Consider the following 43551-nt stretch of genomic DNA (forward strand, 5'->3'; position numbering starts at 1 on the left):
CCAGCGAGATCCGGGCGGCGGCCTTGGCGAGCGGCACCGCGGTCGCCTTCGAGGTGAAGGGGACGGTGCGGGAGGCGCGCGGGTTGGCCTCCAGGACGTAGAGGATGTCGCCGGCCATCGCGAACTGGATGTTGATCAGTCCGCGGACGCCGACGCCCTTGGCGATGGCCTCGGTGGAGGCGCGCAGGCGCTTGATGTCGAAGCCGCCGAGGGTGATCGGGGGCAGGGCGCACGCCGAGTCGCCGGAGTGGATGCCGGCCTCCTCGATGTGCTCCATGACGCCGCCGAGGTACAGCTCCTCGCCGTCGTAGAGGGCGTCGACGTCGATCTCGATCGCGTCGTCGAGGAACCGGTCGACGAGGACGGGTCGGGAGGGGCTGATCTCGGTCGACTCGGCGATGTACGACTCCAGGCGCGCCTCGTCGTAGACGATCTCCATGCCGCGTCCGCCGAGGACGTAGGAGGGCCGGACGAGGACCGGGTAGCCGATCTCGTCGGCGATGGCCTTGGCGCCCGCGAAGGTGGTCGCCGTGCCGTGCTTCGGGGCCGGGAGACCGGCCTCGGCGAGGACCCGGCCGAAGGCTCCGCGGTCCTCGGCGGCGTGGATGGCCTCCGGGGAGGTGCCCACGACCGGTACGCCGTTGTCCTTGAGCGCCTGCGACAGGCCCAGCGGGGTCTGGCCGCCGAGCTGGACGACGACGCCCGCGATCGGGCCGGCCAGCGACTCGGCGTGCACGATCTCCAGCACGTCCTCGAGCGTGAGCGGCTCGAAGTACAGGCGGTCGGAGGTGTCGTAGTCGGTGGAGACGGTCTCCGGGTTGCAGTTGACCATCACCGTCTCGTAGCCCGCGTCGCTGAGCGCGAAGGAGGCGTGGACGCAGGAGTAGTCGAACTCGATGCCCTGGCCAATGCGGTTCGGGCCGGAGCCCAGGATGATGACGGCCGGCTTCTCGCGGGGCGCGACCTCGCTCTCCTCGTCGTAGGAGGAGTAGAAGTACGGGGTCCTCGCGGCGAACTCGGCGGCGCAGGTGTCGACCGTCTTGTACACCGGGCGTACGCCCAGCGCGTGCCGTACCTCGCGCACGACGTCCTCGCGCAGCCCGCGGATCTCGCCGATCTGCTGGTCGGAGAAACCGTGCCGCTTGGCCTCGGCGAGCAGGTCGGGGTCGAGCTTGTCCGCGGCGGCCAGCTCGTCCGCGGTCTCCTTGATGAGGAAGAGCTGGTCGACGAACCAGGGGTCGATCTTCGTGTACTCGAAGACCTCCTCCTGGGTGGCGCCGGCGCGGATGGCCTGCATGACGGTGTTGATGCGCCCGTCGGTCGGGCGGACCGCCTCGCGCAGCAGCTCCGCCTTGTCGCCGGGCTCGCCGACGAAGGTGAACTGGCTGCCCTTCTTCTCCAGCGAGCGCAGGGCCTTCTGGAGGGCCTCGGTGAAGTTGCGGCCGATGGCCATGGCCTCGCCGACCGACTTCATGGTGGTGGTGAGCGAGGAGTCGGCGGACGGGAACTTCTCGAAGGCGAAGCGCGGGGCCTTCACGACGACGTAGTCGAGCGTCGGCTCGAACGAGGCCGGGGTCTGCTCGGTGATGTCGTTCGGGATCTCGTCCAGCGTGTAGCCGACGGCGAGCTTCGCGGCGATCTTGGCGATCGGGAAACCGGTCGCCTTGGAGGCGAGGGCCGAGGACCGCGACACACGCGGGTTCATCTCGATGACGATGACCCGGCCGTCCTCGGGGTTCACCGCGAACTGGATGTTGCAGCCGCCGGTGTCGACGCCGACCTCGCGGATGATCGCGATGCCGACGTCACGCAGCACCTGGTACTCGCGGTCGGTGAGCGTCATCGCGGGCGCGACGGTGATCGAGTCGCCGGTGTGCACGCCCATGGGGTCGAAGTTCTCGATGGAGCAGACGACCACGACGTTGTCGTGCTTGTCGCGCATCAGCTCCAGCTCGTACTCCTTCCAGCCGAGGATGGACTCCTCCAGAAGCACCTCGGTGGTCGGCGACAGGGTGAGGCCCTGGCCGGCGATGCGGCGCAGCTCCTCCTCGTCGTGCGCGAAGCCGGAGCCGGCGCCGCCCATGGTGAAGGAGGGGCGGACGACGACGGGGTAGCCACCGAGCGTGTCGACGCCCTTGAGGACGTCGTCCATGGAGTGGCAGATGACCGAGCGGGCGGACTCGCCGTGGCCGATCTTGGCGTTGACCGCTTCGACGACCAGCTTGAACTGGTCGCGGTCCTCGCCCTTGTGGATCGCCTCGACCTTGGCGCCGATCAGCTCGACGCCGTACTTCTCCAGGACGCCGTTCTCGTGGAGCGAGATGGCGGTGTTGAGCGCGGTCTGGCCGCCGAGGGTCGGGAGCAGCGCGTCGGGGCGCTCCTTGGCGATGATCTTCTCGACGAACTCGGGGGTGATCGGCTCGACGTAGGTGGCGTCGGCGATCTCCGGGTCGGTCATGATCGTCGCCGGGTTGGAGTTCACCAGGACGACCCGCAGGCCCTCGGCCTTGAGGACGCGGCACGCCTGCGTGCCGGAGTAGTCGAACTCGGCGGCCTGGCCGATGACGATCGGGCCGGAGCCGATGACCAGGACGGACTGGATATCGGTGCGCTTAGGCACGCTGGCCCTCCATCAGGGATACGAAGCGGTCGAACAGGTAGGCGGCGTCGTGCGGGCCGGCTGCCGCTTCGGGGTGGTACTGGACGCTGAAAGCCGGGCGGTCGAGGAGCTGGAGTCCCTCCACCACGTTGTCGTTGAGGCACACGTGGGAGACCTCGGCGCGGCCGTAGGGGGTCTCGGAGACCTTGTCGAGCGGGGCGTCGACGGCGAAGCCGTGGTTGTGCGCGGTGACCTCGACCTTGCCGGTCGTACGGTCCTGCACCGGCTGGTTGATGCCGCGGTGGCCGTACTTCAGCTTGTAGGTGCCGAAGCCGAGGGCGCGGCCGAGGATCTGGTTGCCGAAGCAGATGCCGAACAGCGGGGTGCCGCGCTCCAGGACCGCCCGCATCACGGAGACCGGGTGGTCGGCGGTGGCCGGGTCACCGGGGCCGTTGGAGAAGAACACGCCGTCGGGGTTCACGGCGTACACCTCGTCGGCGGTCGCCGTGGCGGGCAGCACGTGCACCTCGATGCCGCGCTCGGCCATGCGGTGCGGGGTCATGCCCTTGATGCCGAGGTCGACGGCGGCGACGGTGAACTTCTTCTCGCCGATCGCGGGGACGACGTACGGCTCCTTGGTGGCGACCTCCGCGGAGAGGTCGGCGCCCTTCATCTCGGGGGCCTGGCGGACCTCGGCGAGCATGGTGCCCTCGTCGGGCAGGGCGTTGCCGGAGAAGATGCCGACGCGCATGGCGCCGCGTTCGCGCAGATGGCGGGTGAGGGCGCGGGTGTCGACGCCGCTGATACCGACGACGCCCTGCTGGGCGAGCTCCTCGTCGAGGGTGCGCCGGGAGCGCCAGTTGGACGGCACGCGCGCGGGGTCGCGCACGACGTAGCCGGCGACCCAGATCCGCTGCGACTCGGGGTCCTCGTCGTTGACGCCGGTGTTGCCGACGTGCGGGGCGGTCATCACGACGACCTGGCGGTGGTACGACGGGTCGGTGAGGGTCTCCTGGTAGCCGGTCATACCGGTGGAGAACACGGCCTCGCCGAAGGTCACCCCCACGGCCCCGTAGGCGCGGCCGCGGAACGTCCGGCCGTCCTCCAGGACGAGTACGGCAGGAAGCGCCCTTGTCCTCTGCGAGGCGTTCCCCTGAGTGGAGGTCGTCATCGTGCGCCTTCCGTTTCCGTCTTCTTGATCATCTGGTTCAGGGTCTCGACCCACTCGTTGTGTTCGGCCGCGTGGTCGGAGCGGAACCCGGAGTCGAGGAGCTTGTCGCCGTGTGCCCAGGTGACGACGAGCAGTCCGCCCTCGGTGAGGACCTTGCCGGCGATGCCCTTGTCGAGCCGGGCCTCGCGCAGCGCCTCACGGGGGACGAAGAAGTCCGTCGCTCCGGGCCGTACGACGTCCAGGCCCGCGTCCGTCAGGGTGAGCTCCACCCGGCTGCGGGTGCCCAGGCCGTGCGCCACGATGCGGTCGAGCCACTGCCCGGCGGTGGTGGAGCCGTGGTAGCGGCCGCTCATCGTCAGTCTGGCCTCACCGGGCGACTCCGGCGCGGTGGGCAGCTCCGGAAGGTCGCTCTGGAGCGTGCCCCGCCACTTCCAGCCCTCGCGCATCAGCCAGTAGACGAGGGCGACGAAGAGGGCGAGCCCGACGACCCAGCCGATGCGTCCGGCCCAGTTGGTGACCTCGGCCGACTCCTTCTGGGCGGCCAGCAGCATTACAGGTGTCACGTGAGCTTCCCGTCGACGAGCGTGGCCTTGCCCCGCAGCCACGTGTGCGTGACACGGCCCGGCAGCTCGCGGCCCTCGTACGGGGTGTTGCGGCTGCGCGAGGCGAAGCCCGCGGGGTCCACCGCACCACGGTATGCGGTGTCGACGAGCGTGAGGTTGGCGGGCTCACCTGCCGAGACGGGACGGCCGTGACCGGCGGCCTGCCCGATGCGCGCGGGCGTGAACGACATGCGGTCCGCGACGCCCGCCCAGTCGAGCAGCCCGGTCTCGACCATCGTCTCCTGGACCACCGACAGGGCGGTCTCCAGGCCGACCATGCCCATGGCGGCCGCGGCCCACTCGCAGTCCTTGTCCTCGTGCGGGTGGGGGGCGTGGTCGGTGGCGACGATGTCGATCGTGCCGTCGGCGAGCGCCTCGCGCAGGGCCAGCACGTCGCGCTCGGTGCGCAGCGGCGGGTTGACCTTGTAGACCGGGTTGTACGAGCGCACCAGCTCGTCGGTGAGGAGCAGGTGGTGCGGGGTGACCTCGGCGGTGACGTCGATGCCGCGGGACTTGGCCCAGCGGACGATCTCGACGGACCCGGCGGTCGACAGGTGGCAGATGTGGACGCGGGACCCGACGTGCTCGGCGAGCAGGACGTCACGGGCGATGATCGACTCCTCGGCCACCGCGGGCCAGCCGCCGAGCCCCAGCTCGGCGGAGACGACGCCCTCGTTCATCTGGGCGCCCTCGGTGAGCCGCGGCTCCTGGGCGTGCTGGGCGACGACTCCGCCGAAGGCCTTCACGTACTCCAGGGCGCGGCGCATGATCACCGCGTCGTGCACGCACTTGCCGTCGTCGGAGAAGACGGTGACGCCGGCGGCCGACTCGTGCATGGCGCCCAGCTCGGCGAGCTTCTGTCCTTCGAGGCCGACGGTGACGGCGCCGATGGGCTGGACGTCGCAGTAGCCGTGCTCCTGGCCGAGCCGGTAGACCTGCTCGACCACACCGGCGGTGTCGGCGACGGGGAAGGTGTTGGCCATGGCGAACACGGCGGTGTAGCCGCCGGAGGCCGCCGCGCGGGTGCCGGTGAGGACGGTCTCGGAGTCCTCGCGACCGGGCTCGCGCAGATGGGTGTGCAGGTCGACCAGGCCCGGCAGGAGGACCTTGCCGTCGGCCTCGACGACCTCGGCGCCGTCGGCGGACAGCCCGGTGCCCACCTCGGCGATGGTCTCGCCGTCGATCAGCACGTCCTGCGGCTCGCCGCCGAGCACCTTCGCACCACGGATCAGGATCTTGCTCATCTGTCTTACTTCTCCTCGGTGGTGCGGGTGTGGGTGACGGCGGGCTCGTTGCCCCCGAGCAGCAGGTACAGGACGGCCATGCGGATGGAGACGCCGTTGGCGACCTGTTCGACGACGGTGCAGCGGTCGGAGTCGGCGACCTCGGCGGTGATCTCCATGCCGCGGACCATCGGGCCGGGGTGCATCACGATCGCGTGCTCGGGCATCCGCGCCATGCGGTCGCCGTCGAGGCCGTAGCGCCGGGAGTACTCCCGCTCGGTGGGGAAGAACGCGGCGTGCATGCGCTCGCGCTGCACGCGCAGCATCATCACGGCGTCGGACTTGGGCAGCGTGCTGTCGAGGTCGTACGACACCTCGCAGGGCCAGGACTCGATGCCGACCGGCAGCAGGGTGGGCGGCGCGACGAGGGTGACCTCGGCGCCGAGGGTGTGCAGCAGGTCGACGTTGGAGCGGGCGACGCGGCTGTGCAGGACGTCGCCGACGAGCGTGATCCGCTTGCCGGACAGGTCCTGGCCGAGGCCGGTGTCCCGGCCGACGAGGCGGCGGCGCATGGTGAAGGCGTCGAGCAGGGCCTGGGTGGGGTGCTGGTGGGTGCCGTCGCCCGCGTTGATGACGGCGGCGTCGATCCAGCCGGAGTTCGCCAGGCGGTACGGCGCTCCGGAGGCGCCGTGGCGGATGACGACGGCGTCGACACCCATGGCTTCGAGGGTCTGGGCGGTGTCCTTGAGGGACTCGCCCTTGGACACGCTCGATCCCTTGGCGGAGAAGTTGATGACGTCCGCGGAGAGGCGCTTCTCGGCGGCCTCGAAGGAGATCCGGGTACGGGTGGAGTCCTCGAAGAAGAGGTTGACGATCGTGCGGCCGCGCAGGGTCGGCAGCTTCTTGATCGGCCGGTCGGCGACCCGGGCCATCTCCTCGGCGGTGTCGAGGATCAGGACGGCGTCGTCGCGGGTGAGGTCGGCGGCCGAGATGAGATGACGCTGCATCTGTCAGGCTCCGTAAAGGCGATTCGGTGTCGGGAGGCGAGGCCCGGTCGGCCGGTCACAGCCGGGCGGGCGGGCGCGCGGGTGGGCGACGCGGGGCGCACGGCAGGGCCGTACGCCGGGGTGGTCGCTAGTGCTGCGCGCCCCGGGCGGCCGGCTTCGCACCGAGCAGCACGGTGTCCCGACCGTCCTCCTCGGCGAGCTGGACCTTGACCGTCTCCCGCAGCGACGTGGGGAGGTTCTTGCCGACATAGTCGGCGCGGATGGGCAGTTCGCGGTGGCCGCGGTCGACGAGGACCGCGAGCTGGACGGCGCGCGGGCGGCCGATGTCGTTCAGCGCGTCGAGCGCGGCGCGGATGGTGCGGCCGGAGAAGAGGACGTCGTCGACGAGGACGACGAGGCGGCCGTCGATCCCGTCACCGGGGATCTCCGTGCGGGCCAGCGCACGCGGCGGGTGCATGCGCAGGTCGTCGCGGTACATGGTGATGTCGAGCGAGCCGACCGGGATCTTGCGGTCGGTGATCTCCGCCAGCTTGTCGGCGAGCCGCCGGGCGAGGAAGACGCCCCGGGTCGGGATGCCGAGGAGCACCACGTCGTCGGCGCCCTTGGCGCGTTCGACGATCTCGTGGGCGATGCGGGTCAGTACGCGTGCGATGTCGGGGGCCTCGAGGACGGGCCTGGCATCGGACGGCTGCGGATCCTGTTGCGGATTTTCCTGCGTGTCCATACGAAACGGACCTCCTTCTCCGCCTCACGGGACGGACCTTAAAGGACGTCGGATTTGCGCCATCCACGGTAGCAGGCCCCTGGAACGCCCCTGATCACCCCCCTGGCCCAATGGAGAGCGTTTACCACGGAAGAGTCGGTCCGGACCATTCGGCTTGACGGGGCAGAGTCACGCTGCGTAACCTCACAGTGAGTCACCAGCCTTCGTCCGGGGAGCTATATGTCCAGCGAATACGCCAAACAGCTCGGGGCCAAGCTCCGGGCCATCCGCACCCAGCAGGGCCTTTCCCTCCACGGTGTCGAGGAGAAGTCCCAGGGACGCTGGAAGGCGGTCGTGGTCGGTTCGTACGAGCGCGGCGACCGCGCCGTCACCGTGCAGCGCCTTGCGGAGCTGGCGGATTTCTATGGGGTTCCTGTGCAGGAGCTGCTTCCCGGGACGACCCCCGGTGGCGCGGCCGAGCCGCCGCCGAAGCTGGTCCTCGACCTGGAGCGCCTGGCCAACGTCCCGGCCGAGAAGGCGGGCCCGCTCCAGCGGTACGCCGCGACGATCCAGTCCCAGCGCGGTGACTACAACGGCAAGGTGCTCTCCATCCGCCAGGACGACCTGCGCACACTCGCCGTCATCTACGACCAGTCCCCCTCGGTCCTGACCGAGCAGCTGATCAGCTGGGGTGTCCTGGACGCGGACGCGCGTCGCGCCGTCTCCCACGACGAGGGCTGACCCCTCGGGCGAGACTCAGCAGAAACGTGCCGCCGGGGTGGCCGGAACCTTTCGGTTCGGGCCACCCCGGCGGTTTTCTGTCTCCAGGGACGCCGATGGGGACGCGGGCGGGCCGACGTCTCCGAGGGCCTCCCATGGGAGGCCCGGAGGTCCCCTATTCGGCTTCCCTGCGGAGCGACGGCTTCAGGTCCTTCAGGCGCCCGAGCAGTCCGTTCACGAACGACGGGGAGTCGTCCGTGGAGAACTCCTTCGCCAGCTGCACCATCTCGTCCAGCACCACCGCGTCGGGGGTCTCGTCGACCCAGATCAGCTCGTAGGCGCCGAGCCGCAGGATGTTGCGGTCCACGACCGGCATCCGGTCGAGGGTCCAGCCCACCGAGTACTGCGCGATCAGTTCGTCGATGCGCTTGGCGTACTCGGAGTACCCCTCGACCAGCTGCATCGTGTACTCGCTGACCGGCGGCTGCCTGGTGTCGGACCGGGAATGCCGGATCCAGTCCGCGAGGACGGTCAGGACGTCGGCCCCGCGCTGGTCGCCCTCGAAGAGGATCTGGAAGGCGCGCTTGCGGGCCGTGTTACGGGCAGCCACGGTTAGCTGTTCACCCGGCCGAGGTAGTCGCTGGTGCGGGTGTCGACCTTGATCTTCTCACCGGTGGTGATGAAGAGGGGCACCTGGATCTGGTGGCCGGTCTCCAGGGTGGCGGGCTTGGTGCCACCGGTGGAGCGGTCGCCCTGGACGCCCGGCTCGGTCTCCTGGATGACGAGCTCGACGGCGGCCGGCAGCTCGACGAAGAGCACCTCGCCCTCGTGCTGCGCGACGGTGGCGGTGAAGCCCTCGATCAGGAAGTTGGCGGCGTCGCCGACGGCCTTGCGGTCGACCATCAGCTGGTCGTAGGTCTCCATGTCCATGAAGACGAAGTACTCGCCGTCCATGTAGGAGAACTGCATGTCGCGCTTGTCGACGGTGGCCGTCTCGACCTTCACGCCGGCGTTGAAGGTCTTGTCGACGACCTTCCCGGAGAGCACGTTCTTGAGCTTGGTGCGCACGAAGGCCGGGCCCTTGCCGGGCTTGACGTGCTGGAACTCGACGACGGACCAGAGCTGGCCGCCGTCGAGCTTGAGCACCATGCCGTTCTTGAGGTCGTTCGTGGAAGCCACGGTTGCTTCAATCTCCTGGACTTACGTGGACGACCCCGGGGCACGCGCGCAGCTCAAGGGCTAGAGCGCGAGCAGCTCCTTGGTCGTGATGGTGAGTAGCTCGGGTCCGCCGTCCGCCTCGGGGCGTACGACGAGCGTGTCATCGATCCGGACACCGCCCCGGCCCGGGAGGTGGACCCCCGGTTCGACGGTGACCGGCACGCAAGCGTCCAGTTTACCCATGGCCGCGGGGGCCAACTGCGGGTCCTCGTCGATTTCGAGTCCCACACCGTGCCCCATCAGTGCCGGGAGGTCCGCGCCGTGACCCGCGGAGTCCAGTACGTGACGGGCCGCGCGGTCGACGGCGCGATAGGCGGCGCCGGGGACGAGGCTCTCGCGGCCGGCCCGCTGGGCTGCGAAGACGAGGTCGTAGAGCTCGATCTGCCAGTCGGCCGGCGAGGTCCCGATGACGAAGGTGCGGCCGATCTCGCAGCGGTAGCCGCGGTAGACGGCGCCGAGGCACACGGAGAGGAAGTCACCCTCCTCGACGCGGCGATCGGTGGGGAGGTGGCCGCGGCGGCCGGAGTTGGGGCCCGTGGCGACGGAGGTGGCGAAGGCGGGGCCGTCGGCGCCGTGGTCGACCAGGCGGCGCTCCAGTTCCAGGGCGAGGTGGCGTTCGGTACGGCCGACGAGGATCGACTCCAGGAGTTCCCCGAGGGCCTGGTCGGCGATCTCCGCGCCGATGCGCAGACAGGAGATCTCCTCCTCGTCCTTGACGACCCGGAGCTGCTCGACCGCGCCGCCGAGGTCGGTGAGCCGCAGCCGGGGGGCGACTGAGCGGAGCGCCCGGTGCCGGGCCACGGTGAGGTGGTGCTCCTCCACGGCGAGGGACTCGGCGCCGGCGGCCGTGACGAGGTCGGCGGCCGCGACCGCCGGGTCGCCGCCGGGCTTCGGCAGCAGGTGGACGCGGACGGCGTCGTCGGGCCGCCCCTCGGAGCTGTCGCCCCTCGGGGGTGCGCCGCAGAGGAGGACGTCCTCGGCCGCGCCGAGCAGGAGGACGGCGCCGCGGGGGGCCGCGCCCGTGAGGTACCGCACGTTGGCCGGGCGGGTCACGAGAGCGGTGGCGCTGCCGCTCGCCTGGCAGCGTTCTCTCAGCCGGGTTCGGCGGGCGGCGTGGGCGTCTGACATGCCCCGAGCGTATGAGCTCCGCTGGTCGGGCGCCGGTTCAGTGCGGCCGAGTGGGGGTGCGGGGAGGGCCGGGGAGGGAGGGGGTGGGACTGGTGGTGTGCGGGGTGCGGGTGGGTGGGGGCTTGTCGCGCAGTTCCCCGCGTCCCTTGGGTTGCTGGGGCTGAGCGGTGGTCACCGGTTCCGTCGGTCTGCCTTGCCGCCCTCGACCTGCCTCGCCGCTCGTGTGACCTGCCTTGTCGGCCGCGACCTACCCTGCCGCCCTCAGAGCTGCCCTGCCGGACTTGTTACCACTTCGGGGGGCTTGCTATTGATCTGGCCAGGACCTCGTCCAGGACTCGGGCCGTGGCGGGGACGTCCAGTTGGGAGTTGTCGATGATGGGGAGGCCCGAGCCGTACCAGCCGGCCATGCGGCCGTGGATGCGGGCGACCTCCTCGTCGGTGAGGCGGCGGTTGCCCGTGCGCTCCGCGTTGCGTTCGAGGACGATCTCCAGGCCGGGCAGGAGGACGACGGGGAGGAGGCCGGGGCCGACATGTCGCTTCCAGCCGCCGAGGCCGACGACGGGGCGGTCGGGGAAGACCGCGTCGTCGAGGATGCAGGAGATGCCGTTGGCCAGGAAGTTCCGCGCGGCGAAGCCGCAGGTGCGGCGGGCGAGACGGTACTGCGCCTCGGAGTTGTCGTTCCACCCGGACTGCGGGTCGGCGAAGCCCGAGCGGACCCATTCGCGCACGTCGTCGAGGCTGATGTGCGCGGTGGGCACCCGGCGGTGGTCCGCCCAGTACTTGGCGACGCTCGTCTTGCCCGCGCCCGCGGGGCCGATGAGGAGGACGGCGAGCGTGGTGGTCGTGACGTCCGGCGCGCCGGCGGCGGGCGGCGGGCTCGGCATGGTGACGGGGCCGCCCGGCGGCAGTTGCACGTGTCCGGTGGTGTCCCGGGGCACACCGGTGTGCTGCGGGGGTGAGGCGGGCGGATGCCCGGGGCCTCCCGCGAAGCCCGGTGCGGGCGGGGGCACCGATCCCGGCGGGGCCGACGGCGCGGGGGGCGCCATGGGCGCGGGCGGGCTCGCCGGGGCGTGGCCGGGGTGCGGGGCCGGGGGCACGGGGGGAGGAGCGGGGTGGCTCGCGCCGGGGTGGCCCGGAGGCGTGGCGCCCGGTGCTCCCGGGTGCGGTGCGGCGGGGTGTCCCTGGTGGTTCGCGGTGGGCGACCAGGGGGTCGCCGGGTCCTGCCCCGGCCGGTGGGGCGGCGGCAGCGGAGCTCCCACTGCGTGCTGCATCCGGTGCCACTCCGTCTCGTACAGTCACATCGACACTGGCAGGCGGGGCTCTGGGACCCCCGCCCTCACCGAACGGTACCGCCCCCGGCCGCCGATTGGTGAACGGCCGGGGGCGTCCCGGAGTGCCCAAGTGGCCATGACCACAAGGCGAATCGGGCAAGCACGGCCCGAACGGGCGTTACTGGCCCACTTCGCCGTACGCCGCGAGGAGCACCGCGGGGTCGGGCCCCTCCAGGACGGTGGGCTTGGCCAGGCCGTCGAGGACGATGAAGCGCAGCAGGTCGCCGCGGGACTTCTTGTCGACCTTCATGGTCTCCAGCAGCTTGGGCCACTGGTCGTAGCGGTAGTGCAGCGGCAGTCCGACGGACTCCAGGACCGTGCGGTGGCGGTCGGCGGTCGCGTCGTCCAACCGGCCCGCCAGACGGCCCAGTTCGGCGGCGAAGTGCATGCCGACGGACACGGCCGCGCCGTGGCGCCACTTGTAGCGTTCGTTCTTCTCGATGGCGTGGGCGAGGGTGTGGCCGTAGTTGAGGACCTCGCGGCGGCCGGACTCCTTGAGGTCGCCGGAGACGACTTCGGCCTTGACCCGGATGGACCGTTCGATCAGCTCGGCCGTGTGCGGTCCGGCGGGCGTGCGCGCGGCCTGCGGGTCGGCCTCGATGAGGTCGAGGATCACCGGGTCGGCGATGAAGCCGGCCTTGATGATCTCGGCGAGCCCGGACACGTAGTCGTTGACCGGCAGCGAGTCGAGCGCGGCGAGGTCGCAGAGCACCCCGGCGGGCGGGTGGAAGGAGCCGACGAGGTTCTTGCCCTCGGCGGTGTTGATGCCGGTCTTGCCGCCGACCGCCGCGTCCACCATGGCGAGGACCGTGGTGGGGATGGCGATCCAGCGGACGCCGCGCAGCCAGGTCGCCGCCACGAACCCGGCGAGGTCCGTGGTGGCGCCGCCGCCGACGCCCACGATGACGTCGGTGCGGGTGAACCCGGACTGGCCGAGCGCCTTCCAGCAGTAGGCGGCGACCTCGGCGGTCTTCGCCTCCTCCGCGTTGGGCACCTGGATGGCGACGGCCTCGTAACCCTGCCCGGCCAGATCGGCGCGCAGGGCCTCGGCGGTCTCGTCCAGCGCCTCGGGGTGGATCACCGCGACCCGTTTGGCCCGGTCGCCGATCAGCCCGCCCAGCTCACCGAGGAGTTGGCGGCCCACCAGGACCTCGTACGGCTCGGTGCCCGCCGTGCCGCCGACCTGGATCCGGGTCACTGTCTCGCTCATGCTTCCTTCAACTCCAGGGCGTTCAGGGCCGCTTGGGTGACTTCCTCGGGCGTGCGGCCGTCCGTGGGCACGACGGCCGTGGCGATCTCCTCGTAGAGGTGGCGGCGGGCCTCCATCAGCTCCCGCCACTGCTTGCGGGGGTTGACGGCGAGCAGCGGCCGGGCGGTGTTGAGGCCGGTGCGCTTGACCGCCTCCTCGACGTCCATCGAGAGATAGACGACGCGCTCTCCGGCGAGCAGGGCGCGGGTGTCCTGGTCGAGGATGGCGCCGCCACCGAGGGCGAGGATCCCGTCGTGCGAGGCGAGCGCCGTGTGCACGGCCTGCTTCTCGATGGCGCGGAAGGCGGCCTCGCCCTCGTCGACGAAGATCTCCGCGACCGTGCGGCCCTGCGCGGCCACGATGTCGTCGTCGGTGTCGCGGTAGGCGACGCCGAGCCGCTCGGCGAGCAGCTGTCCGACGGTGGACTTGCCGACGCCCATGGGGCCGACGAGAACGACCAGAGGCACCGGGCTCACCGGATCGCGAGGTTGTCGAGGTACGAGCGGACGTTGCGGCGGGTCTCGGTGACGCTGTCGCCGCCGAACTTCTCGGCCACCGCGTCGGCCAGGACCAGCGCGACCATGGCCTCGGCGACGATGCCGGCGGCGGGCACCGCGCACACGTCGGAGCGCTGGTGGTGGGCCTGCGCGGCCTCCCCCGTGGTGACGTCCACGGTCTGGAGCGCGCGCGGCACGGTCGCGATGGGCTTCATGGCGGCGCGCACGCGCAGCAGCTCGCCCGTGGTGAGCCCGCCCTCGGTGCCGCCGGAGCGGCCGGTGGCCCGCTTGATGCCCTGGTCGGTGGCGAGGATCTCGTCGTGCGCCTTGGAGCCCGGCACCCGGGCCAGGTCGAAGCCGTCGCCGACCTCGACGCCCTTGATCGCCTGGATGCCCATCAGCGCGGCGGCGAGCCGGGCATCGAGGCGGCGGTCCCAGTGCACGTGCGAGCCGAGGCCCACCGGCACGTCGTAGGCCAGCACCTCGACGACGCCGCCGAGCGTGTCGCCGTCCTTGTGGGCCTGGTCGATCTCGGCGACCATCGCCTTCGAGGCGTCCGCGTCGAGGCAGCGCACCGGGTCGGCGTCCAGCTTCTCGACATCGGCGGGGGTCGGGTACACGCCGTAGGGGGCCTTCGCGGCGGCCAGCTCGACGACGTGGCTGACGATCTCGATCCCGGCGGTCTCCTTGAGGTACGACCGGGCCACGGCGCCGAGGGCGACGCGGGCGGCGGTCTCCCGGGCGGAGGCCCGCTCCAGGACCGGCCGGGCCTCGTCGAAGCCGTACTTCTGCATGCCGGCGAGGTCGGCGTGGCCGGGGCGGGGACGGGTCAGCGGGGCGTTGCGGGCGAGGCCGGCGAGGATCTCGGGGTCGACCGGGTCGGCCGACATGACCTGCTCCCACTTGGGCCACTCGGTGTTGCCGACCATGATCGCCACCGGCGAGCCCATGGTCAGTCCGTGTCGCACGCCGCCGATGAACGTGATCTCGTCGCGCTCGAACTTCATCCGGGCACCGCGTCCATAGCCGAGGCGCCGGCGGGCCAGGTGGTCCGCCACCATCTCCGTGGTGATCGGCACGCCGGCGGGAAGGCCCTCCAGCGTCGCGACAAGTGCGGGACCGTGGGACTCCCCCGCGGTCAGCCAGCGCAACCTGCTCAACGGTGCTCCTCAGTCTCGCGCCCTGGTACTGCGTCCTGCCTGCGTGTACGCGCGTCCTGCGTACGGCGACGGCTACCGGGTGCGCGGCCCCGGCCCGCCACCTCCGATCCTCCCACGTCCGGGCGCACAACCCGGTCGCAGGTCCATCAGGCGGACGCGCCAGTGGGCGCCCCGGGCCGCCTCGCGGTGATCGCGCCGGGTTACCCCTCGGTACAGAACCTGCGCGGGATCGGCACACGCCGGTGAGCGGCACCGCACGTGGGACCGTCACGCGGCCCTTACGTGGCCCGCGCCGAGTCACCTCGGGCCCTAGCCCCGCTCGGCCAGGGCCCTCTCGCCTGCCTGCCGCATCGCGCCCACCGGGGCAGCCTTGCAACCGGTCATCTGCTCGACCTGGAGAACCGCCTGGTGGACCAGCAGGTCGAGCCCGCTGACCACGGCACCGCCGTAGGCCGACCAGCGCGCCGCCAGCTCGGTGGGCCAGGGGTGGTACAGCACGTCGAACAGCGTCGTCGGCCGCTCCGGTACGGCCCCGGACAGTGCGTCCGTGGCCCCGGCCGGCGTCGTGGCGATCACCAGAGGAGCGCTCAGCGCCTGCTCGGCGTCCGCCCAGTCGGCCGTCCGCACCTCGACCTCCAGCCGCTCGCCCCACTGCCGCATCTCGGCGGCGCGGGCGTCGCTGCGCACGTACGCCACGACCTCGCCGGTGCAGATCCGCGCGAGCGCCGCCAGCGCGGACGACGCGGTGGCCCCGGCGCCGAGGATCGCGGCGGACTCGACCTGCTCGATACCGCGCTCCCGCAGGGCCGCGACCATGCCCGGGATGTCGGTGTTGTCACCGATCCGCCGCCCGTCCTCGCCGAACACCAGCGTGTTGACCGCCTCCACCGACATCGCCGTCTCGCTGATCTCGTCCAGCAGCGGCATGACGGCCCGCTTCAGCGGCATCGTCAGCGACAGCCCCGCCCACTCGGGGCCGAGCTTCTCGACGAACGCGGGCAACGCCTCCTCGTCGACCTCGAACCGGTCGTACGTCCAGTCGGTGAGCCCGAGTTCGGCGTAAGCGGCCCTGTGCAGCACCGGCGAGAGCGAGTGAGCGATCGGCGACCCGAGCACGGCGGCACGGTGCTTGTTGGTGGTGCGGCTCATTGCCCGTTCAGTTCCTTCAGGTACTTCTGGCGATTGCGGTTCTGCTCTTCGTTCGTCTCGGCGAACAACGTCTCCTTCTTCAAGGAGACGAAGTAGTACCAGCCACCCTTGGCCGGATCGAGGGCTCCCTCGATCGCCTCGTCACCGGGGTTTCCGATGGGTCCGGGCGGCAGACCCTTGATCTTGTACGTGTTGTACGGGTCGTCGATCTGCCGCAGCGAGTCGACCGAACCCGTCGCCAGCTTGGATTCACCACGCAGGTAGTTCACCGTCGAGTCGAAGTCGAGCAGACCGAAGGTCTCCTGGTTGGTCGGCTCGAGCCGGTTGTAGACAACCCGCGCGATCTTCCGGAAGTCCTTCCTGTTGTCGCCCTCGGCCTGGACCAGGCTCGCCACCGTGACCACCTGGAGCGGACTCTCCAGCTTGAGGCCCTTCGCCTTGCCCTCCAGGTCGAATTGCTCGTACTTCGCCTTCGCGAGGTCGACCATTTCCTTCAGGACGTCCTCGGGCTTCATCCCCTTGGCCACCGGATAGGTGGAGGGGTAGAGGAATCCTTCCAGCGGATCCTTGACGTCCTCGTTGTCGTTCGCCCACTCGGGAAGGCCGAGCTTCGACCACTCCTTCTCGGCGACGTCCTTGGTCGTCCCCTTCTTGAGGCCCAACTCCTTGTCGATCCTGGCGTAGACGTCGTTGTTGCGTTCGCCTTCGGGGACGGTGAAGTTGTTCTGGCTCTTGGGGTCGAGCATCAACGCGAGGGCGCTCTTGGCGGACATCTCCTTCTTCAGCAGATAAACGCCCGCCTGGATCTGGGGTTTCGAGGGATCCTCCGCCAGCGCGTTGGTAAATGCCTCGACGCTCTCGACAACCCCCGCCGCCTTCAGCTTCTGCCCGATCACCGAGCCGAATTCGCCCTTGCCGACCGTGATCGTGACCGTCTCGTTCGTGCCGGATCCCTCGTAATCGGCAGCCTCGGCAAAACGGCTTTGGTAGAACTGGTACCCGAAATAGCTGACGCCCGCGAAACCACCGCCGAGGACCACGACGACCACCAGGCAGGCGAGGCCGCTACGGCGTTTCTTGCCGCCCTTGCCCGTCTTCCCCGACTTGCCTCCGCGGCCTTTCCGTTCGCTTCGGCCGCTGCGCTCCTCGGCTTCGTCGTCATCGTCATCCGAGCCACCCGCGAAGAACGCGAGCTCGCCCTGGTCGGGTCCGGGGTCCCAATCGGTGCGCTCGCCGGCCTGCTGCTCCTCCGGCTCGGGCGCAGCCGGTGGCGTCGGCGCGGGTGCCGGTTCCGCGGCGCGACGGGACGGCGGCTCCGGCGGCGGATACGCGTCGGGTGTGCCGTAGAAGTCCTGCTGACCGCCGCCGTAGGCCGCCGCCTGCTGCTGTCCGTACGGGTCGGAGGGGTCGGGGGTGTAGGCGCCCTGCGCGTGCTGGTGCGAGCCGTTCGCCCAGCCGCCGTCGGCCTGGCCGTAGTGCTGCTGGTCATGGCCGGGGTAATGCTGCTGGTGCTGGTCTGCGTACGGCTGCTGGCCCGGGTCGCCGTACTCCTGCTGGTACTGCTGCTGGGCGTAGGCGTCCTGCTGGCCGTTGCCCCAACCGCCGTTGCCGTTGCCGTCGGCGTACTGCTGGTACTGCTGCTGCTCGGGGTAGTGCTGCTGTGGCTGGCCGCCGTAGGGGGCCTGCTGGCCCACCTGGGCCTGCTGCCCGCTCCATCCGCCGTCCCCGTACAACGGGTCGTCCGGATGCCACGGTTCGGAGCCCGGGCCCCGGCCATACTCAGTCATCGATCCCCTAGAGCCGCGAGGCGGCGGTTACGCGGGGCTTGTGGCTCGGCTTTCGTCCCCGCCTCTTTCTGTGCGGAGGCTGTTCGAAGGCCACCGCATCGCGCGGAACGTTACCGTATCGCGATCAGTGGGCCACTTCGACGCCTTCGCCGGGAGCTTTACCTGACACCCGTTCGGATTCCAGCGCTTGTTGCAGGATGATCACCGCCGCTGCCTGGTCGATCACCGACCTGCCCTTTTTCGACTTGACCCCCGAAGCGCGCAGTCCCTGGCCGGCTGTCACTGTGGTCATCCTCTCGTCGACGAGTCTGACCGGAATGGGCGCGATCATGCGCGCCAACTCCTGTGCGAACTTTCGAACCTTGACCGCCGCAGGGCCCTCGCCCCCCTTGAGGGAACGAGGGAGACCGACGACGACCTCGATCGGTTCGTACTCGTCGACGAGTTGCCCCAACCGGCGCTGGGCGGCCGGGACATCACGCCCGGGGACCGTCTCCACCGGGGTGGCGAGGATCCCGTCGGGATCGCACGAGGCGACCCCGATACGGGCGTCGCCCACGTCGATCGCGAGGCGACGGCCGCGGCGCATGACCGGGCCGTCGTCTTCGCTCCTGTGATCGGCGGTGTTCACCGGCTCACTCGATCCGTCGCTCCGGCCGTGCTCACTTGGCCGTCTCGGCGACCAGGCGCTCCACCGCGTCCACGGCCTCACCGATGGCGGCCGGGTTCTGGCCGCCGCCCTGGGCGACGTCCGGCTTGCCGCCGCCACCCCCACCGAGGGTCTTGGCGGCCGTGCGGACCAGGTCGCCGGCCTTCAGACCCCGCTCGCGGGCGGCCTCGTTGGTGGCGATGACCGTCAGCGGCTTGCCGTTCACCGTGGTGAACAGGGCGACCACGGCGGCCCGGCCGCCCTGGATGCGTCCGCGCACGTCGAGGACCAGCTTGCGGAGGTCGTCGGCGGTCGTGCCGTCCGGGACCTGACCGGTCACCAGGGCAACACCGCGAACGTCCTTGGCGGACTCGGCGAGACCGGCGGCGGCCTGCAGCACCTTCTCGGCGCGGAACTTCTCGATCTCCTTCTCGGCGTCCTTCAGCTTGCCGAGCATGGCGGAGACCTTCTCCGGGAGCTCCTCCGGACGGCCCTTGATCAGCTCCTGGAGCTGGGCGACGACCGTGTGCTCACGGGCGAGGAAGTTGTAGGCGTCGACACCGACGAGGGCCTCGATACGGCGCACACCGGAGCCGATGGAGGACTCGCCGAGCAGCTTGACCAGGCCGAGCTGCGAGGTGTTGTGGACGTGCGTGCCGCCGCACAGCTCCTTGGAGAAGTCGCCGATGGTCACCACGCGGACGCGGTCGCCGTACTTCTCGCCGAACTCGGCGATGGCGCCCTGCTTCTTGGCCTCGTCGATGCCCATGACATCGGCGCGCACGTCGAGATCGCGGGCCAGCACCTCGTTGATCTTCTGCTCGACGTCGGTCATCACGGCCGTGGGAACGGCGGACGGCGAACCGAAGTCGAAGCGGAAACGGCCGGGCTGGTTCTCGGAACCGGCCTGGGCGGCCGTCGGACCGAGGGCGTCCCGCAGCGCCTGGTGGGTGAGGTGGGTGGCGGAGTGGGCGCGGGCGATGGCCGTGCGGCGGCGGGAGTCGATCGAGGCATGGGCCTTGGCGCCGACGGTCACCTCGCCTACCTGGACGACGCCCTTGTGGACGTACACGCCCGGGACCGGCTTCTGGCAGTCGCGGACCTCGATGACGGCACCGGAGTCGAGCCTGATGCGTCCGGTGTCGCCGATCTGGCCGCCGCCCTCGGCGTAGAACGGGGTGCGGTCGAGGACGATCTCGACCTCGTCGCCCTCGGTGGCGGCGGGCGAGGAGACACCGTCGACGAGGATGCCGACGACCGTGGACTCGCCCTCGGTGCTGTCGTAGCCGATGAAGTCGGTCTCGCCGGAGTTGTCGGCGATCTCGCGGTAGGCGCCGAGGTCGGCGTGGCCCGTCTTCTTGGCCTTGGCGTCTGCCTTGGCGCGGTCCCGCTGCTCCTTCATCAGGCGGCGGAAGCCGTCCTCGTCCACGGTCAGGCCCTGCTCGGCGGCCATCTCCAGGGTGAGGTCGATCGGGAAGCCCCAGGTGTCGTGGAGCAGGAACGCCTTGTCACCGGCGAGGACCTTGCCGCCGGCGGCCTTGGTGTCGGTGACGGCGGTGTCGAGGATGTTGGTGCCGGCCTTCAGCGTCTTGAGGAAGGCGGCCTCCTCGGCGAGGGCGACCTTCTCGATGCGCTCGCGGTCGGTGATCAGCTCGGGGTACTGCTGGCCCATCATGTTGATGACCACGTCGATGAGGTCCTGGACGACCGGGCCGGTGGCGCCGAGGAGACGCATGTTGCGGATGGCGCGGCGCATGATGCGGCGCAGGACGTAGCCGCGGCCCTCGTTGCCGGGGGTGACGCCGTCGCCGATGAGCATCACGGCGGTGCGGATGTGGTCGGTGACCACGCGCAGGGAGACGTCGGAGTCCTTGGCGTCGCCGTAGCGGACGCCGGTCAGCTCGGTGGCCTTGTCGATGACGGCCATGGAGGTGTCGATCTCGTACATGTTCTGCACGCCCTGCAGAATCATGGCGAGGCGCTCCAGGCCGAGGCCCGTGTCGATGTTCTTGCTGGGCAGCTCGCCGAGGATCTCGAAGTCCTCCTTCGAGGTGCCCTCGCCGCGCTCGTACTGCATGAAGACCAGGTTCCAGATCTCCACGTACCGCTCGTCGTTGACGGCCGGGCCGCCCTCGACGCCGAACTCGGGGCCGCGGTCGTAGTTGATCTCGGAGCACGGGCCGCAGGGGCCGGGGACGCCCATGGACCAGTAGTTGTCCTTCATGCCGAGGCGCTGGATGCGCTCCTTGGGCACGCCGATCTGCTCGTGCCAGATGCGCTCGGCCTCGTCGTCGTCCTTGTAGACGGTGATCCAGAGCTTCTCCGGCTCCAGGCCGTAACCACCCTTGTCCTGGGGGCTGGTGAGCAGCTCCCAGGCGTACTTGATGGCGCCTTCCTTGAAGTAGTCGCCGAAGGAGAAGTTGCCGCACATCTGGAAGAACGTGCCGTGCCGGGTGGTCTTGCCGACCTCTTCGATGTCCGGCGTACGGACGCACTTCTGCACGCTGGTGGCGCGGGAGAAGGGGGGCTTGACCTCACCGAGGAAGTACGGCTTGAAGGGGACCATGCCCGCGTTGACCAGGAGCAGAGTCGGGTCGTCCGCGATGAGCGACGCCGAAGGGACAACGGTGTGACCGCGCTCCTCGAAGAAGCTCAACCAGCGGCGACGAATCTCGGCCGACTCCATCAGTGGTCCTCATTCCGGTTGTACGGGTACGACGAGTTGTCGACGTACCTCGGATTCCTGCTGTACTTCGGGGTGTTGCTGTTCTCGATGGCAGCGACGCGCCGGGGGGCCGGGAGCTCCGGAAGGCGATCGGGGTTGGCCTCGATACCGAGGGCCTCGCCGAGTTCGGCCTCCCGCTGGGCCATGTTGTCGCGGACGTCGAGCGCGAAGCCGACCGCCCGGTCCTTGAGCTTGTGGCCCGCCTCGATCGCCTTGTTCGCCGCCTGGGTGGCGAGGTGTTCGGGCGTGAGCTGCTTCAGCTTGCGGTTGACCTTGGTGGTCGCCCACACTCCGGCGGCGACACCGGTGGTGAACCAGAACGTACGGCGGAACATCGCTCGGTCAGTCCTTCTTTCCACGGGTGCTGCGCTTGCTTCGACGGGCCCCCGGGACCGTGCGGCCCACGATCACCGTACGCCGCTGGTCCCCGGGTGCCTCGCCCTCGCGGCGGCCGCCCATGGCCCGGCGTACTCCGTAGCCGAAGGCGGCGACCTTGACGAGGGGGCCGCCGAAGGTGGAGGCGACGGTGGTGGAGAGCGCCGAGGCGTTCGACGTGACTTCCTGGACGTCGGACGCGATGGCGTCGACCCGGTCGATCTGGGTCTGCGCGGAGCGGACGGCGATGGAGGCGTCGGCGAGGAGGGGGACGGCCTGGTCGGTCACGTCCGCGACGAGTTTGGTGGTCGCCTTGAGCGTCTGGGCCAGCCTCGCCAGCGCGACGGCGAGGAAGGAGACCAGGATCGCCCAGAAGACGGCCACCAGGATCCCGGCCACCTCTCCACCGGACACTGTGTGCCACCCGCTCCCTGAGACATGCCTGAACATCGAGAAGTCGTGTCCCGAGCCTATCGCGCCGGGGCGGTCACTCCGAACCGCATTAACGCCCACCCCAGAAGGCGAGAGCCCGCCGTCCCGCCCGCCGGAAGAGGCGGGAGGACGACGGGCTGACGCGTGGTCCGTACTACGTCCGTCGAAGGATCAACGGGCGTAGTACTCGACGACGAGCTGCTCGTCGCAGATGACCGGGACTTCCTTGCGGTTCGGCTCGCGGTCCAGGCGGAACGCCAGGGCCTTGAGGTTCACCTGGAGGTAGCGCGGGGTCTCACCGTCCGCGGCGAAGCCACCCTCGCGGGCGATCTCGAACAGCGGCTTCTGACGGCTGCGCTCACGGACCATGACGACGTCGTCCGGCTTGACGCGGAAGGACGGCTTGTCGACCTTCTGGCCGTTGACCTCGATGTGGCCGTGGACGACCATCTGGCGGGCCTGGTAGATCGTGCGGGCGATGCCCGAACGCAGGACCAGCGCGTCGAGACGGCGCTCGAGCTCGATGATCAGGGCCTCACCGGTCTTGCCCTGGACCTTGGAGGCACGCTCGTAGGCGCGGACGAGCTGGCGCTCGGACACGTCGTACTGCGCGCGCAGACGCTGCTTCTCCAGCAGACGGACCTTGTAGTCCGAGTTCTGCTTGCGGCCGCGGCCGTGCTCGCCCGGCGGGTAGGGACGGGCCTCGAAGTACTTGACGGCCTTCGGGGTCAGCGCGATGCCGAGGGCACGCGACTTCTTGACCTTGGGGCGGGACTGGTTCGCCACTGTTTTTCCTTTTCCTGTATTCGGCTGCCTCAGGGTTACGGGAGGTCGCATCCGCAGCCGGGGATTCCCGTGAGGTCCACGAGGGACTTCCGGGCAGCCGCTCCCTGGTCTGGGCACATACGTGCAGCACACGAACGGCCCACCGACCGGTCCCGGGAATCCGGGCGGTGGTGGGCGGCCCGCGACACCTACGACGGTGCGCGACGCTCCTGGATCCGAGGATCCGGCTGCATGTCCCGCCTGAGGCGCCGACCGGAGCCGGACACGGGACGCAGCACTGAAGGGCAGTCTACAGGGGGTTCAGGACTGCTTCCGACCGAGGTGCTTCCTGGTCCATTCCACGGCGTCCGCGTACCGGGCCTCGGCACCGTGGCGGGTCGGGGTGTAGTAGGCGCGGTCCTTCAGGGCGTCCGGCGCGTACTGCTGGGCGGCGATCCCTTCGGGCAGGTCGTGCGGGTAGACGTACCCCTGGGCGTGGCCGAGCTTGGCCGCGCCCTTGTAGTGGCCGTCCCGCAGGTGTGGCGGCACCGGCCCGGCCAGCCCCTTGCGGACGTCCTCCATGGCGGCGCCGATCGCGGTGGTCGCGGCGTTCGACTTGGGGGCGAGGGCCAGGGCGATGGTGGCGTGGCTGAGGGTGAGCGCCGCCTCCGGGAAGCCGATCATGGCGACGGCCTGCGCGGCGGCGACGGCTATGGGCAGGGCGTTCGGGTCGGCGAGGCCGATGTCCTCGCTGGCGGAGATCATCAGGCGGCGGGCGATGAAGCGGGGGTCCTCGCCGGCCTCGATCATGCGGGCCAGGTAGTGCAGCGCGGCGTCGACGTCGGAGCCGCGGATGGACTTGATGAGGGCGCTGGCCACGTCGTAGTGCTGGTCGCCGTCGCGGTCGTACTTCACGGCGGCCCGGTCGACGGTCTCCTCCAGGGTCGTCAGGCCGATCTCCCCCTCCCCCTTGTCGAGGGCGGCGCCGGCCGCGGCCTCCAGGGCGGTCAGCGCGCGCCGGGCGTCGCCGCCGGCGATGCGCAGGAGGTGGGCCTCGGTGTCCTCGGGGAGGGTGACGGCGCCCTTGAGGCCGCGTTCGTCGGTGAGGGCCCGCTGGAGCAGGCCGCGTACGTCGTCGTCGGTGAGGGGTTCGAGGGTGAGGAGCAGGGAGCGGGACAGCAGGGGGGAAATCACCGAGAAGTACGGGTTCTCCGTGGTCGCGGCGATCAGGGTGACCCAGCGGTTCTCGACGGCCGGGAGCAGGGAGTCCTGCTGGGCCTTGCTGAAGCGGTGGATCTCGTCGAGGAAGAGGACGGTCTCCTTGCCGAAGCCGCCGGTGGCGCGGCGGGCGCCGTCGATGACCGCGCGGACCTCCTTGACGCCGGCGGTGATCGCGGAGAGCTCCACGAAACGCTTGTTGGTGGCCTTGGAGACGACGTATGCGAGGGTCGTCTTGCCCGTGCCGGGCGGGCCCCAGAGGATCACGGAGGAGGGGCCGGCGGGGCCGCCGCCGGACTCGCCGACCAGTCTGCGCAGCGGCGAGCCGGGCTTCAGCAGATGCTGCTGGCCCACGACCTCGTCGAGGGTGCGCGGACGCATCCGTACGGCCAGGGGGCTGGCGGCCGGGTCCTTCTCCTGGCGTTCTTCGGCGGCGGCGGTGAACAGATCGGGCTCCACACTTCCGGAGCCTACGTCAGAGGTACGACAGTCCCCGCCGCGACGGGTCAGGCCCAGAGGTTGGCGCCCCAGCGGGTCAGGATCAGCATGCCGATGATGCCGACGTGGGTGACCGGCAGGACCCAGGTGAACTCAGCGAGGAACCGCTTCAGCCAGCCGGGGGCGGTAAGGAGGTCGTTGCGGACGTTGAACGAGGTGACGTACCAGAACATGATGATCGTCGCGACCCAGGCCAGCGAGCACCACAGGCACAGCGCGTTGATCCGGTACAGGGACTGGAACTGCAGCCAGGTGCAGAAGACGACGCCGAAGAGGGTGCCGCCGTTGAGGGTCAGCCAGTACCAACGGGGGAAGCGGGCGCGGGCGAGCAGGCTCATGCCCACGCAGATGACGATGCCGTACGCGACGAGGCCGAGCATCGGGTTGGGGAAGCCGAAGACGGAGGCCTGCTTGCTCTCCATGACGCTGCCGCAGGAGACGACCGGGTTCAGGCTGCACCCGGGTGTGAAGGTCTCGCCGGCGACCTTGGCTTCCAGGATCTTGAACTTGTCGATCGTGATGACCCAGGCGGCGAGCAGTCCGGCCGCGCCGGTGAGCAGCAGAAGGACCGCGAAGGCACGACTGGCGCCCACCGTGCGCGGGGGGTCGTCGTGTTCCGGTTCCATGGAGACGTCCCTGACTGTCGTCTTGCTCATCGCGTCGTATCCGTAGCTTCCGAAGGGCCTTTGGGGCACGGTCATTGTGTCGTACACCCTCGCGCGTCCACCGTTCGCTGGACGTAAATGTCGCCCCCGTCGCCCTGATCGGGCGACGGGGGCGGCACGGGCTTGACCACTCAGCCCAGTCGGGCTTCCAGCTCGGCCACGATCTCGTTCACGCCGATCGCCACCTGCTCGCCGGACTCCATGTCCTTGAGCTGCACGACGCCTTCGGCGAGGTCCCGCTCGCCCGCGACGATCGCGTAGCGGGCGCCGCTCCGGTTGGCGTTCTTCATCGCGCCCTTGAGCCCCTTCCCGCCGTACGAGAAGTCGGCCGCGATGCCCACCTTGCGCAACTCGGTGACCTTGGCGAACAGGACCCTGCGGGCCTCCTCGCCGAGCGGGACGGCGAACACGCTGGTGGAGGCGGGGAGTTCGAGTTCGACGCCCTCCGCTTCCAGGGCGAGGACCGTGCGGTCGACACCGAGGGCCCAGCCCACGGACGGCAGCGCGGGGCCGCCGATCATCTCGGAGAGACCGTCGTAGCGGCCACCGCCGCCCACCGCGGACTGGGAGCCCAGTCCGTCGTGGACGAACTCGAAGGTCGTCCGCGTGTAGTAGTCCAGGCCGCGGACGAGCTTCGGGTCGTCCTCGAAGGAGACGCCCGCCGCCGTGATCAGCTCGCGCACCTCCTCGTGGTACGCCTTGCAGGTGTCGCACAGGTAGTCACGCAGCAGCGGGGCGTCACCGAGCTGCTTCTGCACCGACTCGCGCTTGTCGTCGAGGACGCGGAGCGGGTTGATGTCCGCGCGGCGCAGCGTGTCCTCGTCGAGGTCCAGGCCGCGCAAAAACTCCTGGAGTGCGGCCCGGTAGACGGGACGGCACTCCTTGTCGCCGAGGCTGTTGAGCAGGATGCGGAAGTTCTGGAGGCCCAGCGAGCGGTACGCCTGGTCGGCCAGGATGATCAGCTCGGCGTCCAGCGCCGGGTCCTCGGCACCGATGGCCTCGGCACCGACCTGGGAGAAGTGGCGGTAGCGGCCGGCCTGCGGGTTCTCGTAGCGGTAGTACGAACCCGAGTACCAGAGCTTGACGGGAAGGTTGCCCTGACGGTGGAGGTTCGCCTCCAGGGTGGCGCGCAGGACGGAGGCGGTGCCCTCGGGGCGCAGGGCCAGCCGGTCTCCGCCCTTCGTCTCGAAGGCGTACATCTCCTTGGTCACGATGTCGGTCGACTCGCCTACACCGCGGGCGAACAGCTCCACGTTCTCGAAGCCGGGCGTCTCGACGTAGCCGTACCCGGAATTGCGCAGGGGCCCGGCGATGGCCTCTCGCACCGCGAGGAACTTGGCGGAGCGGGGCGGCAGCAGGTCGTACGTGCCCTTGGGGGCCTGGAAGGTACTCACGGAAGGTCTCTCGTCACATTCCTCGTCGGGGAGGGGTCGTCGGACCCGATCCCTGGCCGCCGGCCGCCACCTGCCGCAGATACGGGTTGGTGGCGCGCTCCTGGCCGATGGTCGTCTGGGGGCCGTGGCCGGACAGCACCACGGTCGAGTCGTCGAGCGGCAGGCACACGCGGGCCAGCGAGTCGAGCATCTCGGCCATGTCACCGCCGGGCAGGTCGGTGCGTCCGATGGAGCCGGCGAAGAGCAGATCCCCGGAGAAGAACACGGAGGGGATCTCCGTGTTCTCGGGCATCCGGAAGGTCACCGACCCCTTGGTATGGCCGGGCGCGTGCGCGACGGACAGCTCCAGACCGGCCAGCTCCAGCTTCGAACCGTCGGTCAGCTCCTTGACGTCGCCGGGCTCTCCGATGGTCAGCTCGCCCATGAGCGGCATGCCGATGGAGCGGCCGAGCGCCTTCTCGGGGTCGCTCATCATGTACCGGTCCTCGGGGTGGATCCACGCCGGTACGTCGTGCGCGCCGCACACCGGGACGACCGAGGCCACATGGTCGAGGTGGCCGTGGGTGAGGACGACGGCGACGGGCTTGAGCCGATGCTTCTTCAGCGTCTCCTCGACTCCCTGGGTGGCCTGGTGGCCCGGGTCGATGATCACGCACTCCTCACCGGCGGCGGGGGCGACCAGATAACAGTTGGTCCCCCAGGCCCCGGCGGGGAACCCGGCAATGAGCACGATCGTCCTTCTTGTGTCGTACGAGGGGTGGGTTGCTGTGGATCAGAGCCTACCGGCGCTGCCGTTTCCTCAGCGAACCCATATACGGTACGGGTCACACACAATCAGTCGGCTCACGAGACGCGCGACGCACCCGTCGACGTACGAGACGCATAGGGAGAGAACCCGGTGGTCAGCCAGGAGCAGCGGCGGCGTCAGCTCGCCCGGGAGAAGTTCTTGCGGCAGCAGCAGCGGCGTACCCAGGCCCGGCGCAAGGCACATGTCCGCAACGCCGTGATCGCCTCGGTTCTCGGCGTGATCCTGGTCGGCAGCCTCGCGCTGTACACGACCGGGGTCCTGAAGGACGACGGCAAGAAGGAGAACGCGAGCTCGGAGGTGTCGCCCAGCCCCAAGCCCAGCAAGGCGCCGGATCCGTGCGAGAAGCCGGCCGCGGGCAAGGTGAAGGAACTCACCTTCAAGAAGGAACCCGCGATCACCATCGACAAGGCCGCGAAGTACACGATGGACCTGCAGACGACCTGCGGTTCCATCGGCATAACGATGGACGCGGCGAAGGCCCCGCACACCGTCAACTCGTTCGACTTCCTGGTGAACAAGGGCTACTTGGACCACACCAAGTGCCACCGTCTCACCACGCAGGGCATCTACGTGCTCCAGTGCGGTGACCCGAAGGGCACCGGCATGGGCGGCCCCGGCTACACGATCCCCGACGAGAACCTCAAGGACTCGCGTCTGAAGGGCGATGTGTACCCGGCGGGCACGGTCGCCATGGCGAACCAGTTCAACGCTCAGACCGGTCAGGGCAAGAACAGCGGCGGCAGCCAATTCTTCCTGGTGTTCCAGGACAGCCCGCTGCCGGCCAACTACACCCCGTTCGGCACGGTCACCAAGGACGGCATGAAGGTCCTGAAGAAGATCGCCGACGCGGGTGAGAACACGGGCATGGGTGATGGAACGCCCAACGCGACCGTGGTGATCAACAAGGCGACTGTCAAGAAGTCCTGACCGCGAACAGCGAAATTTCGGTCGCGCGGGATGCGGACAGGCAACCCGCCGGTCGCCTATGTTGGCCGTGACGAAACTGTGGACGATGCCCGGGGGTGCCAAGGCCCCCCGCAGGCATCATGTGGAGGAGGCGCTGTGAGCAGCGACCCGTGGGGCCGCGTCGACGAGACGGGGACCGTGTACGTGCGTACGGCCGACGGCGAGCAGGTCGTCGGTTCCTGGCAGGCCGGCTCCCCTGAGGAGGCGCTGGCCTACTTCGAGCGCAAGTACGAGGGCCTGGTCGTCGAAATCGGCCTCCTCGAGAAGCGGGTGAAGACCACCGACCTGTCGGCGAAGGACGCCCAGGCCGCGATCGACCACATTCGCGAGCAGGTGGACGCGCATCACGCGGTCGGTGACCTGGACGCGCTCAAGGTGCGGCTGGACAAGCTCGTCGAGACCGTCGAGGCGCGCCGTGAGGAGCGCAAGCAGCAGCGGGCGAAGCAGTCCGACGAGGCGCGGCACGCCAAGGAGGCGCTGGTCACCGAGGCGGAGGAGCTGGCGCAGTCGGACCAGTGGCGGTCGGCCGGTGAGCGGCTGCGCGCCCTGGTGGACACCTGGAAGGGCCTGCCGCGGCTCGACCGGAAGTCCGACGACGAGCTCTGGCACCGCTTCTCGCACGCCCGGTCGGCGTTCTCCAAGCGCCGCAAGGCCCACTTCGCGCAGCTCGACGCGCAGCGCGAGGAGGCCCGCAAGACGAAGGAGAAGCTGGTCGCCGAGGCCGAGGCGCTGTCGAACTCGACGGACTGGGGCCCCACCGCCGCGCGCTACCGCGAGCTGATGGCCGACTGGAAGGCGGCGGGCCGCGCCCAGCGCGAGCACGAGGACGACCTGTGGAACCGCTTCCGCGGTGCCCAGGACGTGTTCTTCGCCGCCCGCAGCTCGGTGTTCGCCGAGCGTGACGCCGAGCAGTCGGAGAACCTCAAGCTCAAGGAGGAGCTGGCCGGCGAGGCGGAGAAGATCCTTCCGGTGACGGACCTGAAGGCGGCCCGTGCGGCCTTCCGCTCCGTCAACGAGCGGTGGGAGGCCATCGGTCATGTGCCGCGCGACGCCCGCCCGAAGGTGGAGGGCCGGATGCACGCGGTCGAGCGGGCCATCCAGGAGGCCGAGGAAGCGGAGTGGCGCCGGACGAACCCGGAGGCCCGCGCCCGCGCGGCCGGTCTCACGGGCCAGCTCCAGGCCGCCGTGGACAAGCTGAAGGGCCAGATCGAGCAGGCCCGCGCCCAGGGCAACAACGCCAAGGCCGACAAGCTCCAGCGTGAGCTGGACGGCCGCCAGGCGCTGCTGGACCAGGCGCTGAAGGGTCTGCAGGAGTTCGGCGGCTGACACCGCGTGCTCAACGACGAGTGAGGGGCTCCCGTACGGTGCGTACGGGAGCCCCTCACTCGTTTCCGGTCGGCGGCCCGGGTCGGCTTCCGGTCCGCCCGGGTCAGCCGGGCCTGCGCGCCGACGTCACCCGGTAGACGTCGTAGACGCCTTCCACTCCCCTGACGGCCTTCAGGACGTGGCCCAGGTGCTTCGGGTCGCCCATCTCGAAGGTGAAGCGGGAGGTGGCGACGCGGTCGCGGGAGGTCTGGACGGCCGCCGACAGGATGTTGACGTGCTGGTCGGACAGGACGCGGGTGACGTCCGACAGCAGCCGGGAGCGGTCCAGGGCCTCGACCTGTATGGCGACGAGGAAGACCGAGGACTGGGTGGGCGCCCACTCGACCTCGAGGATGCGCTCGGGTTCCCGGGACAGCGACTCGACATTGACGCAGTCGTTGCGGTGGACCGAGACTCCGCTGCCCCGGGTGACGAAGCCGATGATCGGGTCGCCGGGGACGGGGGTGCAGCAGCGGGCCAGTTTGACCCAGACGTCGTCGACGCCCTTGACGACGACACCGGGGTCGTTGCTGGCGCGTCGCTTGCGGCGGCTGCGGGTGGGCGGTACCGACTCGTCGATCTCCTCGGTGGCCGCCTCCTCGCCGCCGAGGGCCTGGACGAGCTTCTGCACGACGCTCTGCGCGGAGACATGGCCCTCGCCTATGGCGGCGTACAGCGCGGAGATGTCCGGGTAGCGCATCTCGTGCGCGAGGGTGACCAGGGAGTCGCCGGTGAGGATGCGCTGGATCGGCAGGTTCTGCTTGCGCATGGCGCGGACGATGGCGTCCTTGCCCTGCTCGATGGCCTCGTCGCGACGCTCCTTGGAGAACCAGGCGCGGATCTTGTTGCGGGCGCGCGGCGACTTCACGAAGCCGAGCCAGTCGCGGGAGGGGCCCGCGCCGGCCGCCTTGGAGGTGAAGACCTCCACCAGGTCGCCGTTGTCGAGGGTGGATTCGAGGGGCACCAGGCGGCCGTTGACGCGGGCACCTATGGTGCGGTGGCCGACCTCGGTGTGCACCGCGTACGCGAAGTCGACGGGCGTGGCGCTGGCCGGCAGCGCTATGACGTCGCCCTTCGGGGTGAAGACGAAGACCTCGTTGCGGGACAGGTCGAAGCGCAGGGACTCCAGGAACTCTCCGGGGTCCTCGGTCTCCTTCTGCCAGTCCAGTAGCTGGCGCAGCCACGCCATGTCGTTGAGATGGTCGTCCTTGCCGGAGGTCCGAGGGGCGTCCGTGCGCACCTTGGAGGCGCCGGCGACGGCTTCCTGCTTGTACTTCCAGTGCGCGGCGATGCCGTACTCGGCGCGGCGGTGCATGTCGAACGTGCGGATCTGGAGTTCGACGGGCTTGCCGTTGGGCCCGATGACCGTCGTGTGCAGCGACTGGTACATGTTGAACTTGGGCATCGCGATGTAGTCCTTGAACCGCCCCGGAACCGGGTTCCAGCGGGCGTGGACGGTGCCCAGGGCCGCGTAGCAGTCGCGGACGGTGTCCACCAGGACGCGGATGCCGACCAGGTCGTAGATCTCCGCGAAGTCGCGGCCGCGGACGATCATCTTCTGGTAGACGCTGTAGTAGTGCTTCGGGCGGCCGGTGACGGTCGCCTTGATACGGGCCGCGCGCAGGTCCTGCTGCACCTCGTCGGTCACTATGGCGAGGTACTCGTCGCGCTTGGGGGCCCGCTCGGCGACGAGGCGGACGATCTCGTCGTACATCTTGGGGTAGAGGATCGCGAAGGCGAGGTCCTCCAGCTCCCACTTGATGGTGTTCATGCCCAGGCGGTGGGCGAGCGGCGCGTAGATCTCCAGGGTCTCGCGCGCCTTCTTCTCCTGTTTCTCGCGCTTGAGGTAGCGCATGGTGCGCATGTTGTGCAGGCGGTCGGCGAGCTTGATGACCAGGACACGGGGGTCCTTGGCCATGGCGACGACCATCTTGCGCACGGTCTCGGCCTGGGCGGCCTCACCGAACTTGACCTTGTCCAGCTTGGTGACGCCGTCGACGAGGAGGGCGACGGAGTCGCCGAAGTCGCGGCGGAGCTGGTCGAGGCCGTACTCGGTGTCCTCGACCGTGTCGTGGAGCAGGCCCGCCATCAAGGTGGCCGGATCCATGCCCAGCTCGGCGAGGATCGTGGTCACCGCGAGGGGGTGGGTGATGTACGGGTCGCCGCTCTTGCGCTTCTGGCCCCGGTGCCAGCGCTCGGCGACCTGGTAGGCCTTCTCGATCTGGCGGAGCGTCGACGTCTCGATCTTCGGGTCGTTGCTGCGCACGATCCGCAGCAGCGGCTCCAGGACCGGGTTGTACGGGTTGGAGCGCTGCACGCCGAGCCGGGCGAGCCGGGCGCGGACGCGGTTGGAGGAGCCGGAGCGGGCGGGCTGGCCCGGGGCGGCGGACCGGGCCGGGGGCGCCGGGGCTGACGCAGGGCGCTCGGGCACCGGGTCCGCCCCGGTCCGGCCGGAGTCGGCGGCGGGGGCGGGCTTGGGGCGCGACGGCTCGGCGGCCTTGTCGGCGGGCGCGGACTGGGCGTGCTCGACGGAGCCCTGCGCGGGGTTCTTCGCCTGCGTCGCGTTCTGCGCGGGCTTGGCCGCGGGGCCCGAGGCGGACTCGGGCTTGGCGGCGGTCAGGTGCTGGGCCTCGTCTGCCAAGAGGGCTCCTCGTGCGCGATCCGGGTCCCCCGGTCAGGCTCCGGAGCACCCATGGTAGCGATCCTGCGTCCCGGGATCGCCTTCAGGCCACTGTGAGGGCCGTCTACCCGTGAAACGCGAGAGGCGGGCACCGGATTCCTCCGGGCCCGCCTCGGGGTGCGTGTAGTGGTCAGTTACCGCACGTCAGGCATCAGCGCCACTTGAGCAGCGAGGCTCCCTTGATCTGGATCTCACGGTCCGCCGCGACATTGCCCCAGGGGACGTTCTTGATGAAGCCGGACTTGCCGCAGCCGGCGTTGTACCACTTGGTCTTGAAGCCCTTCGGGCCGCCCTTGACGAAGCCCTTCACCTTGATGCAGGGCGTGCCGCGCTCGGCGGCCCAGCGGTAGGTGACCTTCAGACCCGGTCGGCCGAGGATGGCGCAGCCGTACTTGGACTTGCTCCACTTGCCCGGGATGCCGACGGCGTTCTTCCAGCTGGTGCAGGGGTTCGCCTTGAGGGCGACGGTCGTGACGGTGGTGTCGGCCGCCTTGGGTGCGGCGCCGGCCGGGGCGGCCGCGGCGGACAGGGCCGCGACGGACGCCACGGCGATGGCGCCGGACGCGAACTTGCGCGTGATGGTCATACTTTTCCTCCCGTTTTCTCCCCTTCCGGGGAGTTCGGGATCGATCTTGGCAGGAGCGATCATGCAAATCCAACCGCATTGAGCAAGATCTGAGCTTTCGCCAGAGGTTTCTTGTGTTCCGCAATTACGTATGGCGAACATGTGAACCACAAGCAAAGAACGTGTACGCGGCGGGTGGCGAACGTCCACACACGGAACGGGCGCCCCGGGGACGAATCCCGGGGCGCCCGTTCCGTGTGGTCGCGCGAACCGTCTCAGACGGTGATCAGCGCCTCCAGCGGCGCTCCGCCGAGCGCCGACTCCAGACGCTGCCGTCCGGCCAGGAACGCCAGTTCCATCAGCACCGCGACGCCGGCCACATCGGCGCCCGCGCGGCGGATCAGCTGAAGGGAGGCCTCGGCGGTGCCACCGGTGGCGAGGACGTCGTCGATGACCATGACGCGGTCACCCACGACGAGGTCCTCGGCGTGCACCTCGATCTCGGCGGAGCCGTACTCCAGCTCGTACGCCTGGCTGAGCGTCGCTCCGGGGAGCTTGCCCGCCTTGCGTACGGGGATGAAGCCGACGCCGGCCCGGACCGCGGCCGGGGCGCCCAGGATGAAGCCGCGGGCCTCCAGGCCGACGATCTTCGTGGCACCGTGCCGCACGGTGACCTCGGCCAGCGCGTCCGTCAGCGCGGTGAACGCCGCCGGGTCGGCCAGCAGCGGGGTGATGTCCTTGAACATCACCCCCGGCTCCGGGTAGTCCGCGACATCACGGATGCGGCTGAGCAGCAGTTCCTTGACGTCGGTCATCGCCGCTTACCGCCCCGGCCCCGGCTGCGGGCCCCGGACTGGGAGCGCGGCCCGACCACGGCGGGCGTCGCGTCCTCGTGCTGGTCCCCGTGAGGGCCGTCGGCGGCCGTCTCCACCGTCTGCTCGGCCTGGGCGCGCTTGGCGAGGACCCGCTTCTTCAGGGCCTTCATCTGCGGCTCGCGCTCCTTGAGGTCGGCGACGAGCGGCGTGGCGATGAAGATCGAGGAGTACGCACCGGCCGCGAGACCGACGAACAGCGACAGCGAGATGTCGTTGAGCATGCCCGCGCCGAGGACACCGCCACCGATGAAGAGCAGACCGGCGACCGGCAGCAGCGCGACCACCGTGGTGTTGATGGACCGCACCAGGGTGCTGTTGATCGAGCGGTTGGCGATGTCGCTGTAGGTCCAGCGGGTCTGCTTGGTGATGTCCTTCGTCTGCTCCTTGAGGCTGTCGAAGACGACGACCGTGTCGTAGAGCGAGTAGCCGAGGATGGTCAGCAGACCGATCACCGTACCCGGCGTCACCTCGAAGCCGACGAGGGCGTAGATGCCGACGGTGATGGTGATGTCGTGGATCAGGGCGACGAACGCGGCGACGGCCATGCGCCACTCGAACGCGATCGCCAGGTAGATCACCACGAGGACCAGGAAGATGGCGAGGCCCTGCCATGCCTTGTTGGCAATCTGGTCACCCCAGCTGGGGCCGACCAGCTCCGCGCTGATCTTGTCCGGGTCGAGCTTGAGGTCCTCGGCGATGTCCTGCTTGATCCGGTCGGCCTGGCCGGTGTCCACACCGGAGACCTGGATCCGCAGCGCACCGGTGCCGAGGCCCTGCACGATCGCGTCGTGGCCGGACGCCTTCTCCGCGACCTCCTCGGCCTGGGTGGAGGAGACGCTGGTCTTCGGGGTGGTGAAGACGGCACCGCCCTGGAACTCGATGCCCATGTTCATGCCGCGCACCGCCAGGCCGAGGATGGCCGTGATGGTGATCAGGATGGAGACCGCGTACCAGATCTTGCGGTTGCCGACGAAGTCGTAGCCGACCTCGCCGCGGTGGAGTCGTGCTCCGAGGTCACCGAGCTTGGACATCTCAGGCCTCCTTCGGGTCGGCGGGGGCGGGACGACGCGTGCGGCGCAGCGGGGGCTGCACACCCAGGCTCTTCGGGTCGAGGCCGGACCAGCGGTGGCCGCCTGCGAAGAACTTCCTGCGGGCCATCAGCGTCAGCAACGGCTTGGTGAAGAAGAACACCACGACGACGTCGAGCAGGGTGGTCAGGCCGAGCGTGAACGCGAAGCCCTGGACCTTGCCGACGGTGACCACGAAGAGCACCGCAGCGGCGAGGAACGACACGAAGTCGGAGACCAGGATGGTGCGTCGGGCACGCGGCCAGGCGCGCTCGACGGCCGGACGGAGCGTACGGCCCTCGCGGATCTCGTCCCGGACGCGTTCGAAGTACACGATGAACGAGTCCGCCGTGATACCGATCGCGACGATCGCACCGCACACCGCCGGCAGGTTCAGCGCGAAGTTGATGGCCGGCCCGAGCAACGACATGATCACGTAGGTGAGCGCCGCGGAGACCAGCAGCGAGGCGATCGCGATGAACGACAGGCCGCGGTAGTACACGAGCAGGTAGATCACGACCAGGGCGAGCCCGATGGCGCCGGCGACCAGACCCGCGTGCAGCTGCTCACCACCGAGCGCGGCGTCCACCGTGGTGACGCTGGACTCCTTGAAGGTCAGCGGGAGCGCGCCGTACGACAGCATGTTGGAGAGGTTCTGGGCCTCTTCCTGGGTGAAGCTGCCGGAGATCTCGGCCTTGCCACCGGAGATCGGGCCGTTCACCTCGGGGTGCGAGACCACCTCGGAGTCCAGGACGATCGCGAACTGGTTCTGCGGGGAGGGCTGGCCGGCGAGCTTGGTGGTGACGTCGAGGAACTTCTTGCTGCCCTGGGAGTCGAAGTCCATGACGACCTTCCACCCACCCGCGTTCTGGGTGTCCAGGATCGCCTGCGCCTTGGTGATCTCCGTGCCGTCGACGCCGACCGGGCCGAGCAGGAACTTGCTCCAGACCTTCGGGGCTTCCTCACCGCAGGCGATGATGGGCTGGTCGTTCTTGCCCTTGCCGACCGCGGCCCGCTGCTTCGGGTCGCTGCAGTCGAGCTTCGCGAACGCGTCGTCCAGGTCCTTGGTGGCCTGGTCACCGCTCGGGGTGGGGGTCGGCGAAGCCTTGTCGGAGGCCTTCGGGGAGCCGGAGCCGCTCGGGGTCGGCGTCGGGTCGGCCTTCAGCGCGTCGGTGACGGCGCGGCCCTGCGAGGTCGCGGAGCCCGTGGGGCTCGGGGACTCGGGCGACGTCGCCTTGTCGGTGCCCTTGTCCGCGTTCTTGTCGCCGGACTTCGACGGGCTGGGCGAGGCGCTGCCGCTGGCGTCACCGCTCGGCGGGGTGGTCGGGAGGGCCGCGGCGCCGCTGCCCTCGACCTTCACGACGGGGCGGAAGTAGAGCTTCGCGGTGGTGCCGACCTGGTCCCGGGCTTCCTCGGAGTCCGTGCCCTTGGGGATGTTGACAATGATGTTCTCATTGCCCTGGGTCTGCACTTCCGCCTCGGAGACGCCCAGACCGTTGACACGGCGGTTCATGATCTCGACCGCGGTGTCCATGTTGGTCTTGTTGATCGCGTTGGGCTGGCCGGGCTCGTTGATCGCCGTCAGCGTGATGCTCGTACCACCGGCGAGGTCGATGCCGAGACGCGGCTTGGTGTGTCCGGAGGCAAACATTCCCCCAGTGAGCGCCACGATGGCGATCAGGATGAGGGCCAGCGCGCGCCCAGGCTTGCTCTGGGTGCTGGCGCTCCGGCCCTTCTTCGGTGCTGCCACCTTCTCGTACTCCCTCTCGGGCCGCCGTGCGCGGGGTCAGCGCGGGGGCGGCCATGACTGGTGTCGGGAATCCGGGCGAGAACGGCACGTGCCCGGGGCGCGGGCGGTTGTCGCCCGTGCTCCCGGGACGTGACTACTTCGCGTCGGACTCGCCGTCTGTCTTCTTCGGCTCTGCTTCGTCGGCCTTCGCCTCGACGGCCTCGTCGGTCGCGTCGTCGGACACGTCCTTCTTGCCGAGGTCGATGGGCTTGTCGTCGGAAGCGGCGGAAGCGTCGTCGGAGGGCTCGTCGGTCTCGGTGAGGGAGGAGGCGTCGTCCGGGACGACGTCGGACTTCAGGTCGTGCTCGATGCCGTGGACGATGCGGTTGTACTCCTCGTCGCTGAGGACGGCACCGATGGCGTTCTTCGCGAACAGCAGCTCGACGCCCGGCCCGGCGTCGAGGAGGACCGTGTCCTCGCTGACCTCCTTGACCGTCGCGTACATGCCCCCGATCGTGCGGACGCCGGAACCGGGCTGCATCTGGTTCCGCATGTCGACGGCCTGCTGCTGCTTCTTCTTGGCCGATCGGGTCATCAGGATCATGGCCCCGATGAGCACGATGAACGGGAGGAGGGTCACGAGACTCACGGGTCGGAACTTCCTTCACACGACCGCGATGGCGAGCGGCCTGATGGTTGGGGGTATGTGTGCTGCCGACAAGGGCGGCATCGGCGGAGTCTAAGCGAGTCCACCGTGATGGAACAACGCACAGCATGTCACCGTGGTTCCTTGCCGGGCGAGTACCGCGCCGTCACGAGAGGGTCACGCCCCGAACAGGTCCTGTTGTCCGTTTCCGCCGGTCGTGCCGCGTGGCGGGGTGAGTCCGAGGTGGGTCCAGGCGGCGGGGGTGGCGACCCGTCCGCGGGGGGTCCGGGCGAGCAGTCCCTCGCGGACGAGGAAGGGTTCGGCGACCTCTTCGACGGTCTCGCGCTCCTCCCCCACGGCGACGGCGAGGGTGGACAGGCCGACCGGTCCGCCGCCGAAGAGTTTGAGCAGGGCCTGAAGGACACCGCGATCGAGACGGTCGAGGCCGCGGGCGTCGACCTCGTAGACGGCGAGGGCCGCGGCGGCGATGTCGCGCGTGATGATCCCGTCCGCCTTGACCTGCGCGTAGTCGCGGACGCGGCGCAGCAGGCGGTTGGCGATACGGGGCGTACCGCGGGAGCGGCCGGCGATCTCGGCGGCGCCCTCCGGGTTGATCTCCACATCGAGGAGGTTCGCCGAGCGGTGGATGACCCGTTCCAACTCGGCGGGTTCGTAGAACTCCATGTGCGCGGTGAAGCCGAAGCGGTCGCGCAGCGGCGGCGGCAGCAGTCCCGCGCGGGTGGTGGCGCCGACCAGCGTGAACGGGGGGAGTTCCAGCGGGATGGCGGTGGCGCCGGGGCCCTTGCCGACGATGACGTCGACCCGGAAGTCCTCCATCGCCATGTACAGCATCTCCTCGGCGGGCCGGGACATGCGGTGGATCTCGTCGAGGAAGAGGACCTCGCCCTCCTGGAGGGAGGAGAGGATCGCGGCCAGGTCGCCCGCGTGCTGGATGGCAGGGCCGGAGGTGATGCGGATGGGGGCGCCCATCTCGGCCGCGATGATCATGGAGAGGGTGGTCTTGCCGAGGCCCGGGGCGCCGGAGAGCAGGACGTGGTCGGCCGTCGCCCCGCGTGCGCGTGCGGCCCGCAGGACGAGGTCGAGTTGTTCGCGGACCTTCTCCTGGCCGATGAACTCGTCCAGGTCCTTGGGGCGTAGGGCCGCCTCGACGGCCTGGTCCTCACGGTCGGCGACAGAACCCACCAGCCGCTCGGGGGCTGTCGCGTCGGTCGTGTCGTCCCAGTTCATCTGCTGTGCCTCGCGGGTCGCGGTCGGGTGGAGGGGCGGTGGTGAGGGAGTCGTGGGGGCCGGGCCCGTGTACGGTGCGCGGCCTCAACGACTCGGTCAGCGGGCTCTGTTCAGGGTCTGGAGGGCGGCCTTCAGCAACTGGCCCACCTGCGGGGTGCCTTCGGCGGCCTCGGCCTGGGGGGCGACGGCCGACACTGCCTCGTCGGCCTCACGGGTCGCGTAGCCGAGGCCGATCAGGGCCGCGTGCAGCTGGTCGCGCCAGCCCTGGGTGACCGGGGCGCCGATCGCGGGGGCGCCGATGGGCTCGCCGAGGCGGTCCTTCAGTTCCAACAGCAGTTTCTGGGCGCCCTTCTTGCCGATGCCGGGGACGGCGATCAGCGCCTTCTCGTCTCCGGTCGACACGGCTCGGCGCAGGCCGTCGGGGGTGTGCACGGCCAGCATCGCCTGGGCAAGGCGGGGGCCGACGCCGCTCGCGGTCTGGAGCAGTTCGAAGACCTGGCGCTCGTCGTCGTCGACGAAGCCGTAGAGGGTGAGGGAGTCCTCGCGGACGACGAGGGAGGTGGCGAGCTTGGCCGGCTGGCCGAGGCGCAGGGTGGAGAGGGTGTTGGGCGTGCACTGGACGGCCATGCCGACGCCGCCGACCTCGACCACCGCGGTGTCGGGAGCGAGGGCGGCGATCGTGCCGCTGACGAAGGCGATCATGCCGTACGGCCTTTCCGTGCGTGCGGTGCTTGGGCTGCGTGCAGGGCGACGGCCTGCTGGAGGCGGTTCTGGGCGGGGGCCCGCCAGATGTGGCAGATGGCGAGGGCGAGGGCGTCGGCGGCATCCGCCGGCTTCGGGGGCGCGTCGAGCCGCAGCAGACGGGTGACCATGGCGCCGACCTGGGCCTTGTCGGCGCGGCCGCTGCCGGTGACGGCGGCCTTGACCTCGCTGGGGGTGTGCAGGGCGACCGGGATGCCGCGGCGGGCCGCGCACAGCATGGCGACGGCGCTGGCCTGGGCGGTGCCCATGACCGTGCGGACGTTGTGCTGGCTGAACACCCGCTCCACGGCGACGAATTCGGGGCGGTGCTCGTCGAGCCACTGCTCGATGCCCTGCTCCACGGCGACGAGGCGGTGGCCGAGGTCGGCGTCCGCCGGCGTACGGACGACACCGACGCCGAGCATGGTCAGCGGCCGTCCGGCGACGCCCTCCACGACCCCGACTCCGCAGCGGGTCAGCCCCGGGTCCACCCCCAGTACGCGCACGCGCCCCTCCCATCGATCACCTGTTTGTGCAGGCTATCGGGTGCCACTGACAACGGCCGACAACGCGACGGGCCGACGGGGTGTGTCCCGTCGGCCCGTGGGAGTCCGCTCGAACGTGGAGTCCGTCCGGCTCGCGGCGGTTACGCGTCGACCTTGGCCATCACGTCGTCGCTGACGTCGAAGTTCGCGAAGACGTTCTGGACGTCGTCGCTGTCCTCGAGGGCGTCGATCAGCTTGAAGATCTTCTTGGCGCCCTCCTCGTCCAGCTCGACCTGCATGGTCGGGACGAAGTTGGCCTCGGCGGAGTCGTAGTCGATCCCGGCGTCCTGGAGGGAGGTACGGACCGCGACCAGGTCGGTGGCCTCGCTGAGCACCTCGAAGGACTCGCCCAGGTCGTTGACCTCCTCGGCGCCCGCGTCGAGCACGACCTCCAGGACGTCGTCCTCGGACAGCTCGCCCTTGGGGACGATCACGACGCCCTTGCGGTTGAAGAGGTACGACACGGAACCCGGGTCGGCCATCGAGCCGCCGTTGCGGGTCATGGCGACGCGGACGTCGGAGGCGGCGCGGTTGCGGTTGTCGGTGAGGCACTCGATGAGCACCGCGACACCGTTCGGACCGTAGCCCTCGTACATGATCGTCTCGTAGTCGGCGCCACCGGCCTCGAGACCGCCGCCGCGCTTGATCGCGGAGTCGATGTTCTTGTTGGGAACCGACTGCTTCTTCGCCTTCTGCACGGCGTCGTAGAGCGTCGGGTTGCCCTCGAGGTCCACGCCGCCCATCCGGGCCGCGACTTCGATGTTCTTGATCAGCTTCGCGAAGAGCTTGCCGCGCTTGGCGTCGATCACGGCCTTCTTGTGCTTCGTCGTAGCCCATTTAGAGTGGCCGGACATCTGCCTGTCTCCTTCGCGTTACCCAACTCCGTACGAACCCCAGAGATCCTACAAGGATCCCGCCGCCCGGTTCGCGCGCACCATGTCGACAAAGAGGGCGTGCAGGCGGTGGTCGCCGGTCAGCTCCGGGTGGAACGACGTGGCCAGCGCGTTGCCCTGACGTACGGCGACGATGTGACCGTCGTGCTCGGCCAGCACTTCCGTCTGCGCGCCCACGGACTCCACCCAGGGGGCGCGGATGAAGACGCCCTCCACGGGAGCGCCCTCGACGCCCGTCACGTCGACCGCCGCCTCGAAGGACTCGTTCTGACGCCCGAAGGCGTTGCGGCGCACGATCATGTCGATGCCGCCGATGGTCTCCTGCCCCGAACGCGGGTCGAGGATCTTGTCGGCGAGCATGATCAGGCCGGCGCAGGTGCCGTACACGGGCAGTCCGGAGCGGACACGCGTGCGCAGGGGCTCCATGAGGCCGAAGAGAACGGCCAGCTTGGAGATGGTGGTGGACTCGCCGCCGGGGATGACGAGGCCGTCCACCTCGGCGAGTTCCTCGGGGCGCCGCACCGGCCTGGCCACGGCGTCCGCCGCGGCCAGGGCGATGAGGTGCTCCCGTACGTCACCCTGGAGGGCCAGGACGCCTATGACGGGGGTGTTGCTCATGGGTGCTTACCAGCCCCGGTTCGCGTAGCGCTCGGCCTCGGGGAGGGTGTCGCAGTTGATGCCGACCATGGCCTCGCCCAGGTTGCGGGAGGCGTCCGCGATGATCTTCGGGTCGTCGTAGAAGGTGGTGGCCTTCACGATGGCGGCGGCGCGCTTGGCCGGGTCACCCGACTTGAAGATGCCGGAGCCGACGAAGACGCCCTCGGCGCCCAGCTGGCGCATCAGCGCGGCGTCGGCGGGGGTGGCGACACCACCGGCGGAGAAGAGGACGACCGGGAGCTTGCCCAGCTCGGCGACCTCCTTGACCAGCTCGTACGGGGCGCGCAGCTCCTTGGCGGCGGCGTACAGCTCGTTGTTGTCGAAGCCGCGCAGCTTGGCGATCTCGTTCTTGATCTGGCGCAGGTGTCGCACGGCCTCGACGACGTTGCCGGTGCCGGCCTCGCCCTTGGAGCGGATCATGGCCGCGCCCTCGGCGATACGGCGCAGGGCCTCGCCGAGGTTGGTGGCGCCGCAGACGAAGGGGGTGGTGAACGCCCACTTGTCGGAGTGGTTGACCTCGTCGGCCGGGGTGAGGACCTCGGACTCGTCGATGTAGTCGACGCCGAGGGACTGCAGGACCTGGGCCTCGACGAAGTGGCCGATGCGGGACTTGGCCATGACCGGGATGGAGACGGCCTCGATGATGCCCTCGATCATGTCCGGGTCGGACATACGGGCGACGCCGCCGTCCTTGCGGATGTCGGCCGGGACCCGCTCCAGGGCCATGACCGCGACCGCGCCCGCGTCCTCGGCGATCTTCGCCTGCTCCGGGGTGACGACGTCCATGATCACACCGCCCTTGAGCTGCTCGGCCATGCCGCGCTTCACGCGGGCAGTGCCGGTCTCGGGGGTCTGGGCGGCGGAGTTGGGCAAGCTGGACACGGGTTCGACCTCGCTCGGTGGAAGAGGGTTTCTGCAATCACCGAGGAAACGGGAGAGGCACAGGCCACTGCAAGGGCCAATGGAGAGGCGGTGGATCGTTTTCCGGCCGCGGGGTCGGCCAGGGCGGGGGCGCGGAGCCGGTCGAGCGCCATACGCGGAGCAGCCCGGACGGTGTGCGCGGAGCCGGTCGAGCGCCGCACGCGGAGCCGCTCGGGCGGTGTGCGCGGAGCCGCTCGGGCGGTGTGCGCGGAGCCGCTCGGGGTGGGCCTGGATGTGCGGCGGGTGCGGCTGGACGCGTGGTTGTTCAGGCGGCGCCCTGCGCCTGTGACCAGCAGCGTTGCGGCCCTGGCTTGCCCTCGGCCCCCGTCGCCGTACCCGCGCCGCCGTCGTCAGGTCGTCGGTCGGTCGGCCAGGGCGGCCGGGGGCTCGTCGTCCATCTCGAAGGCCAGCGGGAAGGGCGCGTGGCCGGCGAGACGGAACCAGCGGACCTTGCGGTGGCGGCGCAGGGCGCGGGCCGCGCGCACGGCGTCGTTGTGGAAGCGGCGGGCCATGGGGACCCGGCGGACGGCCTGGGCCAGCTCGTTCGCGGCGTCCTCTCCTCCGGGCGCCTCCCGTACCGCCTCCACCTGCTGCGCCTCGCCGAACACGGCGCGCAGCGCCTGGCTCAGCTCGCTCTCGGCGACCTCGCGCTGCTCCTCCTCGGCCTGCCGCGCGGCGTGCGCCGCCTCGTAGAGCACGATGGAGGCGGCCGGGTCCAGCACCCCGGAGGTGGCCAGTTCCTGGGCGACCGAGGCACGGCGCAGCAACTGCGCGTCGAGCGCGGCACGGGCGGCGTCGATGCGCGCGTGCAGACGGTCGAGGCGCCCCGCCGTCCAGCTCAGGTAGAGGCCGATCGCGAAGAGGACGACCGCGATCCAGATGAGTGTCGAAGTCACGGGCCGCAAGGCTACCGGTGCCGAGCACGCCCGCCGGACCCACCCGAAGCCCGGCCGTCAGAGCCCCGGCCCGCACTGCCGCCGAGGCGGGCCTCCGCCCCGGCCCGCCCGAGGCCCGGCGTACGGGCACCAGCCCGTGCCGCCGCCGGGGCCGTCCGGCCAAGGGGCCCCCTCCTGGCCGCGGCACCGCGACTTCGCCCGCCGGGAGGGCTCGGCTGCCGGGCACGCCCGCCGGACCCACCCGAAGCCCGGCCGTCAGAGCCCCGGCCCGCACTGCCGCCGAGGCGGGCCTCCGCCCCGGCCCGCCCGAGGCCCGGCGTACGGGCACCAGCCCGTGCCGCCGCCGGGGCCGTCCGGCCAAGGGGCCCCCTCCTGGCCGCGGCACCGCGACTTCGCCCGCCGGGAGGGCTCGGCTGCCGGGCGCGCCCGCCGGACCCACCCGAAGCCCGGCCGTCAGAGCCCCGGCCCGCACTGCCGCCGAGGCGGGCCTCCGCCCCGGCCCGCCCGAGGCCCGGCGTACGGGCACCAGCCCGTGCCGCCGCCGGGGCCGTCCGGCCAAGGGGCCCCCTCCTGGCCGCGGCACCGCGACTTCGCCCGCCGGGAGGGCTCGGCTGCCGGGCGCGCCCGCCGGACCCACCCGAAGCCCGGCCGTCAGAGCCCCGGCCCGCACTGCCGCCGAGGCGG

General features: G+C 70.3%; 40 protein-coding genes (1 of these 40 running past the window's edge). 3 read left to right on the forward strand and 37 right to left on the reverse strand.

What is annotated here, in order from left to right:
* From carB to pyrR, 6 genes are all read right to left on the reverse strand, one after another.
* Positions 1-2620 carry the 5' portion of a carbamoyl-phosphate synthase large subunit gene (gene carB / locus M8J73_RS23315; RefSeq protein ID WP_055541597.1) on the reverse strand. Its footprint begins 689 nt before the window's first position, so the window shows 2620 of its 3309 coding nt (coding positions 1-2620); it begins with the start codon at positions 2618-2620; its stop codon lies beyond the left edge, outside the window.
* Positions 2613-3770 carry a glutamine-hydrolyzing carbamoyl-phosphate synthase small subunit gene (gene carA / locus M8J73_RS23320; RefSeq protein ID WP_055541598.1) on the reverse strand — a complete coding sequence of 386 codons (1158 nt, stop codon included), beginning with the start codon at positions 3768-3770 and terminating at the stop codon, positions 2613-2615. Before carA ends, carB begins: the two co-directional genes overlap by 8 nt.
* Positions 3767-4333 (reverse strand): PH-like domain-containing protein, encoded by a 567-nt coding sequence (locus M8J73_RS23325; RefSeq protein WP_055541599.1) that lies wholly within the window; start codon positions 4331-4333, stop codon positions 3767-3769. The genes carA and M8J73_RS23325 overlap by 4 nt, the downstream gene beginning before the upstream one ends.
* A complete protein-coding gene (locus M8J73_RS23330) occupies positions 4330-5616 on the reverse strand; it encodes a dihydroorotase (RefSeq protein WP_055541600.1) in 1287 nt (428 codons plus the stop codon). The genes M8J73_RS23325 and M8J73_RS23330 overlap by 4 nt, the downstream gene beginning before the upstream one ends.
* 5 nt (positions 5617-5621) lie before the next feature.
* The gene (locus tag M8J73_RS23335) at positions 5622-6602 is read right to left on the reverse strand and encodes an aspartate carbamoyltransferase catalytic subunit (RefSeq protein ID WP_055541601.1); all 981 of its coding nucleotides are present in this window, start codon (positions 6600-6602) and stop codon (positions 5622-5624) included.
* 127 nt (positions 6603-6729) lie between these two features.
* A complete protein-coding gene (gene pyrR, locus M8J73_RS23340; RefSeq protein ID WP_055542044.1) occupies positions 6730-7326 on the reverse strand; it encodes a bifunctional pyr operon transcriptional regulator/uracil phosphoribosyltransferase PyrR in 597 nt (198 codons plus the stop codon).
* Positions 7327-7545: 219 nt separating this feature from the next.
* Between pyrR and bldD the strand changes: the two genes are divergently transcribed.
* Entirely contained in the window at positions 7546-8046 is a 501-nt protein-coding gene (bldD, locus tag M8J73_RS23345; protein WP_055522449.1) for a transcriptional regulator BldD, read from the forward strand.
* 154 nt (positions 8047-8200) lie between these two features.
* Here the strand turns inward: bldD and nusB are convergent, their stop codons facing one another.
* The 18 genes from nusB to M8J73_RS23435 all read right to left on the reverse strand — a co-directional run bounded on the left by nusB (position 8201) and on the right by M8J73_RS23435 (position 26995).
* A complete protein-coding gene (gene nusB / locus M8J73_RS23350) occupies positions 8201-8635 on the reverse strand; it encodes a transcription antitermination factor NusB (protein ID WP_055542045.1) in 435 nt (144 codons plus the stop codon).
* Between the two features lie 2 nt (positions 8636-8637).
* A complete protein-coding gene (gene efp / locus M8J73_RS23355) occupies positions 8638-9204 on the reverse strand; it encodes an elongation factor P (protein WP_055522452.1) in 567 nt (188 codons plus the stop codon).
* A gap of 60 nt (positions 9205-9264) precedes the next feature.
* On the reverse strand, positions 9265-10371 hold the full coding sequence (locus M8J73_RS23360; protein WP_055542046.1) for an aminopeptidase P family protein: 1107 nt from the start codon (positions 10369-10371) through the stop codon (positions 9265-9267).
* 284 nt (positions 10372-10655) lie between these two features.
* Complete coding sequence (locus M8J73_RS23365; protein ID WP_249829014.1) at positions 10656-11642, reverse strand: AAA family ATPase; 987 nt, start codon at positions 11640-11642, stop codon at positions 10656-10658.
* A gap of 178 nt (positions 11643-11820) precedes the next feature.
* A complete protein-coding gene (aroB, locus tag M8J73_RS23370; RefSeq protein WP_249829015.1) occupies positions 11821-12912 on the reverse strand; it encodes a 3-dehydroquinate synthase in 1092 nt (363 codons plus the stop codon).
* The gene (locus tag M8J73_RS23375) at positions 12909-13391 is read right to left on the reverse strand and encodes a shikimate kinase (RefSeq protein ID WP_107423906.1); all 483 of its coding nucleotides are present in this window, start codon (positions 13389-13391) and stop codon (positions 12909-12911) included. Before M8J73_RS23375 ends, aroB begins: the two co-directional genes overlap by 4 nt.
* A 32-nt stretch (positions 13392-13423) precedes the next feature.
* On the reverse strand, positions 13424-14608 hold the full coding sequence (gene aroC, locus M8J73_RS23380; protein ID WP_055537233.1) for a chorismate synthase: 1185 nt from the start codon (positions 14606-14608) through the stop codon (positions 13424-13426).
* 309 nt (positions 14609-14917) lie between these two features.
* A complete protein-coding gene (locus M8J73_RS23385; RefSeq protein WP_055537232.1) occupies positions 14918-15757 on the reverse strand; it encodes a shikimate dehydrogenase in 840 nt (279 codons plus the stop codon).
* Positions 15754-17544: an endolytic transglycosylase MltG gene (gene mltG / locus M8J73_RS23390; RefSeq protein WP_055537231.1), complete on the reverse strand. Its 1791-nt coding sequence runs from the start codon at positions 17542-17544 to the stop codon at positions 15754-15756. The genes M8J73_RS23385 and mltG overlap by 4 nt, the downstream gene beginning before the upstream one ends.
* 124 nt (positions 17545-17668) lie before the next feature.
* Positions 17669-18133, reverse strand: coding sequence for a Holliday junction resolvase RuvX (gene ruvX / locus M8J73_RS23395; RefSeq protein WP_240501000.1), 465 nt, complete (start codon positions 18131-18133; stop codon positions 17669-17671).
* A gap of 73 nt (positions 18134-18206) precedes the next feature.
* Entirely contained in the window at positions 18207-20879 is a 2673-nt protein-coding gene (alaS, locus tag M8J73_RS23400; protein ID WP_055537229.1) for an alanine--tRNA ligase, read from the reverse strand.
* On the reverse strand, positions 20879-21253 hold the full coding sequence (locus M8J73_RS23405; protein ID WP_055537228.1) for a hypothetical protein: 375 nt from the start codon (positions 21251-21253) through the stop codon (positions 20879-20881). The genes alaS and M8J73_RS23405 overlap by 1 nt, the downstream gene beginning before the upstream one ends.
* A gap of 7 nt (positions 21254-21260) precedes the next feature.
* The gene (locus tag M8J73_RS23410; RefSeq protein WP_107423905.1) at positions 21261-21743 is read right to left on the reverse strand and encodes a DUF948 domain-containing protein; all 483 of its coding nucleotides are present in this window, start codon (positions 21741-21743) and stop codon (positions 21261-21263) included.
* A 153-nt stretch (positions 21744-21896) separates the two neighbouring features.
* The gene (gene rpsD / locus M8J73_RS23415) at positions 21897-22511 is read right to left on the reverse strand and encodes a 30S ribosomal protein S4 (protein ID WP_055537226.1); all 615 of its coding nucleotides are present in this window, start codon (positions 22509-22511) and stop codon (positions 21897-21899) included.
* Between the two features lie 300 nt (positions 22512-22811).
* The gene (locus M8J73_RS23420) at positions 22812-24167 is read right to left on the reverse strand and encodes a replication-associated recombination protein A (protein ID WP_055537225.1); all 1356 of its coding nucleotides are present in this window, start codon (positions 24165-24167) and stop codon (positions 22812-22814) included.
* 47 nt (positions 24168-24214) lie between these two features.
* On the reverse strand, positions 24215-24862 hold the full coding sequence (locus tag M8J73_RS23425) for a vitamin K epoxide reductase family protein (RefSeq protein WP_055537224.1): 648 nt from the start codon (positions 24860-24862) through the stop codon (positions 24215-24217).
* A 140-nt stretch (positions 24863-25002) separates the two neighbouring features.
* The gene (gene hisS, locus M8J73_RS23430) at positions 25003-26265 is read right to left on the reverse strand and encodes a histidine--tRNA ligase (protein WP_055537223.1); all 1263 of its coding nucleotides are present in this window, start codon (positions 26263-26265) and stop codon (positions 25003-25005) included.
* Between the two features lie 13 nt (positions 26266-26278).
* Positions 26279-26995: an MBL fold metallo-hydrolase gene (locus M8J73_RS23435; protein WP_055537222.1), complete on the reverse strand. Its 717-nt coding sequence runs from the start codon at positions 26993-26995 to the stop codon at positions 26279-26281.
* A 168-nt stretch (positions 26996-27163) separates the two neighbouring features.
* Between M8J73_RS23435 and M8J73_RS23440 the strand changes: the two genes are divergently transcribed.
* Positions 27164-28000 (forward strand): peptidylprolyl isomerase, encoded by an 837-nt coding sequence (locus M8J73_RS23440; protein WP_055537221.1) that lies wholly within the window; start codon positions 27164-27166, stop codon positions 27998-28000.
* Between the two features lie 135 nt (positions 28001-28135).
* Positions 28136-29365, forward strand: a complete 1230-nt coding sequence (locus tag M8J73_RS23445) for a DUF349 domain-containing protein (protein WP_055537220.1) — start codon at positions 28136-28138, stop codon at positions 29363-29365.
* Positions 29366-29468: 103 nt separating this feature from the next.
* Here M8J73_RS23445 and M8J73_RS23450 read toward each other — a convergent pair whose 3' ends face one another.
* From M8J73_RS23450 to M8J73_RS23510, 13 genes are all read right to left on the reverse strand, one after another.
* Positions 29469-32045 carry a RelA/SpoT family protein gene (locus M8J73_RS23450; RefSeq protein ID WP_249829016.1) on the reverse strand — a complete coding sequence of 859 codons (2577 nt, stop codon included), beginning with the start codon at positions 32043-32045 and terminating at the stop codon, positions 29469-29471.
* Positions 32046-32235: 190 nt separating this feature from the next.
* Positions 32236-32670 (reverse strand): hypothetical protein, encoded by a 435-nt coding sequence (locus M8J73_RS23455; protein WP_249829017.1) that lies wholly within the window; start codon positions 32668-32670, stop codon positions 32236-32238.
* A 254-nt stretch (positions 32671-32924) separates the two neighbouring features.
* Positions 32925-33464 (reverse strand): adenine phosphoribosyltransferase, encoded by a 540-nt coding sequence (locus M8J73_RS23460; protein ID WP_055541095.1) that lies wholly within the window; start codon positions 33462-33464, stop codon positions 32925-32927.
* Positions 33461-34555 carry a protein translocase subunit SecF gene (gene secF, locus M8J73_RS23465; protein ID WP_055541094.1) on the reverse strand — a complete coding sequence of 365 codons (1095 nt, stop codon included), beginning with the start codon at positions 34553-34555 and terminating at the stop codon, positions 33461-33463. Before secF ends, M8J73_RS23460 begins: the two co-directional genes overlap by 4 nt.
* 1 nt (position 34556) lies before the next feature.
* The gene (secD, locus tag M8J73_RS23470; RefSeq protein WP_055541093.1) at positions 34557-36341 is read right to left on the reverse strand and encodes a protein translocase subunit SecD; all 1785 of its coding nucleotides are present in this window, start codon (positions 36339-36341) and stop codon (positions 34557-34559) included.
* Positions 36342-36474: 133 nt separating this feature from the next.
* Positions 36475-36969 (reverse strand): preprotein translocase subunit YajC, encoded by a 495-nt coding sequence (gene yajC / locus M8J73_RS23475; protein ID WP_055541092.1) that lies wholly within the window; start codon positions 36967-36969, stop codon positions 36475-36477.
* 174 nt (positions 36970-37143) lie between these two features.
* A complete protein-coding gene (gene ruvB, locus M8J73_RS23480) occupies positions 37144-38214 on the reverse strand; it encodes a Holliday junction branch migration DNA helicase RuvB (protein WP_249829018.1) in 1071 nt (356 codons plus the stop codon).
* A gap of 96 nt (positions 38215-38310) precedes the next feature.
* The gene (ruvA, locus tag M8J73_RS23485; RefSeq protein ID WP_055543405.1) at positions 38311-38916 is read right to left on the reverse strand and encodes a Holliday junction branch migration protein RuvA; all 606 of its coding nucleotides are present in this window, start codon (positions 38914-38916) and stop codon (positions 38311-38313) included.
* A complete protein-coding gene (ruvC, locus tag M8J73_RS23490; RefSeq protein WP_249829019.1) occupies positions 38913-39461 on the reverse strand; it encodes a crossover junction endodeoxyribonuclease RuvC in 549 nt (182 codons plus the stop codon). The genes ruvA and ruvC overlap by 4 nt, the downstream gene beginning before the upstream one ends.
* 140 nt (positions 39462-39601) lie before the next feature.
* Positions 39602-40354, reverse strand: a complete 753-nt coding sequence (locus tag M8J73_RS23495; protein WP_055542644.1) for a YebC/PmpR family DNA-binding transcriptional regulator — start codon at positions 40352-40354, stop codon at positions 39602-39604.
* A 48-nt stretch (positions 40355-40402) separates the two neighbouring features.
* On the reverse strand, positions 40403-41011 hold the full coding sequence (pdxT, locus tag M8J73_RS23500) for a pyridoxal 5'-phosphate synthase glutaminase subunit PdxT (RefSeq protein ID WP_055542643.1): 609 nt from the start codon (positions 41009-41011) through the stop codon (positions 40403-40405).
* A gap of 6 nt (positions 41012-41017) precedes the next feature.
* Positions 41018-41923 (reverse strand): pyridoxal 5'-phosphate synthase lyase subunit PdxS, encoded by a 906-nt coding sequence (pdxS, locus tag M8J73_RS23505; protein WP_272170223.1) that lies wholly within the window; start codon positions 41921-41923, stop codon positions 41018-41020.
* A 398-nt stretch (positions 41924-42321) separates the two neighbouring features.
* On the reverse strand, positions 42322-42867 hold the full coding sequence (locus M8J73_RS23510; RefSeq protein WP_055521858.1) for a LemA family protein: 546 nt from the start codon (positions 42865-42867) through the stop codon (positions 42322-42324).
* Positions 42868-43551: the final 684 nt, after the last annotated feature.

Source organism: Streptomyces neyagawaensis (assembly GCF_023516595.1).
Taxonomy (GTDB): Bacteria; Actinomycetota; Actinomycetes; order Streptomycetales; family Streptomycetaceae; genus Streptomyces; species Streptomyces neyagawaensis.

Excerpts from the sequence above, each read along its gene's own strand:
- carA (WP_055541598.1), bottom strand. The coding sequence starts at position 3,770 with ATGACGACCTCCACTCAGGGGAACGCCTCGCAGAGGACAAGGGCGCTT.
- M8J73_RS23330 (WP_055541600.1), bottom strand. The coding sequence starts at position 5,616 with ATGAGCAAGATCCTGATCCGTGGTGCGAAGGTGCTCGGCGGCGAGCCG.
- M8J73_RS23335 (WP_055541601.1), bottom strand. The coding sequence starts at position 6,602 with ATGCAGCGTCATCTCATCTCGGCCGCCGACCTCACCCGCGACGACGCC.
- pyrR (WP_055542044.1), bottom strand. The coding sequence starts at position 7,326 with ATGGACACGCAGGAAAATCCGCAACAGGATCCGCAGCCGTCCGATGCC.
- bldD (WP_055522449.1), top strand. The coding sequence starts at position 7,546 with ATGTCCAGCGAATACGCCAAACAGCTCGGGGCCAAGCTCCGGGCCATC.
- M8J73_RS23360 (WP_055542046.1), bottom strand. The coding sequence starts at position 10,371 with ATGTCAGACGCCCACGCCGCCCGCCGAACCCGGCTGAGAGAACGCTGC.
- M8J73_RS23365 (WP_249829014.1), bottom strand. The coding sequence starts at position 11,642 with ATGCAGCACGCAGTGGGAGCTCCGCTGCCGCCGCCCCACCGGCCGGGG.
- aroB (WP_249829015.1), bottom strand. The coding sequence starts at position 12,912 with ATGAGCGAGACAGTGACCCGGATCCAGGTCGGCGGCACGGCGGGCACC.
- M8J73_RS23375 (WP_107423906.1), bottom strand. The coding sequence starts at position 13,391 with ATGGGCGTCGGCAAGTCCACCGTCGGACAGCTGCTCGCCGAGCGGCTC.
- M8J73_RS23385 (WP_055537232.1), bottom strand. The coding sequence starts at position 15,757 with ATGAGCCGCACCACCAACAAGCACCGTGCCGCCGTGCTCGGGTCGCCG.
- mltG (WP_055537231.1), bottom strand. The coding sequence starts at position 17,544 with ATGACTGAGTATGGCCGGGGCCCGGGCTCCGAACCGTGGCATCCGGAC.
- ruvX (WP_240501000.1), bottom strand. The coding sequence starts at position 18,133 with ATGCGCCGCGGCCGTCGCCTCGCGATCGACGTGGGCGACGCCCGTATC.
- alaS (WP_055537229.1), bottom strand. The coding sequence starts at position 20,879 with ATGGAGTCGGCCGAGATTCGTCGCCGCTGGTTGAGCTTCTTCGAGGAG.
- M8J73_RS23405 (WP_055537228.1), bottom strand. The coding sequence starts at position 21,253 with ATGTTCCGCCGTACGTTCTGGTTCACCACCGGTGTCGCCGCCGGAGTG.
- M8J73_RS23410 (WP_107423905.1), bottom strand. The coding sequence starts at position 21,743 with ATGTTCAGGCATGTCTCAGGGAGCGGGTGGCACACAGTGTCCGGTGGA.
- M8J73_RS23425 (WP_055537224.1), bottom strand. The coding sequence starts at position 24,862 with ATGAGCAAGACGACAGTCAGGGACGTCTCCATGGAACCGGAACACGAC.
- M8J73_RS23455 (WP_249829017.1), bottom strand. The coding sequence starts at position 32,670 with ATGACCATCACGCGCAAGTTCGCGTCCGGCGCCATCGCCGTGGCGTCC.
- M8J73_RS23460 (WP_055541095.1), bottom strand. The coding sequence starts at position 33,464 with ATGACCGACGTCAAGGAACTGCTGCTCAGCCGCATCCGTGATGTCGCG.
- secF (WP_055541094.1), bottom strand. The coding sequence starts at position 34,555 with ATGTCCAAGCTCGGTGACCTCGGAGCACGACTCCACCGCGGCGAGGTC.
- ruvB (WP_249829018.1), bottom strand. The coding sequence starts at position 38,214 with ATGAACTGGGACGACACGACCGACGCGACAGCCCCCGAGCGGCTGGTG.
- ruvA (WP_055543405.1), bottom strand. The coding sequence starts at position 38,916 with ATGATCGCCTTCGTCAGCGGCACGATCGCCGCCCTCGCTCCCGACACC.
- M8J73_RS23495 (WP_055542644.1), bottom strand. The coding sequence starts at position 40,354 with ATGTCCGGCCACTCTAAATGGGCTACGACGAAGCACAAGAAGGCCGTG.
- pdxT (WP_055542643.1), bottom strand. The coding sequence starts at position 41,011 with ATGAGCAACACCCCCGTCATAGGCGTCCTGGCCCTCCAGGGTGACGTA.